Genomic DNA, 54,230 nt, shown 5'->3' on the forward strand with positions numbered 1-54,230 from the left:
GAGGGAGGGAGGGAATGTCGGCGAGACCGACGCATAGCCATAACGCACATGTTGGCGTCATATCAGAAGGATGCGACCTGTTTGCCGAAGGTCTCTGTCGTTCTGATACATTGGATATGTGCCCTGCCCGACCAATTGCATGTCCCCTTTCAGACAAGAACATGTGAGTTTCTGCCAATCCGCGATCTAGCTATGTTTTTGCAATGACAGCCCCTTGGCCCACGCCAATTGTGCATCAGTTTCCACCGCACAGGGCCGGCGTGCGCGCAGACGTTTCAACGCCTTGTCAAAATCCTGCCCTGCCGCCACCATCAGCGCCAAAACCACCATACCTGACCGCCCGCATCCGCCACGGCAATGCACCAACACTCGGCCACCGGCCTGCAAGCGCATCAACAGTCGCGCCGACATGTCCGGCCAGACGGCGTCAAACGCCGCATCAGGCGTGCCGAAATCGGTGATTTCGTTGTGGTGCCACTCCCAGTCCCCTCTTTGCAAGACCCCCAAGGACGCGCCCGTCTCTTCATCCAGTGTCAGACTGACAATCACGTCCGGCAGCCAAGCGCGCAGCGCATCAAACTCGTGTTTTGCCGTCGGCAGCGGACTCAACGCAACCGTGCCCGTGCCAATCGACCAGTCCACAATCTCAAACGCCATGCCTTTGACCTTTCTCTGGTTTAAACATACGCACCCTCCTCCGCGCGGCGCCCGCGCCCAGCAGATCAGATCGCTTTGCTGGTGGACGCGCCGCCCTGCCCCGCTTAACCTGACGCCTGATCCGCCGAATCCGGCGGACCCAGACACGTCCGACCAAACAGGCTGCCACTATGACCGACACCCCCGACACAGGCTATCAGGTTCTCGCGCGTAAATACCGCCCGGAAACCTTTGCTGATCTGGTGGGGCAGTCCGCCATGGTGCGCACGCTCAAAAACGCGTTTGAAGCTGACCGCATCGCTCAGGCCTTTGTCATGACCGGCATTCGCGGCACCGGCAAAACCACCACTGCCCGCATTATCGCCAAAGGTATGAACTGCATCGGCCCTGACGGCGGTGGCGGCCCAACCACCGATCCTTGTGGCCAATGCGAACATTGCGTGGCCATTATGGAAGGCCGCCACGTCGATGTGATGGAAATGGACGCGGCCTCTCGCACTGGCGTGAACGACATCCGCGAGATCATCGATTCGGTGCACTACCGCGCGGCCTCGGCGCGCTACAAGATCTACATCATCGATGAGGTACACATGCTCTCGACCAGTGCGTTCAACGCGCTGCTCAAAACCCTGGAAGAGCCGCCCGCGCATGTGAAATTCATCTTCGCCACCACCGAAATCCGCAAGGTGCCGGTGACGGTTCTGTCTCGCTGTCAACGTTTCGACTTGCGGCGCATCGAACCCGAAGACCAGATTGGCCTGCTGCGCAAAATCGCCGCTGCCGAAAACGCCAAGATTGCCGACGATGCGCTGGCGCTGATCACCCGCGCCGCCGAAGGCTCGGCCCGTGATGCCACATCCCTGCTGGACCAAGCCATTTCCCACGGTGCCGGCGAAACCACCGCCGATCAGGTCCGCGCCATGCTGGGTCTTGCTGACCGTGGCCGTGTGCTGGATCTCTTTGACATGATCTTGCGCGGCGACGCTGGCGACGCCCTTAACGAGCTGTCTTCGCAATATGCCGACGGCGCCGACCCAATGGCCGTGCTGCGCGATCTGGCGGAAATCACCCACTGGATTTCCGTGGTCAAAGTCACGCCTGAGGCGTCAGAAGACCCCACAGTGACGCCAGACGAACGGGCGCGCGGTCAGTCCATGGCCGAGACCCTGCCCATGCGCGTGCTGACCCGCATGTGGCAAATGCTGCTCAAGGCCTTGGACGAGGTTGCTTCCGCGCCCAACGCCATGATGGCGGCAGAAATGGCCATCATTCGCCTGACGCATGTCGCCGACCTACCCAGCCCCGAAGAATTGGTGCGCAAACTGCAAGACACCCCGCGCCCGCCTATGCCGCCATCTGGCGGTCCAGGCGGCGGTGCCGCCATGGGCCAAGCAGGCGTGCCTACCCAACAAGGCGGCTATCAAGGCGGCGCAGTGCCCAATGGCGGTGGCAGCCAAGGTGGCAACGTGACCGCGCTGGCGATTGCCGACAATCAGGCACTGGCGCGCTACGCAACTTTTGAACATGTGCTCGAACTGATCCGCAGACGTCGCGACGGCGTTCTGCGGGTGCAAGTCGAGAAATACTTGCGCCTCGTGGCCTACCAGCCCGGCCGCATCGAATTTGAACCCGCTCCCAACGCGCCCAAGGACCTCGCGCAGCGCCTTGGTACGCAACTGCAACGCTGGACCAACAACCGCTGGGCGGTGATCGTCGTTTCCGAAGGTGGTGCCGACACCATCGACGAAATCCGCAACGCCGCCGAAAACGCCATGCGCACCGAGGCCAAAACCCATCCACTGGTGCAGGCTGTGCTGGAGGCGTTCCCCAAAGCCAAGATCACCGACATCAAGTCCCGCCAAGAGATCACCAACGAAGCCCTGGCCGAAGCCCTGCCTGAGGTCGAAGACGAATGGGATCCATTTGAGGAAGACTGATCGCAACTGCGACGACGCGACCTTGTAAACAAGGTCCATCATCCGTATTTAGGCCGCAACAACACTTAAGGAGAGACCCAGATGCTTAAAGGCCTCGGTAACCTCGGCGACATGGCCGGGATGATGAAAAAAGCCCAAGACATGCAAGCCAAAATGACTGATATGCAGGAAGAACTGCACAACATGATGGTTGTTGGCGAAAGCGGCGCCGGTCTGGTCAAGGCCACCGCGTCGGCCAAAGGTGAACTCAAGGCGCTCGACATCGACCCCTCCATTTTCAACGGCGAGGACAAAGAAGTGGTCGAAGACCTGATCCTTGCGGCCATCAAAGATGCACAGACCAAGGCGGCGGATCGCGCACAAGAAGAGCTCGGCAAGATCACGTCAGAGCTGGGTCTGCCCGCTGACATGAAACTGCCGTTCTAAAGAACTTGCACGCCCCCCGCCACTTCTCGCTATAGTTAAGCAGAGATGACCCAGCAAAGGGCGCAAGACATGAGCAGTTCCGACATAGACACGCTGATCGAGATGATGGCCAAGCTGCCCGGGCTTGGCCCCCGCTCCGCACGACGTGCGGTTCTGCACCTTATTCGCAAACGTGGCTTTCTGCTTGCTCCGCTTGCAGACGCCATGCAGGCCGTGGCCGTTTCCGCCCGTGAATGCCTGAACTGCGGCAACGTCGGCACCACCGACATTTGTGACATTTGCGCCTCCGAAAAACGCGCCACGGGCGAACTTTGCGTGGTCGAAGATGTGTCCGATCTATGGGCCATGGAACGCGCGAGCGTCTTTCAGGGCCGCTACCATGTGCTTGGCGGCACCCTGTCCGCTCTCGAAGGTGTTGGACCCGAAGACATCTCCATTCCCAAGCTGGTTGACCGTGTTGCTTCCGAGCAAATCACCGAAGTTATTCTGGCGCTCAACACCACTGTCGACGGCCAGACAACGGCGCACTATATCGCAGACCAACTTGAAGAGCGCGTTCGGCTGACCTCTCTGGCCCAAGGCGTGCCTGTGGGCGGGGAGTTGGACTATCTCGACGAAGGCACCATCAGCGCCGCCCTGAACGCGCGCAAAACGCTCTAAAGCGTCCTTCTGCCCAGCTGTGCCAAAACCAAACAGATGTAAGGCTCTGCGGAGGCAAACACGTTGAACAAATTTGGACATCTTCCAACGCCCCCTGACGGGCCCTTCCGGTTCATCGCTCTGGATGTCGAAACCGCCAGCAGGGCCGCTGGCAGCATTTGTCAAATTGGCCTCTGTTTTGTCAGCGACACAGGGACCATGCAGACCTATTCGGTCCTGGTTGACCCCGAAGATCCCTTTGAGGCCTTCAACACGGAGCTTCACGGCATTTCCGCCGAAACCGTGCGCGATGCCGCGACATTCCCGACGGTCTACGCCGCCTTGTTTGACCGGCTTAACACCCACAGCCTTGTGCAACACAGCACCTTTGACGAAAAGGTCATGACCGCTGCCTGCGCGCGCTATGATCTGCCCATGCTCACCTCACATTGGACAAACAGCGTCAAAGTGGCCCGCCAAGCATGGCCCGCCCTAAAAGGAGCAGGCGGACACGGGCTGGCCAATCTCAAAAAACATCTCGGCCTCAGCTTTCATCACCACGATGCGGGCGAAGACGCGCGCGCGGCGGCCTGTGTGATCCTCAAGGCAGAAGAAACAACGGGCGTGCGCTTGGCCCATCTTAAGACGAACCGCCAGCTAAACCTGCCGATCTGAAAGGGGCTTTGGCAAAAAAAGAGGCCGCCCAGATGGACGGCCTTTTTGTGTTCTGTAACGGTCAGACTTAGCGTGGCTGCTCGTCTTCGTCTTCGTTTTCCGGCAGGTTGAAGAAACTGTCGGCATCCGAGAAATCCGCATCCGATGCATCCTTTTCGCTGTCATCATCAGACAGTGAGAAGGTTTCCAGACCTTCGATCGCCGTTGGGATTTTCGGTTCGGCTTCCATGCCCAAAGACGTCTGCGTGCTCACCAGCTTGCGACGCTCATCATCGGTCATCACTTCGCCATCCGCTGCTTTCTTCGCGGCGGCTTTTTGTACAACCGCATCCAATTCGGACTGTTTGCACAGACCCAATGCCACCGGATCAATTGGCTGAATGTTGGCAATATTCCAGTGGGTCCGCTCGCGGATCGCCTGAATTGTTGGCTTGGTGGTGCCAACCAGCTTGCCAATTTGGCCATCGCTCAGCTCGGGGTGGAATTTCACCAGCCAATAGATCGACGCCGGACGGTCCTGACGTTTGGACAAAGGTGTATAACGCGGGCCGCGACGCTTTTCTTCGCCTGTAGCAGCCGCATTGAATTTCAGCTTCATCTTATAAAGCGGATTGGTTTCCGCGTTTGTAAGCTCTTCCTGAACCAATTGGTTGTTGGCAACGGGGTCAAAACCCTTCACGCCAGTGGCCACATCGCCATCCGCGATGCCCTGAATTTCCAATTCGTGCATGCCAACAAAATCCGCGATCTGCTTGAAGCTGATCGTGGTGTTGTCCACCAGCCAGACGGCGGTGGCCTTGGGGTGCAACAGTTTTGCCATGTGTCTACTCCTTACGAATCTCTTTCGCCGCATATAGGTTTCCCGTCGCCTGACTTTTGTCAGACGGCACCGTTGGTCTGGTGCGGGTTGCCGTTGTCGGGGAACTTGAGGCCGATATAGTGCGGTCAAGACAAAAAGGAAAGACCCAATGCGCCATTTGATAAGCCTCCTCCTAGCCGCCCTTTTGGCTGGGCACGCCTTTGCCGACGACGACATTGCCGGTGACTTTGACTATTATGTCATGGCACTCAGCTGGTCACCAAACTGGTGCGCCATCGAAGGCGACGCCAAGCGTTCGCCGCAATGTGACACCGGCGAAGACCACGGCTGGGTGCTGCACGGGCTCTGGCCGCAATACCATCAGGGCTGGCCGGACTATTGCCGCACCACCCACCGCAATCCACCGCGTAGCCTGACAAATGACATGGCCGACATCATGGGCACCTCAGGTCTGGCGTGGCACCAATGGAAAAAGCATGGCACCTGCTCCGGCCTGTCCGCCGAGGATTACTTCGCTTTGTCGCGCCAAGCCTACGACAGCGTGACCCGCCCCACAGTGTTCCGAGAATTGGATCAGACAGTGCGCTTGCCAGCTTCAGTGGTGGAACAGGCGTTTCTCAAAGCCAACCCACGCCTCGCGCCAGACACGCTGACCATCACTTGCCGGGATGGATTTATCCAAGAGGCGCGCGTATGTTTGTCACGCGATCTCAATCCGGTGCCTTGTGGGCGCGATGTCAGCCGGGATTGCAAATTGGACAGCGCGCGGTTTGACCCGCTGCGCTGATTTGTATCAATCATCTGACAGCTTGTTGATCCTTAACTTGCCGCTCGCCGCTTCTTCGCATTTGCCACGCGAAAAGTCGGCGCTTGTGCTGACCCAGTTCAAGGCCATCACACTGTCCCCGTCCGCGCGCAGATAAAAGGGTATCGGCTCGCTTTGGCCACCACTGTTGTTGCCACGCACCATCGTGCCGCAATACAGTTGATGCCCGTTGCTCAGCGCATATGTTCTAAATTCGGGGAACTGCGCCAAACCTGGATTACTTGCCTGCTCAGCCAAACGGTTCTTGGCCCAAAACACCTCTTGCGATGTCGGTGTCGTTGGCGTGGTGCTGACGCGCATCATGTCCAGCGAACACGCGCCCAATAGCGGCAGGCAAATCAACGCCGCAATCGAATTCTTCATTGCTGCTTCTCCTTTTTGTCTTGTTGCCAACAGCATAACCACAGGTTTGAGACCACATCACGGCAAAAATGCAAAAAGCCCGGACGTTGCCGTCCGGGCTTTTTCTGTCTCATGTACCAATGCTTAGTGCAGCTTGGAGTCGACCTCGGAGATTCCGGTCTCGATCAGCTTGTTGGCGTCTGCCGCTGTCATCTGATCGGAAATCACGTTGCGCGCGGCCGCAATGGCCACCGAAACGGCCTGATCGCGCACTTCTTTGACGGCCGAAGCCTGCGCAGATGCGATCTGGTCCTGTGCCGCAGCCAAACGACGGACAATCGAGTCTTCAAGATCCGCCTTGGCCTGAATAGCCGCGTTTTGGGCTTCTTCTTTGGCCTGCGCGATGATGCGCGCCGCCTGCTCTTTTACTTCTTGCTGTTTACGCTCGTAAGACGCCAGTACCGTCTGGGCTTCCTCGCGCAGGGCGCGGGCTTCGTCCAGTTCGGATTTGATGTCGTCGGCGCGCTTGTCCAACATCCCACCCAAAAGGGAAGGCACTTTGAAGTAAAACAGCACCGCGATGAACAGGATGAAACCCAACGTCACGACAAAGTCGGTGTTCTTCAACGAAAAGAACGGGCCGCTGGCAGCAAACGCAGGGCTTGCCATCATAAGGGCGGTGACGGTTGCGAGTGTTGTGCGCATGGTCTTACCCTTTCATCCGGTCAGCGACCGCTTTGGTTACGGCTTTGGCATCTGCTTTGCCACCCAGCGCTGCGACAACTTCGTTCGCAGTTGCATCGGCAACATCCTTGATGCTGTCCAGCGCACCGGCACGGATTTCAGCAATTGCCTTCTCCGATTCAGCCGCCTTAGCGGAAATTTCCGCATCAGCCTTCTGTATTGCGACGTCCAGGTCTGCCTGGATCTCGGCCTTCGCTTCAGCAGCGATTTTCTGCGCTTCAACACGCGCATCTGCCAAAGCCTGATTGTAGGCCTCTTCCGCTTCTACAGCTTTCGCCTTCAGCTCTTCAGCTGCGGCGATGTCATTCGTAATGGTCCCCTGGCGTTCAGCCAGAACCGCAGCGATGCGCGGCAGCGCGATGCGCGACAGGACGAAGTAGATCACGACCAGCGTGATCAAAAGCCAGAAAATCTGGTTGCCCCAGTTCGAAAAGTCGAGCTGTGGCATGCCCGGTGCAGAGGCAGCCTCTGCGGCGTGGCCTGCGGCGTCAGTTGTAGTGGTCGCCATGACGTCCTCCTGGGAACTTCCGTGTGATTACGGGTGGGGCACTAAGGTGCCCGCACCCGCACGTAAGGATGGTTCCGTAGGCTTAGACGGCGAACATCAGCAGAAGCGCAACCAGGAACGAGAAGATGCCCAGTGCTTCCGCAAACGCGATGCCGATGAAGAGAGTTGCAGTCTGACCAGCAGCTGCGGATGGGTTGCGCAGAGCGCCAGCCAAGAAGTTGCCTGCCACGTTACCAACACCGATAGCGGCTGCGCCGGAACCGATTGCTGCGAGACCTGCGCCGATGTGTGCGAGTTGACCTTCCATGAGTGTATCTCCTTACGATTGGAAGTTAATAGTAGAGTTCGTGTTTCTGGGACCGTTAGTGCGAAGGATGCAGCGCATCTTTCAGATACACACAGGTCAGAATAGTAAAGACGTAGGCTTGGATAAAGGCCACGAGGACCTCCAGACCGTACATCGCGGTGATCGCCACCACGGACACAGGGCTGACCACGGCGATCGCGGCAAAGCCCGCGAACACTTTGATCACCGCGTGACCGGCCATCACGTTACCCGCAAGACGGATGCTGTGGCTGACAGGGCGGACGAAGTAAGAAATCAGTTCGATGATCGCCAGGATCGGACGCAACGCCAGCGGCGCGCTTGAGACCCAGAAGAGACCAAGGAAGCCCATGCCGTTCTTGACGAAACCAACGACGGTCACGGTCAGGAACACCAACAAGGCCAGCACCACAGTCACACCAAAGTGGCTTGTGGTGGTAAAGGACATCGGGATCAGGCCAAGGAAGTTGGCAAACACGATGAACATGAAAAGCGTCATGATGTAGGGGAAGAACTTGATCGCGTCCTTGCCGGCCACATCTTCGACCATCTTATAGACAAAACCGTACGCCAGCTCGCCGATCGACTGGCTGCGCGATGGCACAACCGCGCGGCGGCGCGTGCCAACAACCATCAATGCAATGACGGCCACAACGGCCAAGGCCATCCAAAGGGTCACGTTTGTAGGGGTGTACCAATTGATTATGTCGCCACCAAACAAAGGTTTGATGATGAACTGATCCATCGGGTGGAATTCCAGACCGCCACTCTCTGCGCCGTGTGCTTCGCTTGCCACGTTCAGTTCCTCTCGTCTCTTTCAGCGACCTCGGCCGCTTGTTTCTCTTCGATCTCTTTGGCGGTGCGCATCATAACGTTGATACCCGCGGCAAGACCAAACAATGTGAACAGCACCATGAAGATCGGGAGTGTCCCGAACACGCTGTCCAGCGCATATCCGATGCCAAAACCGATCCCGAGACCGGCTACCATTTCTACCACCATGCGCCACGCCTGATTGGCGCCCGAATAGTGCTCATCAGCGCGGGGTTTGGGGTCCTGGGCCTTTTTGGCCGCCTCGATCCGCTCCTCAAGACGCTGCATTTGGTCTTTTTGGCCCGGCTCGGTCACGCGCAAAATCCCTCCGCTGACGATGGCGTAGTGCTATTGCGGCAAAGGGAATGAGTCAATGACATTGATCGGACAGGAAGACGCAGCTTAACTGCCTGTTTTGACGCAATAAATTATCAAAATTAGACGTCGCAGGCCAAGACCGACCACTACCCGCGCGCTGAATCTGCAGCCTTTCGCTTATTCAACGATTTGGTTGAGTTTTGCACGATTACCACAGGAGCGCGCCATGGCCTCGCCTACGGTTCCCCTAGCCGCCACACTGTGCCACTCTCTGCCGCATCCTGTTACGAGCCGCGCGCTCCGCGCCAACCGAGACTGTTTTGATGCCTTTTTTGACCCGCCTTCTTGCCGCTGCCTTCTTTTCGCTTTTGACCCCGCCGCTTCTGGCCGCCACCTACTTCCCTGCGGATACATGGGCCGCGCCCGGTGATACCGAAAACGCGGCCTTTTACGAAGAATGGTATGGCGATCGCCTCAAACATATGGATGAACCGATCCTGTCGTCTTCCACGCCCGGCACCGTCATCCGCATCACCCGCCACCCCTCCTTAGCCGCCCCTGCCACGGTGCGACTGCATCTGACGGACAAGGGCCGCCCTCAGCTGACTTTAAAGAAACTGAAGCTGGATTCTGAAGGCGAGATCGTTGGGCTGACCTAAGCGCAAAAAAAAGTGGCTCAACCGCGCACAGTGGCAAAGGGTACAGGGATTTCTTGCGCAAATCGCCCCCTTCGACCCTGCCACCCCTGCCATTATTTCAACCGTGACCTCGCAGAACGGCGACGGCAATCCGGCCGAGGCCCTCTGTATTGATGGCACCACCGTTGTGCTCGAGGTGGTGCTAAACGGCCAATACCGCGCCCTGTCGCGCCATGATTGCGCACTTGCGGACCCCAACCCGCTGGGCGATCTCTATTTCCTGTTCGACCAACGCTTCCGCGGCAATTTCAACACCGTGACCTACTACGACTTTGACGAGAACCCGCCTAAACCATTTAAGGACCTGGCGCTCCAGTAGCGGTCCCAATCAGGACCGCGCCTCTTCCCCGCTTTGCACCAACACGCTATGAGGGGCCATGACCACCACCCTCGATACCGTCTTCTCGGCCCTAGCGGATCCAACCCGCCGCGAAATCCTCAACATGTTGCTTGAGGACGACATGGCCGTGACCGATGTGGCAGAGCCGTTTGAAATGTCTCTCGCCGCGATCTCCAAACATCTGATGATTTTGGCCAACGCCGGTCTGATCTCTCAGGAAAAACGCGGCCGAGTGAAATGGTGCAAGCTGGAGCCCGACGCTCTGCGCGCCGCATCGGTCTGGATGCAGGGATTTGGTCAGTTCGAGCCTGTGAACCTCGACGCCTTTGAGCGTTTTCTGGAAACAGAACTCACCGATCCGCCGACTGAGCCGCCCTCAAACACGCCCGAATAAACTTTGCTGCAGACCGATAATGCGACGGCGCCGCCGCCTCGGCCCAGCGCCCGGTGGTCCACTTGTTATTCGCCCCTTTCATCGGCCCGCCATAAAGGTCCGCGTCGCTCAAGCTCCCGATCAAGCGCACCCAACTGGCTTGCGCGTTCGACAGCGCATCCTTGACCTCGTCCCACGACTGCCCTGCATTTTTCTTCCGCATCATAGCGTTGTAGGCTTTCAACTCGCTCCACTTGTAACCCGGAGCCGGGAAAGCAACGTCCTTTCCGGCTTGCCCGTCCGCGAACCACCCTAAAAACAACGTGATCCAGTGGGCACGATGCGCGACCACATCTTTGATCGACGGTCCGTCTTCAAACGCTTGCGACGCCAAATCTGCACTCACGTCGTCCAGCAAGGCGGTCAGCTTGCCAAATTCCTTTTCGGCGACCGCGCAAAGGTCGGCTTTGTTTGTCGCTGCTGGCATCTGCCTTCCTCCTCAGCGCACAACGAGAACCGACATTTTGGCGTGTTTCGCCAAATATCCCGCGTGTCCTGTAGTCAGAAAATCCATCACCCGCGGCGCGTGGGTGCCCACCACCACCAAATCGACGCCAAGCTGTTCGGCGGCAACTGTCAGATCGTGATCCAGTTCCGCAGCCACATCGTGGCTGTCGATTGTGCATTTGGAAATCGGCTGCGTCGTATAGGCGTCAAACCGTTTGCGCGCATCCTCAAGCGCCTTGTCCACCGCTTCCGGGTCATGCGGCGCGGCGCTGATGCCTGTGCCCACCACCGCCATCAGCGTGATCTTTGCTTGTTGCCATTGAGCGATCTTTCCGGCGACTTCCGCTGCGCGGTCAATTGCGGGCGGCAACGTCAAATCCACCGGTACCATTATGTGCGTGTACATCAGACCCTCCTCTCTAAAGGTGGCCTCTATGTAACGCGACCGATGGCCCCTGTCTTTGAGATGGCTCAAGCCCATCCGGCGCAAACTTGAAACGCACCAACCAACGACGCTGGCGCTTTATCCGGTTTACCAAGACCCAAAGGTGCGGCCAAAACGGCGGTGCCCGTCTGCCTTGCATCGCGGTTTCAGGGCGGTCCCGTCAGTTTTTCAGCGCCACAAACGTCACGCGCCAAAATCAAGACGCATCAGTTTCCAGCAGCAACACCAGGGCCCCAATCGTCAGCGCCACGCCAATCAAAACAAATCCCGACGGCGCCCCGTGCCCCAGCCCGAATTCCCAGCAGATGACCCACGTCGGCACCAGATAGGTATAGGCCATGACCTTCGCACTCGGCAGCTCAAGGGCCGCAAATTGCAACAACACAAATGTCGACGCGCTGGCAAAAATCGCCAGATATATCACGGTGCCCCAAACAAGCGGCGACAAGTCAGCCCAGTTTGTCGCCCGAATGTCGCCCCAGCCAAACACCGTCAAAACAGCCAGCCCCGCCATCAACATGCCAAAGGTGAACACCACGGGCCGCTCGCCTCGGTTCAACTTGCGCACCATCGGCGTATAGGCCGCGTGGGCCACGCACCCCCAGAAGTAGTAGACTTCGCCTTCCCCGACCTCAAACCGCAAAAACGCCGCCCAATCCGCGCGAAAGATGACCCACAAAGCCCCAACCGCGCCAATGGCCAGCGCCACCGCCATCCGCCGCGTGGTGATCTGGCGCAACAACACCCAGCCAAATCCGGCAGACATCAAAGGTGTCAACGTGAACACCGCCGCTGTGCTCACCGGATGCGCGGTCTTCAGCCCCTCAAACATCAGCACAAAATAGATCGCGAAAAGTCCGCCCAGCACCAGATACCGCCAAGGCGCACGAAAGCTGCCCGAAGGAATCCCGCCTGTGGCCAGCGCAGCCACCCCGATCACCGCCCCCGCGATCAGAAACCGTATCGCGTTCAGGGCCGCTGGCGCCACTTCATTGGCCACCATTCCCCCAAGCGAAAACGACCCCGCCACCAAGGCAGAGAACAGTAGCATCGCCAAATGGCCGCGTTGTGCGCCGCTCATTTTGTCTGCCACCCCTGAGCATGGTCTTTCAAAAATTTCAAAAAGGTCTGCACTTTGGTGGTTCGGTGCAAATCGACGTGGGTCACAAGCCGCACATGCACCGCCCATTCGGGGCGCGGCGGCAACACTTGCTGCAACCCCTCTTCATTCTCTGCCGACCACTTCGGCAGAAACCCAAGTCCCGCACCGGATCGGATAGCTGCGGCAATTCCGCGATCCGACGTCGAGCGGAACGTCACATTTTCCCTCGGCACATATTGTTTTAACCACTGATAAAATGGCGCGCGGCTTTCTTCGTTGTCATGCCCGACAAACCGGTGATTGACCAAATCCGACTCGTCTTTTGGAACGCCCCACCGCGCGATATAGGCACCCGACGCAAACAACGCCGACGGCAACTGGGCCAGAGACTGCACCACATTGTCGGGCTGCTCTTCGCCAACACCGGCCCGGATCGCCACATGCGCCTCGCCGTACTCCAACCTAAACACCCTGTCTCCCGTCAAGAACCGCACCATCAAATCCGGATGCGCTGCCTGAAACTCCGCCAATACCGGCGCCAACAAGGGCGCAAAGCCGCCCAACGACGTCACCACCAATTCGCCCGACACATCCTCGCCACGGCCTTTCATGCGGCCTTCGAGTTGGCCGAACTGGTCATCTGTGGCCTGCGCCACCCGCATCAGGTCCTGCCCGGCCTCCGTTGCCGTATATCCCCGCGCGTGACGCTGAAACAGCTTTAGGCCCAACTTGGCCTCCAACGAGTCGATATGGCGGATCACCGTAGCATGGTGCACACCCAACACGTCTGCCGCGCCGCTGACCGTGCCCAATCGCGCCACTTGATACGCGGTGCGGATTTCGTCCCAGTTGTCCATACGGTCCCTCGTCACGTTACTTATGTGCATTTTTAAACACAGTATGCGCAATTAGTGCAGTTGTGTGAAATTTTGCAATATCTAAATGTTCCCTCAGTTGATCAAACACACCGCCAAGGAACACACAATGACCCACACCGTACTGCACATCGATGCCTCCGCCCGCTTTGCCGATTCTGTATCGCGCGTGAAATCTGCTGACCTCGTCGGCGAACTCAGCGCCAACACGGTCCTTCGCCGCGACCTGGCCGATGGGTTGCCGTTTCTGGATGAGACCTTCACCACAGCAACCTTCACGCCCGAGGAAAACCGCACCGATGCCCAAAAGGCCGCCCTGGAAATCTCCGACACTTTGGTTGCGGAACTGCAAGCCGCGGACACCATCGTTATCGGCACCGCCTTGTATAACTTTGCCATCCCCGCTGTGCTCAAGGCTTGGGTGGATCAGATCGCCCGCGCTGGCGTGACATTTGCTTACACTGAAAACGGCCCCAAAGGCCTGCTTGAAGGCAAAAAGGCCATCGTATCCATCGCCACCGGCGGCACGCCGCTGGGCTCGGACTTTGACTTCGCCTCCAACTACCTGCGCTTTGTTTTCGGATTTCTCGGCATCACCGATGTGACCATCCTCGACAAAGACGGCGCTGTGGTAGACGCCAAGGCCGCCTGAGCGCTTCCGCACCATCTCTGTGCGCGGATACGCTTTTTCCCTTTGGCGGGAGCCCTTACGCTTCCGCCCCACAAAACAACCAATCAAGAACTTGGGACACGACACATGCAAAAATACATTCTCCTCATCGCAAAGGCGCTGCTGACGCTGGCCTTTGTCGCCGCAGGCTTCTTCAAGCTGACAGGAAATGAAATGATGGTCGGCACTTTTGACGCAATCGGCGTCGGCCAATGGTTCCGCTACCTCACAGGCGCGCTCGAAGTCGGCTGCGCTATCCTGCTCTGGGTGCCTGGCAAACAACTGATCGGCGCAGCGCTTTTAGTCTGCACAATGATCGGGGCTGTTTTGGCTCACCTGCTGATCCTGGGTCCATCCGCCGTGCCTGCATTGGTGCTGGGTGTGATCGCGGCCTATGTGGCGTATGCCCACCGCGACCAGAACCCTCTGAGCGCCTAAAACTCGGCCACCAAAAACAAAGTCCGGCTGCGATGTCTGTCGCAGCCGGTTTTTTTGACTAAAACTCCAAAAACTCCGGCGTCGCGCCCACGCGGTCCATAAACGGCCATAGATCAACCACATCCATCGCCACTGTCCGGTCGTTCACCAAAGGATGCATATAAATCCGCGCCGCCTCCCGCACCGAGCTGTCGATGATGAACCGCACACCCTTTTCAGCCCCAGTCGCCATCGCCAATGGGCTCACCGCCCCGGGCCTAATACCAAGCATTTCAAACAGCCTGTCCGCTGACCCAAACGACAGGCCACCGACGCCCAACTGCTTGCCAAGCGTCTTCAGGTCGATCTCGCGATCCTGTTCCAGCGTCACCAGATAATTGCGTTTCTTCTTGTCCCGCAAATACAGATTCTTCACCCGAAACGCCGCCTCACCTTCGACAACCATCGCCGCTTCAACCGACTTCGCATCCTCCACGGTGCGCAGCGGCACATGGGTATGCAGCGTCACATCAATCCCCCAGCCCGCCAACTGCGACAACAGGCGGTCCGACTGCTGATGCATCTCGTCATTGTCCATGGCCATCTCCTCTTCCCAGAATGTGACGCAAGAACGCCTTGCGCTTAATCTTGCGCACCTGGTTCTGCACCAAGCGCGCATAGCCGGAGTCATCGGGGTACCCGTTGTCCGCAACCAGCCCCTGCCCCCGTATGATGCGCGCCAGGTCACGCCCGCCTGCGTCCCGAAACAGCCTGGCTTCCTCCACGACATGCACAAAGGTGTCAAACGACTTTGGCGGAAAAACCGGATCGCCGGCATCCCCGCCCACTGCCTCAAGATAGGCCGCCGGCAAATCTCGCCCCATGGCCAGCCCAACATTGATGCTGCCCGACATCCGCGGATTGATTTCGAGCAAAAAGTGGGTGCCATCCGCCCGCCGGATCATGTCCAGGTCGATGCCGCCGGACCAGTTCAAATGACGCGTAATTTTTTGCAACACGGCATCCAAGGCCGGACCGTCCACAGGTGTGCAAAAGGCCGGGGTTCCAGCCAGTTGCAAACGCTCATCCACCTCAAACCCCACAGTCACCTTCAAACGCCCGTCAATCGCAACACCTCCGAGGCCGACAAATGTCCCCTCGATATTTTCCTGTATTTGCGCGCAACCAGGCTCAGGTATCCGATGCAAATGCGCACCGAGCGCCTCAGCTGAATCGACCCTGAAAACACCCGCCGACGCCAATGTTTCAGACAACTTTAGAAAGCAGGGAAAGCCGATCTCTTCCGCCGCATCAAGCGCAGTGGCACGCGTCACCGTTGCCGACCGCGGCACCGGAATATCAAGGTCCGCACACAAATCCGCCGTAGCATTCCTGTCCCGACACAGCGCGACCGCCGCCACTGACGGCGTGACGAAGGCTCCGACGTCAGGCGCCATCTCCGCCGCCAACGCAACGGCAAGCGCGTCGTCGTCCGAAATCGGCACCACCAGATCAAAACCAAGCTGTATCACCTGATCAATCAGGTACCGCGCGTGCGCGGCAGGCTCTGCTCCCGCAAATGCCGGCACCAGAGCCGTGACATAATCCGACCGACCAATTGCAGAGATAATGGGGCTGACCATTAGGCTCACCTTGTGCCCCCGCCGCCCGAAGCTTTGCACACAGGCCAAAGCGCCCTGCCAATGGTCGCGCATTATAAGAACGTGCATGAAATATCCTTAACTTCCCGATGTGGTGCCACGCTTGACTCCGCCAGGCAATAGGACTAATTGCGCATCCAACTCCGGGAGTCTGTCAAACTTCCGGTCCCATGGCTTAGGCCGGGATCGCCCCCCATCAGCGCGTCGCGCCCATGGGGGACATTGGCGTTTGGGCGGTTCGTACCTATCTACGGGCCAAGGTTGGAAACGGTGCTAAGGAGCCGCAAAGCGATGTTTGAAAATCTAAGCGAACGCCTTTCCGGCGTCTTTGATCGCCTCACCAAGCAAGGCGCCCTGTCTGAGGATGACGTCAAAACCGCCCTGCGCGAAGTTCGCGTCGCGCTGCTTGAGGCCGACGTCTCGCTGCCCGTGGCCCGCGACTTTGTCAAAGCCGTGCAAGAAAAGGCGACAGGCCAGTCGGTAACCAAATCTGTCACGCCAGGTCAGCAAGTCGTCAAGATCGTCCACGACGAGCTCCAAGGCGTACTGGCAGGTGGCGGCGATGCCGACCTTGGCGCGCTCAAAATCGACAGCCCGCCCGCACCGATCCTGATGGTGGGTCTGCAAGGCTCCGGTAAAACCACCACCACCGGTAAACTCGCCAAACGCCTGTCCGAGCGCGATGGCAAACGCGTGCTGATGGCTTCTCTCGACATCTACCGCCCGGCCGCGATGCAACAGCTGCAGGTGCTCGGCACCCAGATCGGCGTCGACACGCTGCCCATCGTGGCAGGCGAGTCCGCCGTCCAAATCGCCAAACGCGCCAAACAACAAGCGACGCTGGGCGGCTACGACGTCTACATGCTCGACACTGCCGGCCGCCTGCAGATCGACGAAGTCCTCATGAAAGAGGTCGAAGACGTCCGCGACGCGGTCAACCCGCGTGAAACCCTGCTGGTGGTCGATGGTCTGACTGGTCAGGTCGCGGTTGAGGTCGCCGAAGAGTTCGACGGCAAGATCGGCATCTCCGGCGTGGTCCTGACCCGGATGGACGGCGACGGCCGTGGCGGTGCGGCGCTGTCGATGCGCGCCGTGACCGGCAAGCCAATCAAATTCGTCGGCCTTGGCGAAAAGATGGACGCGCTCGAAACGTTTGAGCCCGACCGCATCGCCGGCCGCATCCTTGGCATGGGCGACATCGTTGCCTTGGTTGAGAAAGCTCAAGAAACAATCGAGGCCGAACAGGCCGAACGCATGATGAAGCGCTTTATCAAAGGCCGCTTCAACATGAACGACATGAAATCCCAGCTTGAGCAGATGCAAAAGATGGGCGGCATGGAAGGCATGATGGGCATGATGCCCGGCATGGCCAAAATGGCCAAAGGTGTGCAGGACGCGGGCTTTGACGACAAAATGATCGTCCGCCAGATCGCTATGATCCAGTCGATGACCAAAAAAGAACGCGCCAATCCCCAACTTCTGCAAGCCAGCCGCAAAAAGCGCATCGCCAAAGGCTCCGGCATGGATGTGTCTGACCTCAACAAGCTTCTGAAAATGCAGCGCCAGATGGGCGACATGATGAAGAAGATGGGCAAAATGGGCAAAGGCGGCATGCTTAAGCAGGCGATGAAAGCCATGGGCGGCAAAGGTGGCGCCGACATGGCCAACATGGACCCGACCCAGATGGACCCCAAACAGCTCGAAGCCGCGGCCAAAGCCATGGGCGGCAAAGGCGGCATGCCGGGTGGCTTGCCTGGTCTCGGCGGCGGCATGGGGCTCCCCCCGGGCCTGTCCGGTTTTGGCAAAAAGAAGTAAATGACACAGACATCGGCATATCCTCATGAGGCATCCGCCTCTGATCCAGCTGCAGCTTTGGCTGCTCAGCTGGCAGCGGTCGTGCCGACTCTGGAAACCGAACGCCTGATTCTGCGCGCCCATCGCGAAAGCGATATCGCGACGGAGATTGAATTCTACCAAACCAAGGGCTCCGAATTTGTTGGCGGGCCCAAATCGGCAGACGATACTTGGCGCTATATTTCCATGATGATGGGCCACTGGGCCCTGCGCGGCTTCGGCTTCTGGGCGCTTGAGGACAAAGACTCCGGCACGTACCAAGGTCGGGTTGGTCTCTGGTACCCGCACGGTTGGCGCGAGCGCGAAATCGGCTGGATCCTAATGCCGTCCGCCACCGGTAAAGGTTATGCAACAGAAGCCGCCTCTGCGGCGCGCGCGCATGCCTATGACGTGCTTGGTTGGGACACAGCCATTTCACAGATCGCCGTGGCCAATGAAGCCTCAAAAGCCGTCGCCCGCCGCCTTGGCGCGGTAATGGAAGAGACCTATGAGCCGAACGACGACTACGGCACCATCGAAGTCTGGCGCCACCCTGCGCCTGCGGATCTGGTAAACGGCGGAATGGAGGCCTACGCATGACCTCCGTGACCATCCCAACCGTAGAGACAGACCGCCTGATCCTGCGCGCCCACCGCGTCGAAGACCTGCCGGAAATGGCGGCGTTTTTTGCCGGACCTCGCGCCAAATTCATCGGCGGCACCATGACCGAAGGTGAATGCTGGCGCGGCATGATGCGTGGCGCGGGTCATTGGGTGCTGCGCGGCTATGGCCTGTGGCACATCGAAGAGAAAGCCACCGGCAAACTGGCCGGTTGGTCTGGTATCATTCACCACATCGAGTGGCCCGAGCCAGAGCTGGCTTGGACCCTATTTGACGGTTTTGAAGGCAAAGGTGTTGCCTATGAGGCGGCGCTGGCGGCACGTGCTTACGCGGCACAGCACTTTGGTCTCAACCGCCTAATCAGCCTTATTGCGCCCGAAAACACACGTTCTCTCGCACTGGCCAAACGCCTGGATGCCACCTTTGAGGGCGAGCAGACGGTCAATGGCTATGACTGTCATGCCTACCGCCACCCCCAAGTGGAGGTGCTCTGATGGCCACGCGCAACATCCCCGTTCTGGAAACCAAACGCCTGATCCTGCGCGGCCCCGAGCCCGAGGACTATCCGGACTTCAAGGCCACATTTGCCTCTTATCGCTCCCGCTTTATGGGCGGTCCGCTCAATGCCTATGAAACATGGATGCTCTATGCCGCCGAAATCGGCCACTGGAACATTCGCGGCTACGGCATGTGGATGATCCACGACAAGGCGACCGACGAAACGCTGGGCATGGCCGGCGGCTGGATGCCCGCCCAATGGCCCGAACGTGAAATCGCATGGATCATCTGGCCGGAGAAAGCCGGCCACGGCTATGCCCTCGAAGCCACCCACGCCGTGCGCCGTTATTTCTATGACGATCTTGGCTGGGATGGGGCCGTGTCCTACATCGACCCGAAAAATCTGGATTCCATCCGTCTCGCCGAACGTCTTGGCGCCCAAAAAGACAAATCCGCGCCATCGGTTGATGGCCACGACGTGGTTTACCGGCACCCCTCGCCCGAAGCCCTGCGCACCACGCAGATCGGCGACGCCATCGAGATGGAAATCAGCCACTACGCCGACCCGATGTTCAAACCGAAAGGCTACGCTCTTGACTGACGCTGTAACCCGCGCCGCCGACGTGCTCGCTGAGCACCGCGACAGCATCGACCGCCTCGATGCGATCCTCGTCTATACGCTGGGCGAGCGGTTCAAACACACACAGGCTGTTGGCAAACTCAAAGCCACTCACGACCTTCCCCCGTCCGATCCGGATCGCGAAGCGAACCAGATCGCACGTCTCGAAGACCTTGCGAAAAAGGCCGATCTGGACCCTGAATTCGCCAAGAATTTCCTGAACTTCATCATCGCTGAAGTCATTCAGCACCATAAGAAGCATCAGGAATAACAAACCGTTGGGCCACTGAAACCGGTCCTTCGACACCAACCCGCACCGCACTGGTGCACACCAACGCACCCCGGTGCAAACGCCATCTAAGGAGATAAACCCATGGCTATGAAAATTCGTCTCGCCCGCGGCGGTTCCAAGAAACGCCCTTTCTACCGTGTTGTTGCAGCCGACAGCCGCATGCCACGTGACGGCCGCTTCATCGAAAAGCTCGGCACATACAACCCGCTGCTGCCTAAAGACAGCGAAGAGCGCGTTAAACTGGACATGGAACGCGTTCAGTACTGGCTCGACGAAGGCGCGCAGCCTACCGATCGTGTTGCACGCTTCCTCGAAGCGGCTGGCACCATCGCCAAAGTAGAGCGCAGCAACCCTAAGAAAGCTGAGCCCGGCAAGAAAGCGCAAGACCGCGCTGAAGAAAAAGCCGCCAAAGCTGCGGACGCAGCCGAAGCCGCTGCCGCGCCTGCAGAAGAAGCAGCCGCAGAAGAATAAGTTAGGCCCGCACCGGAATGACAGAGTTTACGCCAGATTTCCGGGACGACCTGACACGGCTCATGATGTGGCGGCGCGATGTGCGCCGCTTCCGCTCGGATCCAGTGGACGAGGCACTCCTGTCGGAGTGTCTCGACACGTTTTTGCTGGCCCCTTCGGTGGGGCTCAGCCAACCTTGGCGCCTAGTGCGCGTCCAATCCGACGCCGCCCGTGCTGCCGCTCTCAAGAATTATCAATCTGCCAATGCCACCGCGCTGTCAGACTACTCCGGGGACCGCGCCGCGCTTTATGCGCGCCTTAAACTGTCGGGCATGCGCGAAGCGCCTGTGCATTTGGCAATCTACTGCGATGAAGCCACACCCAAAGGCGCCGGCCTCGGCGCCTCCTCCATGCCCGAGATGCGCCGCTATTCGGTGGTTGGCGCGGTCACCCAATTCTGGCTGGCAGCCCGCGCACAAGGTCTGGGTGTCGGTTGGGTCTCGATCCTTGATCCCGTCCAGCTCAACCGCGATCTGGACATACCGCCTGACTGGTCTCTGGTGGCTTATCTCTGTGTCGGCTGGCCCGAGGCGCCCTCCGACACACCGGAACTGGCCAAAGTCGGATGGGAAGACCGTGACGCACAACTTGAGATGCAAACCCGCTAACTCTGACCCACGTATTTGCATCCGGCCCAAAGGTTTCTACCATCGCCAATGCCGCCTCTCCCTTGCGCCATTCCCGCCAATCCGTCAAAACAGTCTACAAGACCAAAAAGGGCCCAAACCCATGACCAACAGTGATCCCGACATGATCTGCGTCGGCGCCATCGGCGGCGCCTATGGCGTGCGCGGTGACGTCCGTTTGAAATCTTTCACGGCCGAGGCCGACGCCATCGCGGATTATGCCCCGCTCATCACCGGCGACGGCGCGATGGAATTCGAAGTCACCGTTCTTGGTGTTGTGAAAAACGGCCTCTCGGCCCGCCTCTCGGGGATCTCTACCAAAGAACAGGCAGATGCCCTCAAAGGGGTGAAACTCTATGTGCCCCGCGCCCGCCTTCCCGACACGGATGATGACGAATACTACTACACTGACCTCGTCGGCCTCGAAGTGCGCGACACCGGCGGCACGCTGCTTGGCACCGTGAAATCGGTCCAAAACCACGGCGCCACCGATTTACTGGAAATTCAGGGGGCCGCGCTCAAATCGACGGTCCTTTTGCCTTTCACCCACGTTGCGGTGCCCACCGTCGACATTTTGGCGGGCCGCATCATCACGGATCCACCCGAGGGGCTCTTTTGAGATGCCCGACAGCTCCGTAACTCAGGCCGCGTATTCACATCTCAGGAGCGCACCATGATCCGCATCCTCGTGCACGCAGGCTTTCACAAGACCGGCACGACCAGCGTTCAGAAAATGCTGGTCCACAACCGCCCGCGGCTGGAACGCCACATCAGGTTTATCACACGTCCCGGCATGATCGGCGCGTGCGAGGCCGCCCGCGCCTATTCCGCCAGCCGACACCCCGCTGATCTCACCGAGTTCGCCTCCGAAATCGCGGCGGTCTTTGAAGAGATCGACACCGACGACTCCCGTCCACTTGTTCTCAGTTCCGAAGACCTCTCCGGCCACATGCCCGGTCGCCGCAATCTGACCCGCTATGACGCGGCGCCCCACCTGATGAAAGCCATCGCCGACACGACCCAAGCGGCGTTTGGCGATGGTGCAGACCTGACCTTCTATTTCTCAACCCGTGCAGCCGAGGACTGGATGCGCAGTTGCTACGCGCAACACCTGCGTGCCGTGCGCATGACACTCAGCTTTGAGGACTATTGCACGACATTTGCCGACAGCGCCAAGCTTGACGCCATTGTAGAACAAGTGCGCGACAGCGTGGCACCCTTCAAAGTCCTCAGCACACCGCTCGAAGAAGCAAGCACCCGCCCCATCGGCCCGCTCGCCTCGGTGATGGATGCGCTGGACATGCCCGGACGCGCGCGCCGTGGGCTGGAGGTATTGCCGCCGGCAAACGTGTCCATGCCCCAAGAACTTCTGGACGCCATGCTCGAGGCCAACCGCTCCGACCTCAGCAACGAAGACGTCTCCAAGGCGAAATTTGAAGCCCGCCGAATTTGGCTCACCGGTGACATCTGACATGGCGGACAAGACCCGTCCCCTGATCATCCACGCCGGTTTCCACAAAACCGGCACCACGACGCTGCAACGCACCCTGCGTGAAAACCGCGCTTTGCTCAAACCGCACTGCAACATTCAGCTCAAATGGAAGGTCCGCCCACTGGTGCATGCCACGCGCGGTTACTCCACATGGCGCGACCCGCTGTCACTGGCCAAAGTCTCCCTGCGCGCCGATGAATACTGGGCAGAGCAGCCGACATACAAAAACCGCGGCCTGATCCTGTCCGCCGAAGAACTCGCCGGCCACATGCCGGGCCGCGATGACGTGCCCGACTATCGCCCTGCCATCGACAACCTGCGTGAAATCGTGACCGCCGCACAGCGCCGCTATGAAAAATCCGGCCAACAGGCCGACGTCCGCATCGTGATGACCACCCGTCAGGCGGATCCATGGTTGGAGAGCGCCTTTTGGGAGCATGTGAAATCCTCGGGCATCACCATGTCCCTTGAGGAGTTTAAGACCCGCGTCCGGCCTGCCGCTGACACCCGTCCCCTGTTGCAGGAGTTAGCCGAGGCCATCGCCCCCGTGCCCGTGATCCCGCTGGCGCTGGAGCATTGGCAAGCTTTGCCGCTCGGCTTGGCCAGCCCGCTTCTGGACCTCGTCGGCGTGCCGCCCAAAACCCGCGACAAGTTGGTGCCGTTGCCGCCGGAAAACACCCGTCTGCCGCAGCCCGTTTTGGATGAACTGCTGGACCTCAACCGCAAAATCAGCGACAGGGAGGCCCGCAACGTGGCCAAACGCGCCCTGATGGACGCGCACGAAAGGACCTTGGCAGGTGACTGACAAACCAAAGGACAGAACACCCCGCTCCCATGGGCGCAAATCCATCTCAGCGTCTTTCAAACCGCGCGAGCTTATGGACCCCAACCCACGCCTTGCCGGTGTCTGGACCGCGCATATCATCACGCTGTTTCCCGACGCTTTTCCAGGTGTGCTAGGCGAAAGCCTCACTGGCCGCGCGCTCAAGGATGGCAAGTGGCAGCTGCACACCACCAATCTGCGTGATTTTGGCGTCACCAAGCACCGCAACGTTGATGACACGCCTGCCGGTGGCGGCGCAGGCATGGTGCTGCGCCCCGACGTGTTGGGCAACGCCATCGAAAGCGCCATGTCCGGCGCGCGTGGCAACCGTCCGCTGGTCTATCTATCGCCACGCGGCCGCCGCTTTGATCAGCAAATGGCGCGGGCTTGGTCGCAAGCTGACGGTGTCACCCTGCTCTGTGGCCGCTTCGAAGGCGTAGATCAGCGCGTGCTGGATCACTACAACATCATGGAAGTCAGCCTTGGCGACTTTGTCCTGACCGGTGGCGAAATCGCGGCACAAGCCATGATCGACGCCACAGTGCGGCTCTTGCCGGATGTCTTGGGCAACGAAGAAAGCACCGTGGATGAAAGCCATTCCGCCGGCCTGTTGGAACACCCGCAATACACCCGCCCCGCCGAATGGAAAGGCCGCGCCATCCCAGATGTGCTGATGTCAGGCCACCATGGCAACGTCGAAAAATGGCGCCGTGACATGGCCGAAACGCTCACCCGCGAGCGGCGTCCGGACATGTGGCAAGCTTATCAAAACAAAAAGTAGACAGGGCACCGTTCTCTCTAGGCGAGGGGGGTCGAACGGCGCCCTGTTTGTGAAGGCTGGTCCTTCCACAAGACCATTCCCAAGGTGTCCAGGACAGGGACGGGCCCGGGACACATGAGGCACCTTCGGTCGCGGTCGACAGTCTCGGCTTACACCAAAGTCGTCGCCACATTTGCCATGACGCATGTCGTGAGAGTAATCTGCGTCACTCCCCTACCCTAGCCAAACTGAATTCATGCGGCGGAAGGGGAAAGTATAGTCCGGCGCTCAAAAGTATAGTCCGGCGTACAATGGTATGGGGTCACGCCAAAGAAATTTGAACTACCCGCCAATCCTGTCCCGCCAGCGCACCCAATCCTCTGGACTGCCTCGGAACACGTTGATGTCGACCTCGCCATCAACCCCCGGCACCTCGCCCGTGCCCGTGTATTGCCAGAACGTCCAACGGCTTCCGGGATAAACATCCTTGGGGTGTCCGGCCACAGACCGCAGCCAAAATTCCGTTCCCCCGACCTGTCCGATACCCGTGTCCTGATAAAAATCCACCGTCGTGTAGACAATCGGCCGCCGGTCATAGTGTTTTTGCAGGATCGACAGGAACTTGCGCGCTTCCGAGCGCACCTTTGCCCCGCTTGGCCGTTTGGTGCAGGTTTTGGATCGCGGAGTCCACTCCATATCCAGAACGTGCGGCAAGTCCGAGCCGCGCGGCACGTTGCGGATGAACCACCGCGCCTGCTCTTCGGCGGAGCGGCAGAAATAATAATAGTGATACGCGCCCCAAGGCACCCCCGCCGCCTGCGCGCCCCGGCGGTGATCATCAAACCGTGGATCCGCCAGATCACCCCCCTCGGTGGCTTTGAAAAAGGCGAAACTGACGCCAGCCCGCTGGGCCTCGCGCCAGTCGATCTCACCCTGCCAGCGCGACACATCGATGCCATGGATCGGATAGGCCCGCGGCCCGCGGCCTTCCCAGTCATAGGGATCAAAATCACCAAACTTCGGTCTTGTGACCAGCCGCGCCACCTCGGCCTTAAGCTGCGCTGCCTGTCGGTCTTGGACGGTAACTGGTTCAGGCTGGGGGCGGCTACAGGACACCAGAGCCAACAAAACCACCACAAAAGCCCATGAAAATCGCATCAGAAATACCTCAAACCAAATACCAAATCCGCCGCACATCAAGCGTCAAACCTACATCAAACCCTAGCTGGTCTGCGGCGCTTCTGAACAGTAAACTTACCGTAGGGCGCGCAATCTTTTGGCCGACACACATCTCGCCTGCCGCACAGTCAATCCCGCTTGCACTGTGACCCGCTTTCCCCTACATACGCGCAGGTCCGCGTCTCGCATGAGTCGTTCGGGCGTGCTGTGCATTGCAAAACTGTTGCTTTCTTCGGGAACAGGTGCACCTCACAGCAAACAACGACAAGAAAAGACGACCTGATCTCTGGCGGGCGCATCTGCGGACCCGGAAGAAGACCGAGAGCTCTTAGGTGCATCAAACCTTTGCGGAACAACCGCAAGCAAAATAGGAGAAGGTCAGATGAATCTGATCGCACAGCTTGAGGCGGAACAAGTGTCCGCCCTGGGGAAAGACATCCCCGATTTCAAAGCCGGCGACACTGTTCGCGTAGGCTTTAAAGTGACCGAAGGTTCGCGCACTCGTGTGCAGAACTACGAAGGTGTTTGCATCAGCCGTAAAAACGGCGCAGGCATTGCCGGCTCGTTCACTATTCGCAAGATTTCTTTTGGCGAAGGCGTGGAGCGTGTATTCCCGCTGCACTCGACCAACATCGACAGCATCACTGTTGTTCGCCGTGGTCGTGTCCGTCGTGCCAAACTGTACTATCTGCGCGCACGTCGTGGTAAATCCGCACGTATCTCAGAAGACACCACCTACAAGCCCAAAAAAGCGTAAGGAGCGGTATCATGAAAAAAGACACACACCCCGATTACCACTTCATCGACGTCAAAATGACCGACGGTACGATCCTGAAGATGCGCTCGACTTACGGCGCCGAAGGCGACCAGCTGGCGCTCGACGTTGACCCTTCCGTGCACCCTGCATGGAACGGCGGCAACACCCGCTTGATGGATGCCGGTGGCCGCGTATCCAAGTTCAAAAAGAAATACGAAGGCCTGGGCTTCTAAGCACCGCTTTCAGATGTTTCGACAAAACGCCGCTCCTATTTGGGGCGGCGTTTTTTGTTGGGTGCCACCCAAAAAAAGTGACACATCTTTAGATTGTGATTAGTGTAGTAGCATTACCTGAATTTCCCGAACGAAGAATCCATAAATGCCCACTTATTTTCAGCACGAACAATACGGCCTAGCACACCTCTTCTCAGAACATTTTGCAGACCGTTGGAATACTGCATTTGTGACTGAGACAATGAATGGTGAAGTAAGAATTGGGTTTTCTCCTTCTTCACCTATCGTTTACGGCGTCATGCAACTGAACGGCGACGATCTCGTTGTGATCAATGGGGAATTGATATCCGGAACAATCACCTCTATCGATTTCTATTATCCCGGATACCCGAGCGGAGGATCTTTTGGCGTAGGTTTTCTGGACGGTCAACTCACAGGCCTGAATTGGGGTGCCCAGGACTTTCAAAGCCAACTCGCCGCTTTCGCAGCCGGTGATTACAGCGGTTTCAATCAAGCGATTTTGGACACAGTGACAACAGTTATTTGTGTTGACACTCGCCCCACCGTACACTCGGGCGATTACGCCAATGCAAATAGTTTCGTACTGGGCAACAATGACGGTACCTTTTCTTTTGAACATTCCGCCCTTGGAACCAGCGTTCCCATCACCATCAACGGCGGCCACGGATACGACATCTTTTCCGTCTCTTGGTACGTACCACCCCCTACCCCTCTTTCGCCCGCCCCCACCTTCACGATTGATTTGGAAGCGGGCACATTCACCGACCTCTATGGCACCACCCACCGGATCCTGAACTTTGAAGAGGTGATCGGGTCTTCGGCTAACAACCACATCACCGGGTACGAGAACGTCTCCAACGCGTTGACGGGCGGAGTGGGCGACGACACCCTTCTTGGTGGAAATCAATCCGACACGCTCGTTGGCGGTTCCGGCAACGACTTGCTTGTCGCCGGTGACGGTGACGACGTCATTATGGGCAGTGACAATTTCAGCGACGACGACGACACCATCAACGGCGGCGATGGCATAGACACCTATCGCACGTCTTATTCAAGTGACCATTTTGTCGACCTAACCAATACTTATTCAACACCGCACGGCAACACGCGCACTTTCATTGACATCGAAAACGTGATCACTCGTTCGGGCGATGACACCATTATCGGTAATGGCGTCGACAACCGAATTGAGTCTTGGGCGGGCGAGGATCTCATACTGGCAGGCGGCGGCAACGACACAGTGATAGGAGGTTCGGGCAACGACATTTTGGTCGGCGGCACCGGAGAAAATGAACTGACTGGCGGGCGCGACGAAGATCAATTTGTATTTGTGACCCTAAACGCGTCCGACACAATCACTGATTTCACCATGAGTGAAGACACGCTGGACTTTTCCAGCTTGGCGGCGGACAGCGGTATATTCTCTGTCACCATGAACGGACTGGAAACCATACGGATCAACTGTTTCGATGACACGGCTTCAGGCATCCTAGCCTTATCTATCGTTCAGTCTGGGGACGCCGTAGAAATCTATGTGACCTCGGGTGGTATCGCAGCATCCGGAAGCACCCCACTTGCGACCCTTCTCGATGTAAATCTGGCTGACCTATCGTGGGATGACTTCATCTTCTAACCCCGTTTACGAAAGCTCCAACCAAAGCGTCCCCTTCCGATATCCCCCCTTGATCAGGAACCCCTCCTTTTCCACTTCGGGATACTCCTCCGCCCAATCGCGGAACTGGTCATTTGTCACCACCCGCGCGTCCATATCACGTGCCGCCAGCAAAATAGTCTTGTCCGCCGGCGTGCCTTTGGGCACCACCAAAACGTTTTCCGCTGACAGGCCAAGTCGCGTCGCAAACGCGCTGTCATGCATGTAACTCTCCGAGACAAGATATCCCGCATTGGCGTCAAACATCACACCCAGTTTCAGGTTCTTTGACCTGAGGCTGTCCAAAACCTCGATCAACGTGTCCAAATTCGGCGCGCCGCCCTTCCAATACATCACGTTTGAGCCATCGACGATCACCGTGCTTCGGGTCTTCGCCGGTTCCGGCTGAGCCTCAGGTTGACGCCGTCGATCTCGGTACAAAAGGAACCGCAAAAGCCGCGACAACAGAAACATCATCAGCAAAAATACGAGCAATACAGCAATCAAAAACCCGGCCTCGGGCCGCGCAAAAAAGTCGGACATATTTCAAGTCTTCTTGGTAATCAAAATCCTTATCAGGAAGGTGACCAACTAACCGAGCAGCCACAACCATAAAGCGTGTAAAATCCACAAAAAAACCGGCACCGCTCTCTCAAGCGATGCCGGCCAATTTTTTAAGCGATCCCCAGATCAGAAGTGCGCGGACTTGGTGGTCGTCGGCGCAGCCAAAGGCGGAGCAAATTTGGTCAGGTCAATGCCTTCCACCGCAGTTTTGTACTCTTCCAATGTGGGCGTGCGGCCCAACACAGCTGCCAGCACCACCAGCGGGGTCGAGCCCAACAGGCTCTCACCTTTCTTGGTCGCGCTATCGCCCACAACACGGCCTTGGAACAAGCGTGTCGACGTCGCCAGAACGGTGTCGCCTTTGGCGGCTTTCTCTTGGTTGCCCATGCACAGGTTACAGCCCGGACGCTCGAGATAGAGAATGTTCTCATACTCTTTGCGCGCATGCTCTTTCGGGAACAGATCGTCGAACTCAAAGCCGGAATACTTCTGCAGGATTTCCCAGTCACCCTCAGCCTTCATCTCGTCGATGATGTTATAGGTCGGCGCGGCCACAACCAGCGGTGCCTTGAACTCGACCTTGCCGTTGGCAGCTTCGATGTTCTTCAGCATCTGCGCCACGATCTTGATGTCGCCCTTGTGCACCATGCACGAACCAACAAAGCCAAGATCCACCTTCTTCTCAGCTTTGTAGAAGCTGATCGGACGGATGGTGTCATGGGTATAGCGCTTGGACACATCGGCGTTGTTCACGTCAGGGTCGGCAATCATTGGCTCGACGATTTCGTCCAGATCCACAACAACTTCGGCAAAGTATTTGGCGTTGTCATCAGGTGTCAGCGCAGGCTTGGCACCGGATTTGATCTCGGCGATGCGGGCATCCGCGATGTCGATCAGGTTTTGCAGCATGCCATTTTCATGCTCCATGCCTTTGTCGATCATAATCTGGATGCGCGATTTCGCCAGCTCAAGCGAGCCAACAAGTGTCTCGTCGTTGGAAATACAGACCGACGCTTTGGCCTTCATTTCCGCAGTCCAGTCCGTAAAGGTGAACGCTTGGTCCGCCAGCAATGTGCCGATGTGTACTTCGATCACGCGGCCTTGGAACACGTTGTCGCCATGCTGTGCGAGCATCTGCAACTGTGTGGCGTGCACCACGTCGCGGAAATCCATGTGCTCGGCCATTTTGCCTTTGAAGGTCACTTTGACCGACTCCGGGATCGGCATCGACGCCTCACCTGTCGCCAGTGCCAGTGCCACCGTGCCACTGTCCGCACCAAAGGCGACGCCTTTGGACATACGGGTGTGGCTGTCGCCACCGATGATCACGGCCCAATCGTCCACGGTGATGTCGTTCAGCACTTTGTGGATGACGTCGGTCATCGCGTGGTATTCGCCTTTGGGGTCACGACCAGTGACCAGACCAAAGTCGTTCATGAACTGCATCAGACGCGGTGTGTTGGCTTGCGCTTTGGTATCCCACACAGACGCTGTGTGACAGCCCGACTGATACGCGCCGTCAACGATTGGCGACACAACGGTGGCCGCCATCGCTTCGAGTTCCTGCATGGTCATCAGGCCGGTGGTGTCTTGCGAGCCTACGATGTTGACCTGAACACGTACGTCGGACCCGGCGTGCAATGTCTTGCCCGGTGTGGTGCCCACAGCGTTTTTGTTAAAGATCTTCTCCACAGCGGTCAGACCCTGACCCTCGTGGCTGATTTCTTTGGACGGTGCGAAAACCGGTGTTGGCTCAACGCCCAGCGCCTCTGCGGCAAATGTCTGCAGCTTCTTGCCGAAGACAATCGCGTAGGACCCGCCCGCCTTCATGAACTCGGCTTTTTGCGGGGTAAAGGACGAGGACACATCGACCAGCTCATCACCCTCTTCCGAGTAGAGCTTTTTGTCTTTGGTGTTGATCTTCAGAACGGTGCCGGTCTCGACAGAGTATGTCTGCTCAAGGATCGGGTTGCCGTCGTTGTTCAGGATCGCGTTGCCATCTTCGTCGGTTTTCTTGACCCAGTTCTTCAGGTCCAGACCGATACCGCCGGTCACGCCCACTGTGGTCAAAAAGATCGGCGAGATGCCGTTGGTGCCTGCCACGATGGGCGCATAGTTCACAAACGGCACATAGGGGCTGGCCTGTTTACCAGTCCAAAGCGCGACGTTGTTCACACCCGACATCCGCGAAGACCCGACACCCATGGTGCCTTTTTCCGCAATCAGCATCACCTGTTTGCCAGGGTGCTGCAGCTTCAGCTCGTTGATGTGCTTTTGCGCCGCTTCCGTGATCATGCACTTGCCGTGCAATTCGCGGTCCGCACGGCTGTGCGCTTCGGCACCGGGCGACAGAAGGTCGGTGGAAATGTCGCCTTCGCCCGCCACATAGGTCACGATTTCGATTTCTTCGGACATGTCCGGCAGCTCGGTAAAGAACTCGGCTTTGGCGTAGCTCTCCAACAGACCCTTGGCGACAGCGTTGCCCGCAGCCAGCGCATCCCCCAAACGGGTCATGTCAGCATCATACAGGAACACCTGTGTCTTCAGCACGTCCGCAGCTTGCGAAGCAATTGCTGCATCATCACCCAGCGCCAAATCAATCAGCACGTCAACCGAAGGACCACCCTTCATGTGCGATAGCATTTCAAAGGCAAAATCGGCTGTGATCTCGGCCACAACAGCCTCACCCAGAATGATCTCTTTCAGGAACTTCGCCTTTACGCCCGCCGCGCTCGTGGTGCCGGGCAGCGTGTTGTAAATGAAGAAGTCGAGCGCGCCTTCGCGCAGCTCATTTCCGGTGTCTTTGATCAGGTCGATCAGCTCGGCCACAAGGGGGCCGCCGTCAATCGGCTTGGGGCTCAGGCCCTCGGCTTTGCGGGTTTCGATCTCGGTGAGGTAGTCGGTATACAAGCTCATGGTGATCCTAGCGATTTGGAGTTGGCGGGTGCATGAACGCCGAGTCTCAAGCTTATTTTTAAGGCTCGGTGGCTATTTGTATGCGGCTGTATACCAAACAGGTGCGAGTTGCAAGCCGTTCCACCATGTTGCAAAGGGTTCGGATGTCTCAAACTGTTGGCACCGGCGCCGCCTGCGGTCCTTTTGCCATAAATTCCGCTCGGCCCCAAATGCTTCTTGGGCGCAGGCAAAATCCTGCCGCGTTATGCCGCAACCGGCTTTGGTCCACCGCGTACCCGCAACAGGATCAACACCAAGATGGCGATGTTAAGCGCATTCCAAACGATGCCGTTGATGAACGCCAACCCATAGCTGCCGCTCACGTCGTAAATCCAACCAGACATCCACCCGCCCAGCGCCATGCCCATGATCGTCGCCATCATGACAAATCCCACGCGGCTGCCCGCCTCATTGGCAGGCATGTATTCTCGCACCACAAGCGCATAGGCCGGAACGATCCCGCCCTGCGCCAGACCAAAGGCGGCACTGACCAGATAAAGCGGCACCAAACCATCAAACGGCAGAAACAAGAACAGCGCCATGCATTGCAAAACCGACCCGATCAACAATGTGATCAATCCGCCCAGCTGATCCGCGACCAACCCCGAAATCAACCGCGACACCACGCCGCCCAACAACATCAGGGCCAGCATCTCGGCACCCACCGCCGGGCCAAAGCCCAAATCCACGCAGAAACTCACGATGTGTACCTGCGGCATCGACATCGCGACGCAACAGCCCACGCCCGCAATGCCCAACACCCACATCAGAACCACTGGTTTGAACGGCGCTCCACCTTGTTTGGCATCTGCCGCCCTTTGTTGTGCCGCCAAGGCCTCCATCGGCACCCGCGGACGCAACAACAACGCCAAAGGCACAATCGCGACCACTGTGATCACCGCCAATGCCACAAACACCCCGCGCCAGCCGTAATCGGCTTGCACGCCACTCAGCAGCATGGGCCAGATGGCGCCGGACAGGTAATTCCCGCTCGCCACAATCGCCACCGCAATCCCGCGTCGCCTTTGAAACCACAGCGATATGTCCGCAATCAGAGGCCCAAACCCGACGGCCGTTCCAAACCCCAAAAAGAAATGCACCAACGACAGGATCCCCACCGACGGGCTCACTGCGGCCAGCGCGTAACTCATCGCGCTCAACACCGCCGCGCCAATCAGCGACTTGCTGACCCCGAACCGGTCCACCGCGCGGCCAATTGCAAAATTGCCCACCGCAAACCCAATCATGGTCAGCACATAAGGCACGCTTGCCCCGGCCCGATCGATGCCAAACTCGGCCTGTATCGACGGCATTACAACAATGACCGCCCACATGCCCACGTTGGCAAAGACCGCAATCAACAAAGTGATAGCGAGGCGTGTCCAGCTATAGCGGCTGTCGAGAATGGGGTGATCCGTCATGGGGCCACGCTAGGCGGGAGTGGAGCGTCTGTATAGCTCCAGAACGACATGGCATATCAACCTGCACCGCCCACCTGCTGATGCACTTCAACCACATTGCCCTCAGGATCTTGAAAAAACACCTGATGCCATTCTTTGGCAAAGGCCGTGCCATAGTCCGAAAACGGCACGTTGTTGTCCCGCAGCACCTGCAGAAACGCTGCGATATCATCCGTGCGAAACGCGATATGCCCACGATCCACCGGATTGATCACCTGCCCGTTCACAAACGCCACATCCAAGCGACGCTCCGCCAGATGCATCTGCATGTCGCCATCGGTGGCAAAGCGGATTTTGCCGTCAAATCCTTTGCCATCTGCGGCCTCGGTGCGCGGGAAGTCCTCCTGCGGTACGTCCGCAAGCCCCAAAACCTTGGTATAAAAATCATGCAGCCCATCCACATCGTGGGACACAAAATTGATGTGGTGAAATTCGAGTTTCATAGGCGGCTCCGAGCTTGTGTATTGCTGACCTCATAGAGCCAACAACATTGCCTCAGATCAAGCCACTCTCCGGGCCAAAGCCGTCTATTCAGGATTTGGCCGAGCCTTTCAGGCTGCTCACGTCGGTAAACGGCGGTTCACCAAAGCTTCGGAACTCGCCGCTTTCCGACATAAAGGCCCAGCGCGCGACCATAAGCTGGTATTGCCGCGCGTACCACTCTTCGTCGTCTTCCACGATGCGCGTGCGCCATGATCCCTGTATCCGGGTTGGAACGCGCACATCTTTGCGTTTCGGTTTTTTCATTCCCTCATGGGCAGCGTCGTTCGCCTGGTCCCATTTGCGGCCCAGCAACTTCACCAGTTCGTCAACTTGTTTCTTTCTGCGACCGGCGAAAATGACATCAACCTCGACCCCATTCTGCACCATGCCTTTGATGATGACGTCTTTGCGCGAGTTCTTCCCGAATTTCGGTATCAGCTCGACAACCAATTCCGTCGGAGGTTTTTTGTACAACCCGCGATCCTCATAGGCCGGGGTAATCAATGCTGGGTTGCCGACACGCTTATTCAATGTTCTGTTCCGTCGCTGAAGTAAGTTGCGTAAAAATTGCGACGCCCAGAATTGTCGAAACGCATTAACAATGAATGAGTGAAACCTCCAAGGGACGGCCGTGCGGCTAACGCCAGACCACCCTCATTCCGCACCTACGCGATACAGACGCGATACCGACGCGAAACAGACACCCCTTATTGCCCCAAGGCCTGCCCCAAATCCGCAATCAGATCATCTGCATGTTCCGCCCCCACAGAAATCCGCAAAAGCGTCTCCGGAATGCCCGTGTGCGGCTCGATCGTATAGCGATGCTCCACAAGGCTTTCCACGCCGCCCAATGACGTCGCCCGATGGAAAAGCTTCATCTTTCCAGCCACTTGCAAAGCCGTCTCGCGATCCCCCTTCACTAGGAAAGACATCAAAAATCCGTACCCGCCCGGCATTTGCGCTTTGGCCAGATCATGTCCCGCATGGCCTTCAAGACCGGGATAAAGCACACTGTCCACCTTCGGGTGATCCGCCAGATAATCCGCTATTTTCATAGCGTTATCCACCATCCGCTCAACTCGCAACGCCATCGTGCGCATACCGCGCAACAACAGCCACGCCTCAAACGGCCCCATCACAGCGCCCGCGCTGGCACGATCGGTTTCAATCTCTTCCCAGACCGGCGTGATCTCTTTGGTGATCAACACACCACCCAGCACATCCGAGTGCCCATTGATCACTTTGGTGGTGGAATGCATCACGATATCTGCACCCAATTTCAACGGGTTGGTCAGAACCGGCGAGGCCGCCGTGCTGTCCACCGCCAACAGCGCTCCACAACTCCCGGCCGCCTTTTTGGCCGCCGCAACATCCGTGATCTTGAGCCACGGATTGCTTGGGGTCTCCACCCAAACGATATTCGCAGGCCCTTTGGCACACACATCCGCCAACGCCGCCGCATCGCTTGCGTCCACTTCGTCCACATCTATCTGACGACGCTCACAAAAATCGCGCACCCATTTGGTTGTGTTCCAATAAATGCCGGACTGGATAATCACACGTGCACCCGTCGGAACCGTACGAAACAGCGCCGCAATCGCGGCCATGCCTGACGGGAAAAGCAACCCCGCCGCACCACCTTCCAACTGGGCCAGAACGCCCTCTGCTTGGCGCACCACATCGTTGTGCGGCCGCGCATAAACATTGTCCGAATTCAACGGTTTATAGTTTTTGTCCCGCACAAACGTCGTGGCTGGCTGGATCGGTGGAACCACACCGCCGCTTTGTGCATCAATCGCCCCGCCGGCCTGCGCCAACAAGGTCTCCGGCCGCATATCCTTGATATCCATCGTCTTTCCCTCACGCTCTTGCGGCACAGATGATCCCAGCCAAAGCGAACTTGCAACCCCAACACGCCCCCGTGTAGGAACGGCTCATGACCCGCGTGATCCTCTTTAACAAACCGTTCGATGTGCTGTCGCAATTCACCGACAAAGGCCTTGAGGGCAGCACACGCCGCACGCTGTCGGACTTCATCGACGTGCCCAAAGTCTATCCTGCCGGCCGTCTGGACCGTGACAGCGAGGGGCTGATGGTGCTGACGGATGACGGCAAACTGCAGGCCCGCATCGCCGATCCGCGACACAAGATGGCCAAAACTTATTGGGTCCAGATCGAGGGCCAACCGGATGACGCAACACTCGCCGCGTTACGCAAAGGCGTGACGCTCAAGGACGGGCTGACAAAACCTGCCGACGTAAAACGTATTGATGAGCCCGCCAATCTCTGGCCACGAACTCCGCCGATCCGCGTGCGAAAATCAGTTCCAGATTGCTGGATTGCGCTGACAATCCGCGAAGGCCGCAACCGTCAAGTGCGCCGCATGACCGCTGCCGTGGGCCACCCCACGCTGCGTCTGATCCGTGCACGCATCGGCGACTGGTCACTCAGCGACTTGGCCACAGGTGACTGGCGAGACATTCTGCCTTAAAAAATTATCAATAACTGCCCACTTTTCCTGTGGATAAACACCACATATATAGTGGACAGCAAAGAATGACCGCCGTAAGTGGGCGCATATAACAAATCAGGGGCAACGGGCATGGCGCATATCATTGTGGTCGGCAACGAAAAGGGCGGCGCGGGCAAATCCACGCTGTCGATGCACATCGCCACCGCTCTTACGCGGATGGGCCACAAGGTTGGCGCGCTTGATCTGGACTTGCGCCAGAAAAGCTTTGGCCGCTACGTCGAAAACCGCCTGAAATATGCCAAAGAGCATAGCCTCGACTTGCCCACTCCGGACTATCACGATCTGCCGGAAATCGACCCTGCAACGCTGAAGCCCGGCGAAAACATCTATGATCTGCGCCTGTCAGCAGCGGTTGCAACGCTGGAACCTGACAGCGACTTCATTCTGATTGATTGCCCGGGTTCGCACACCCGCCTCTCGCAAGTCGCGCACTCGCTGGCGGACACGCTGGTGACACCGTTGAACGACAGCTTTGTCGACTTTGACCTTCTGGCCCACATCGACGGCGACGCCGACACAATCACCGGCCCGTCTGTGTACTCTGAAATGGTCTGGAGCGCGCGGCAGTTGCGCGCACAGGCCGGGTTGCAGCCAATCGACTGGATCGTCATGCGCAACCGTATGGGCGCGCAGCAAATGGTCAACAAAGAGAAAATGGGCAAGGCGCTGGACAAACTTGCCAAGCGTATCGGCTTTCGTGTGGCGCCGGGCTTTAACGAGCGTGTCATTTTCCGCGAACTCTTCCCGCGCGGCATTACCCTTCTGGATTTGCGCGACATCGGGGTCAAACAGCTCAACATTTCTAACGTCGCCGCCCGTCAGGAATTGCGCGAACTGATCAAAGCGCTAAACCTTCCCGGCGTTACGCCCGACTTCTGACCCGATCAGATGAGTGTGCCAACGGCCATAAAACCAATGCGGAACCGCCTGACGATCATGGCAGGCATCGCAGTGGCAGAGCTTCTGGCCGTGATTATCACCTATCAGGTCATAGCCTCCATCGAATGCCGTCAGACCGAGATCGAGGCCGCTTGTCGCGCGCTTCGGTCAATGACCGCCCGAGGTCTCGCGGTGATAACGGTTCTGGCGCTTTTTTTCTGGCTGCGCCCCCGCGCCTATCTAGCGTTGCGCGAGGCAACCCAATCCGCCCCCGGCCCGCACATTTGGCTGACGTTGCATGGTTTTGGGTTGGCGCTGATCTTTCTGCCCTTGCCGCTTTTTGGGGCCACTGAGATTTCGCACCGGTTTCTGCCAACACTCTTGATGATGACCGCTGGCGGCACGCTCGCCGCACTGGGCGCGCTGCTTTGGATTACACCTGCGCGCCAATGGTGGCGCTGGCTGCAATCCCAAAGCTATTTCCTGCCCGTGGCCCTGCTTGGCGCCGTCATCGTGCCCGATCTGGCGGATCTGATGCGCCCCTTGTGGAACATCGCGGATCTGTCGAGTCTGACCTTCTTTCTGGTGTTTCTGGTGCTGTCGGCCATGGGCGTAGACGTCGGTGTAGATCCTGCAAGTTATGTGATCGGCTATGATGATTTTTTCGTGCAGATCGCCAGCCAATGCTCCGGTGTCGAAGGCATTGCGCTGATCACCATCTTCATGGGGCTTTATGCGATGTTGATGAAGGCCGACCTGCGCATGCGCCGCTTCTGGCTCGCGCTTTTTCCGCTGGCAGTGCTGTGCAGTTGGTTCTTTAACATTTTGCGCATCGCGATCCTGATCGTGATTGGCGCCGAAGTGTCTGCGGAACAAGCGCTCAACGGGTTTCATTCCTACGCAGGCTGGCTGATGTTCACAGCCCTCGCCCTTGGTGTTGTCGCCGTGGCTCACCAATGGGCCTGGCTGCACCGCACGCCCCGTGACCGTAACGACCTGCCAAGACTGGCTGAAGAAGGCTTAGCAGCCCTGATTGTGCCGTTTATCGTGATGATGATCACTGGCGTCGTAGCATCCGCTTTCTGGCCCACCCCGTCGGACGCCTACCCGTTTCGCGCCGTTGCGATGCTGTGTGTGCTACTTTACTTTCGCCCCGCCCTTGTCCGCCTTGTGCAACGCCCCGAAGCGCTCGCCGTACTTGCAGGCATCGCGGTCGGCGCGCTCTGGCTGATCACTGCGCCAGTGACCCAACCACAGGCAACCGCGCCTTCGACGGCATGGATTGCCTTTCGTCTACTGGGCACCATCGCTTTGGTGCCAGTGATCGAAGAGTTGTTTTTCCGGGGCTATCTTCAGCGACGCCTGATGCGCGGCGGGCTGATCTGGGTGGTTTTGGCGCTTTTGCTGCCGAACCTGTTGTTTGGACTGCTACACGAACGCTATCTCGCAGGCATGCTTGCGGGCGTGGTCTTTGGTTTGCTTGCGTTGCGAAAACCGGGGCTTACAAACGCAATCGCGGCCCATGGGGCCGCGAACGCTGTGATTGCAGTCTATGCGTTGATCACCGCCAATTGGGCGCTGATCTAAACGATCAATCCGCCTTGTTGCGGCGGCGGCGCAGTTCCCAAACCAACACCAATGTGGCCAAAACAGCCGCCATTGCCAAAAGGCCGGCACCTGCGTCAATCTCGGGCACAGCGTTGGAGGACCCACTTGTCGAGCCACCGGTTGAGCTGCCCGTGTTGCCGCCAAACCAACGCCACCACCAGTTGCTGCGCCAACCGCCACTGTCCTGAGCCAAGGCCGATGTCGCCGTCATCAGTGTCGCGCTTACAGACATCAACGCCAGATTGGTTGTCGTTTTCAAACCCATGTCGCCCTCTCGAAATAACCTAAACTTTGACCCAAAATGCCACACACCAACCGGAACAGGCAAGTGAAACGCCACAATTTCGCCTTAAACGCGCAGGATTGTCTCCGACCCGAAAACAATGATCCCACCGAACGCAAACTGTTGGTCAATCGCCCGACAGTCGCCTGCTATTTGGGCGAATTGCCCGAATCAGGTGTCCCACCCAACCGGCGCAAAACACGCTTCAGTTGCGCAACTTCGTCGGCTGTGAACCCCTCAAGGAGGGCCGTTTCATACCGTTCAGCAGTGTCTCGCAGATCCCGATAAACAGCCTCGCCCGCAGGCGTCAAAACCAGCCATTCGACCCGTCGATCGGTCTCGCTTGGCATCCGTTTCAGATACCGACGTTGCCCAAGTCGATAGACGGCGCGGCTCACTTTTGTCTTATGAATCTTGCCGCGTGTGCCAATATCCGTGGCGGTCATCTCGCCAAACATGCCCAGATGAAACAGCACACGCCATTCGGTGCGCAACAACCCGTAGCGATCCTTATAGATTTTCTGAAACGTCAGGCTGGATTCTTCCGCTGCCTGATTTAGCAGATAGGGCAGAAACCTAAGCAGGTCGAACCCTTCGATTTTGGCAGTCTCGGTCATGAATCAGCGCGCCTCCTGCTTGTTAGTTACAAAAACAACCATTACCAGTGCAACCAAATTCGAGATGGAGACAAAACGTGACCAAGCACACCCTCCCGACCCGCATGCAAATGGCCCCGTCCATTCCCGGCCCGCACGAAGGCTTTATGCCGGGCTTTGGCAACGACTATGAAACCGAGGCCCTGCCCGGTGCTTTGCCCCAAGGCATGAACAGCCCGCAGAAGTGCAACTACGGCCTTTATGGTGAGCAGTTGTCCGGCACGGCCTTCACCGCCGAATCTGTGGAACGCACGTGGTGTTACCGCATTCGCCCGTCGGTAAAACACAGCCACCGTTATGAAAAAATCGATGTGCCGGCGTGGAAGTCCGCCCCCTGTGTGGACCCTGATGTGACCTCACTTGGCCAATACCGTTGGGACCCGATGCCCCATACCGAAGAGGCGCTGACATGGATCACCGGCATGCGCACCATGACCACTGCGGGTGATGTGAACACCCAAGTTGGCATGGCCTCTCATGTCTATCTGGTGAACACCACAATGGAGGATGATTACTTCTTCTCCGCCGATTCCGAACTGTTGGTGATACCGCAAGAGGGTGTGCTGCGATTCTCAACCGAATTGGGCATCATCGACCTTGAACCCAAAGAAATCGCCATCATCCCGCGCGGCCTGCTGTATCGCGTCGAAGTTCTCGAAGGGCCAGCCCGTGGGTTTGTATGCGAAAACTACGGCCAGAAATTCGAACTGCCGGGCCGTGGCCCGATCGGGGCCAACTGCATGGCCAACCCGCGCGATTTCAAAGCGCCAGTTGCCGCCTTTGAAGACCGCGAAGTGCCCTCAACCGTGACCGTAAAATGGTGCGGACAGTTCCACCGCACCAACATTGATCAAAGCCCGCTGGATGTGGTGGCGTGGCACGGCAACTATGCGCCGGTTAAATACGATCTGCGCACGTACTGTCCGGTTGGCGCGATTCTGTTTGACCACCCCGATCCCTCGATTTTCACCGTACTCACCGCGCCGTCAGGCCAGCCCGGCACGGCCAACATCGACTTTGTTTTGTTCCGCGAGCGCTGGATGGTGGCCGAGGATACCTTCCGTCCCCCATGGTATCACAAGAACATCATGTCCGAACTGATGGGCAACATTTATGGCCAGTATGACGCCAAGCCGCAGGGCTTCGTCCCCGGCGGGATGAGCCTGCACAACATGATGATCCCGCACGGACCCGACAAGAACGCCTTTGAAGGCGCGTCCGAGGCCAAGCTGGAGGCCGAGAAGCTCGACAACACCATGTCGTTCATGATCGAAACACGCTTCCCGCAGCACCTGACCGACTTCGCCGGTCGCCAAGCCCCGATGCAGGATGACTACATCGATTGCTGGAGCGATCTGGAGAAGAAATTCGACGGCAAACCCGGGAAGAAGTAAACTCACACCGACAGGAGCCCCGTGCCTTACGCGCGGCTCCCGTAGGGAATTTTAGTCAGAAAGACGCAGGGGACGCCCTGCACCACAAGGAAACGCGCATGTCTTTGATGAAAAGCTGGGTGGAGAGCGCCAACGCGCCCGACCACCCTTTCCCCCTTAACAACCTGCCATATGGTGTGTTCTCACACGCCGGAACCGAGCAACGCTGCGGCGTCGCCATTGGGGACATGATCCTTGATATGGCCGCAGCCGAAGAAGCCGGTCTGGTTCAAGTTTCTGATGAGCCGGTCTTTGATCTCCCCTATTGGAACGATGTCATGGATCTGGGCGCGGAAGCATGGGGCGACCTGCGCACGCACCTGATCGCATTGCTGTCCGAAGGCAGCGCCGAGCGCGCCGCAGTCGAGACTTTGCTAGTGCCAATGGCTGAGGCCGAACTTCACATGCCCATCGCGGTCAGCGAATACACCGATTTCTACGCCGGTCGTCACCATGCGACCAATGTTGGCACCATGTTCCGTGGCGCGGAAAATGCACTGCCGCCAAACTGGTTGCACATCCCGATTGGCTACAACGGTCGCGCGTCGTCCGTTGTCGTGTCCGGCACCCACATCCGCCGCCCATGGGGTCAGCTGAAGTCGCCAGATCACGACCTACCCGCCTTCCTGCCCTGTCGCCGCTTTGACATCGAACTGGAAATGGGCGCCATTGTCGGCACTGCATCCGATGGCCCGATTTCGGTGCAGGAAGCCGACGACAACATCTTTGGCTACGTGCTGCTGAACGACTGGTCAGCGCGCGACATCCAAGCGTGGGAATACCAGCCGCTTGGCCCGTTTCAGGCCAAGGCCACCGCAACCTCCATCTCGCCTTGGATCGTGACTAAGGCAGCACTGGAGCCGTTCCGCACCATGACGCCTGAGCGCGAGTTTGAGCTTTTGGACCACATCAAGGACGTGGGCCCTATGCTCTATGACATCGACCTCACCGTGACCATGGCACCCGCAGGCAAAGAGGCCACCACCATCGCCCGTACCAACTATGACCAGATGTATTATTCCGCCGCACAGCAGCTGGCGCATCACTCCACATCGGGATGCCCGATGAACGTGGGTGATTTGTTGGGTTCCGGCACAATTTCCGGCCCGACCAAACCCGAACGCGGCAGCCTTCTTGAGCTCAGCTGGGGTGGCAAAGAGCCGCTCACATTGGACACCGGTGAAACCCGCACCTTTATCGAGGACGGCGACACGCTTACGCTCGACGGTGGCGCCAAAGGCGATGGCTACACCATCGGATTTGGCACCTGCACTGGCACGGTCGTGGCCGCGCTGGACGATCCCTACAAACGCTGAAACCGGAGCCCGCCATGCCGCACCGCCCCGAATACGTTGGATATATCGCGATGAGCCTTGATGGGTTCATCGCCACTCCCGACGGCGGTGTGGACTGGCTGAACCCGTTTAACGAGGCGATTGCGTCTGATGGTGGCGATGGCGGCTACGGTGATTTCATCACCGAAATTGACGCACTCATGGTGGGTCACGCGACTTATATCCAAGTGCTTGGCTGGGGCTGGCCCTATGAAGCCCGCCCTGCCTACGTGCTGACGCATCGGCACGACTTCAAAGGCGATCATGTTGCCGCTGCCGGACCAGTTGAAGACCTCAAGGCTGCGATCGAAACTGCCGATCATCGCCGCATCTGGATCATGGGCGGCGGACAAACCCAACGCGCTGCAATGGACGCGGGCATGTTTGATCGCATCTCGATCTTTCTCATGCCAACGCTTTTGGGGCGCGGCCTGCCGTGCTTTGCCCCTGGCGCTCAACACAATCTGTCGCTGACCGCATCGCATCCGATGCCCGGCGGCATCATGAAACTCGACTACATCTTCAAGGATTGACCCACATGGCCAAGGCATTTGCGTCGCAAGGCGACATGACGGAAAAAAACATCTCCTTCACCGAAGTCGGCGACGGGCTTTATGCCTTCACCGCCGAGGGCGACCCCAACTCCGGTGTGATCATCGGCGACGACAGCGTGATGATCGTTGAGGCACAGGCCACTCCGCGCCTTGCCAACAAAGTCATCGAATGCGTGCGCACAGTGACAGACAAGCCGATCTCCCATGTTGTGCTGACCCACTATCACGCCGTGCGCGTTCTGGGTGCGTCCGCTTATGGCGCAGATCAGATCATCATGGGCGACGCCGCCCGCGCGATGGTGGTGGAGCGTGGCCAAGAAGACTGGGACAGTGAATTCCAACGCTTCCCGCGCCTGTTTGAAGGCCACGAAAGCATTCCCGGCCTGACCTATCCGACCACTTCGTTTTCCGAGGACATGACGGTCTACCTCGGCAACCGCCGCATCGACCTGATGCATCTGGGTCGCGCCCACACTGCCGGCGACATCGTGATCCACGTGCCGGATCAGAACGTCATGTTCACCGGCGACATCGTTGAATACCATTCTGCCTGCTATTGCGGCGACGGGCATTTCTCCGATTGGGGCGACACACTCGACAACATTGCGTCGTTTGATGTGGACGCCATCGCACCCGGTCGCGGCGATGCTTTGATCGGAAAACAGATGGTCAACGCCGCCATCGAAAACACCCGCGATTTTGTCGAAAGCACTTATCGTCCGGCGGCGCGTGTTGCCGCCCGCAACGGCACCTTGAAAGAAGCATGGGACGCCGTGCGCGCGGAATGTGACCCGAAATTTGGCGACTACGCCATCTATGAGCACTGCCTGCCCTTCAACGTTGCCCGCGCCTATGACGAGGCCCGAGGCATCGACACCCCTCGCATCTGGACCGCCCAGCGCGACATTGAAATGTGGGAAGCCTTGCAGGGCTAAAGACCCGTCTTTGATCCAGATCGTGGCGGGATACCGCCCGGTCTGGAACACTGCGTGACCAAACGATGCGCGCACCCGATCCATTGGGAGGAAACCCATGAGCAAGATCTTTGAAACGCCGCTTTACCCGTATACGCGGCATGCCGATCAAGACGCGGCCGCGCCGCCCCGACACAAGGTGATTGTGATCGGCGCGGGCCCGATCGGATTGTCTGCGGCCATCGACCTCGCCAATCAGGGCGTCCAGGTGCTGGTTCTGGATGACAACGACAAGGTCTCCTTTGGCTCCCGTGCGATCTGTTTTGCCAAACGACAGCTGGAAATCCTCGACCGCATCGGCAGCGCCGATCCGTTTGTCGAAAAAGGTATAGAATGGGACGTGGGAAAGGTCTTTTTTGACGACCGTCAGGTCTACGACTTTGACCTGCTGGCCGAAGCTGGCCACCGCCGACCAGCGTTCATCAACCTACAGCAATACCATTTCGAAAAATTCCTCGTCGACCGCGTGCGCGACCTACAGGATCAGGGCGCACCCATCGAAATTCGCGGTCAAAGCAAGGTCGAGGCGATTGGCCAACACGACGATCACGTCACGCTTGAGGTGGAAACCCCCGAAGGCAGCTATACGCTCGAGGCCGACTGGCTGATTGCCTGTGACGGCGCCAACTCCCCCACCCGCCGCATGTTGGGGCTGGATTTTGTCGGTCGGGTGTTTGAGGACAACTTCCTGATCGCTGACGTGGTGATGGATGCCGATTTCCCCACCGAGCGGTGGTTCTGGTTCGACCCGCCCTTCAATCGCGGCCAGTCCGCGCTTTTGCACAAACAGCCAGACAACGTCTGGCGCATCGATTTGCAACTGGGCTGGGACATCGACAAAGAAGAAGAGAAGAAGCCTGAAAACGTCATCCCCCGTCTCAAGGCGATGCTTGGCGACGACGTAAAATTCGACCTCGAATGGGTATCGATCTACACGTTCCAATGCCGCCGGATGGAGAAATTCCGCCACGGTCGCGCTCTGTTTGCCGGGGATTCCGCGCATCAGGTTTCGCCGTTCGGCGCACGGGGCGCCAATTCCGGCATGCAGGACACCGACAATCTGGTCTGGAAGCTCAAGCTGGTGATCGACGGCAAAGCGCCCGAAGGTTTGCTGGACAGCTACAATGTCGAGCGCATCCATGGTGCAGACGAAAACATCACCAATTCCACCCGTTCGACGGACTTCATCACGCCGAAATCGGACATGAGCCGCATCTTGCGCGATGCCGTACTGGACCTGTCGGAACACTACGAATTTGCCCGACCTCTGGTGAACTCGGGGCGTCTCTCTGTGCCCTGCACCTATGACGGCTCGCCGCTCAATTCCGCCGACGCTCTTGCTGGACCTGCAATATCCCGTCCCGGCAGTGCCTGCCCTGACGCGCCGCTGCCGGACGGTTTTTTGCTGAACCACTTAGGGGACCGCTTCGTGCTGATGACCATCGACGCTGATGCGCCCGACAGTTTTGTCGAGGAAGGTGTCGAAGTCACGCGCCTCGCGCTGTCGGTGCGCGATGATCCAACATTGGCCCTGCAACGCCGCTATCTCGGGGATGCACCGTCCGGCGTGTACCTGATCCGCCCGGATCAACACGTCGCGGCCCGTCGCGAAACCTTTGACGAAACCCATTTCCGCACCGCCCTGCGCCGTGCCACAGGCAAGGAATAAGTCATGCCCGACACTCTGATCCTGACCCCAAACATCGAAGCTGCTGACGATTTCTACGCGGATTTGCTGGCGGCACATGACGGTCTCGACCCCGCCGGTTCTGACGCGCTGAACGCGCGGCTAGTGCTGATCCTGTCCAATCACATCGGAGATCGCGCCGTTCTGGCCGAAGCACTCGACGCAGCCCGCGCCAAATCCAAATGACCGCGCCTCAGTTGTTTGACTACTGGCGGTCTTCCGCCAGCTACCGCGTCCGCATTGCCCTTAATCTCGCGGGCATTGCCTTTGACAGCGTGCCTGTCGATCTGGTGGCCGGAGATCATCGCAGCGCAAAACACCTTGCCCGCAATCCGCAAGGGCTCGTGCCGGTGCTCGACATCGACGGCATCCGTCTGACCCAGTCGCTGGCAATTCTGGATTATCTCAACGACACGCGCGGCCTTGGCCTGTTGCCTCAAGACCCTGTCGCAGCGGCACAGGCACGGGCGCTGGCCCATGCCATTGCTGTCGATTTGCACCCGGTCTGCAATCTGCGAGTGGCCAAACATGCGGCACAGCTTGCGCCGGATGACGGTGACGCCATGGCGAAATGGATGGCGCATTTCATCGCCCCCGGCCTGCACGCCTTTGAAACGATTCTGGCGTCTTTTGACCAGACGCCGTTTTGTTGTGGCGATGCCCCGGGTCTTGCGGACATCTGTCTGATGCCACAGCTTTACAACGCCCGCCGATGGGGGGTGGATTTCACTGATTGCCCGAAAATGGTCGCGATCGAGTCCGCCTGTGCCGCGCTCCCCGCGTTTGCGGCCGCGCATCCGGACAGGGTCAAGCCGGACTGAGCCTCAGCTTTCTCCGCCGTCCGCGTTCAGATCGTTCAACAAAGCCAACAGCTGGTCATATTTCTCAGCTCCCAGCCGGTCGCGTTGAACCTCAGCCAGACGCAAGGCTTCGGGAATATTCGCGGCAATAATGGCCTCACCGGCTTCGGTCAACGTAATGACATGCCTGCGCCCGTCAAACTGATCCCGCCCGCGCGTCACAAGCTCCTTGTCCTCAAGCTTTTGCAGGATGCGCGTCAAACTCGGCAGCAACAACACCGCCCTTTCCGAGATTGTCGTTGGATCAAGTGGACCGTCTTCCACCAACACGCGCAACACGCGCCATTGCTGCTCGGTTACACCCACGTCTGCCAGCATCTTGCGCACCGGCCCCATGACCTTTTCGCGCGCGCGCAACAGGGCAATCGACAGGGATTGAGATGTGGCCGGAATTTCGTTGTGTCTCGACATGCGCCTTTCTTGCACGTCCAGACCACAAAACGCAATTGTGCGACTTGTCACTCTGGCTCACATACAGCGGTCCAACCTGTATTTGGGCCGTCTCCAAAGCCCCCGCCTGCGCAATAACACCTACGTAGTTTCCCCGAATTGACCAAAATCGCCCCCGCCTCCTACCATGTCAGCAATCACCCCGATCTCCAGTTCGGGCGTGAGTTCAGGGAGGACAACTCATTATGAAATGGCTCATTACGGGCGCAGTGTCGGCATTGGCACTAACAACCACAGCGGCATTCGCCGATATTAAGATCGCGCATGTCTATGGAAAAACCGGCCCGTTTGAGGCCTACGCCAAACAGTCCCACGACGGGCTGAAGCTGGGGCTGGAATATGCCACAGGTGGCACCATGGAAATCAACGGCGAGAAAATCGTCGTGATCGAAAAAGACACACAGCTCAAGCCCGACATCGGCAAGGCGCTTCTGGAAGAAGCGTATGGCGACGACGACGTTGACCTTGCGATTGGCCCCGTTAGCTCGGGTGTAGCGCTGGCCATGCTGCCGGTTGCCGAAGAGTATGAAAAGTTGCTGATTGTTGAGCCCGCCGTGGCCGACAGCATCACCGGCACCAACTACAACCGCTACATCTTCCGCACGTCGCGCAACTCCAGCCAAGACGCGGTTGCCAACGCCATCGCGCTGGCCGGTGAAAACGTGCACATCGCGACACTGGCGCAGGATTATGCCTTTGGCCGCGACGGCATCGCCGCGTTCCGCGAGGCTCTTGAAGGTCAGGGCCAAGCGATTGCGCACGAAGAATATGCGCCCACAGACACCACCGACTTCACGGCCGCCGCAGAGCGTATCTTTACGGCCATGAAAGACCTCGAAGGCGACAAAAAGCTCTTCATCATCTGGGCCGGTGGCGGCAACCCGATGAGCAAAATTCAGGCAATGGACCCATCCCGCTTTGGTGTTGAGATTGCCACCGGCGGCAACATCCTCGCTGCCTTGAAGGCCTACAAGGACTTCCCCGGTCTCGAAGGCGCGACGTACTACTACTACGACATTCCCAAAAATGACGTGAACGACTGGCTTGTTGCCACCCACCAGGATCGTTTCGGCACGCCTCCTGATTTCTTCACCGCAGGCGGCATGTCCGCAGGTATCGCGGTTGTCGAAGCCATCAAAAAAGCCGGCGGCACCGACACCGAGGATCTGATCTCGGCCATGGAAGGCATGGAGTGGGAAACCCCCAAAGGCACCATGAAATTCCGCGCTGAGGATCATCAGGCCATGCAGCCGATGTATCACTTCAAAATTCGCGTGGATGACGACGTGGAATGGGCGATCCCCGAATTGGTGCGCGAACTTGGCATCGACGATCTTCCGATCCCAGTCCGCAACTAATACAGTCTAAAAATTCCAGCCCGGCGGCACAGGTTGTCGCCGGGCTCTCCTTTCCCACCGGAACAGGCTCCGGAAAGAACCCCATGTCACACAGCATCCTCGAAACCACCGACCTGACCGTGCGCTTTGGCGGCCATGTGGCGGTGGATCACATCTCCTGCAACTTCAACGCCGGTGAGTTGACCGCTATCGTCGGTCCCAACGGCGCAGGCAAGACCACCTATTTCAACCTGATCTCCGGCCAGATCCCCGCCAGCGAAGGCCGCGTCATGCTCAACGGGCATGACATCTCGCGCATGTCTGTCGCGCAGCGCACCCACCTTGGGATTGGCCGCGCCTTTCAGCTGACCAACCTGTTTCCAAATCTGAACGTGTTGGAAAACGTGCGCCTTGTGATCCAATCCAAGGCTGGCCGCGGCTTCAATATGTTCTCGATGGCCTCCACCCACGACGACCTGACGACCCCGGCGATGGAAATCGTCGAGCGGGTTCGCTTGCGAGACCAAGCGCTTCAGATCGTCTCGGAATTGTCGCACGGCGATCAACGCAAGCTCGAAGTCGCGCTCCTGATCGCGCTCGACCCGCTTGTCTATATGTTTGACGAGCCCACAGCCGGCATGTCGGTAGACGAAGCCCCCTTGGTGCTTGATCTGATTGCCGACCTGAAACACCGCAAAGACCGCTCGATCCTCTTGGTGGAACACAAGATGGACGTGATCCGCACGCTCGCTGACCGCATCATAGTGCTGCACAACGGTGCGCTGGCCGCAGACGGCGCGCCCGCCGAAGTCATGGCATCTGATGTGGTGCAAGAGGCCTATATGGGCCGCGACCTCGAAGGAGCGCTCGCCAATGTCTGATCCCATCCTGAAACTTGACGGCGTCTATACCAACATCGCGCAGTATCACATCCTGCAAGGCGTCAACCTTGAGGTGCCGCGTGGCCAAGTCACCATGCTTCTGGGCCGCAATGGCGTTGGCAAAACAACAACCCTACGCTCCATTATCGGCCATTGGCGCGCCCACAACGGCGCGATCCTGTTTGACGGGCAAGACATCACCAAGCTGCCGACCCCCGCCATCGCGCGGTTAGGCATCGGCTTTGTGCCCGAAGACATGGGCATCTTTGCCGATCTGACAGTTGAGGAAAATATGATCCTCGCGGCTGTCAGCGGCCCAATCAATCAGGCCCGCCTGCAATGGCTTTTCACTGTCTTTCCAGCGCTTGAGACGTTTTGGAAAAAAGAAGCGGGCACGCTGTCGGGCGGGCAAAAGCAGATGCTGTCCATCGCGCGCGCCATGATCGAAGAGCGTCTGCTCTACCTGATTGACGAGCCGACCAAAGGTCTGGCGCCTGCCATCATCACCACAATGGCGCGGGCCGTGAAAGAACTCAAAACCCAAGGCGCATCGATCCTTTTGGTGGAGCAGAATTTTGCCGTGGCCAAAGCGCTGGGCGACACTGCCAATGTCATGGACGACGGCCGCATGATCTGGTCCGGACAAATGTCTGAACTGGCGACCGACGCCGCCCTGCAGGAACAGCTGATGGGCCTGAGCGTGGAGAGCGAATGATGCGCCCGCTGACACCGACCGAATTAGGTATTTTTGGAACAAAAAAGCCGAGGAGCCACCCATGAGTGCCGCACCGGATCACACACCAACCATGGCGCGCATGTCCTTTGGCGAGCGTCTCGCCCCACACGCGCCGGTCTTGCTCGTTGTTGGCTTGATGCTGCTTGGCTTTATTGCCATTCCCGCGACATCCAGCTGGCTAACGCTGACGGTCTCAGGCCTCGCAATGGGCATGATGATTTTCATCATGGCTTCCGGCTTGACCCTCGTGTTTGGCCTGATGGACGTCATCAACTTCGGCCACGGCGCGTTTGTGTCCGTTGGCGCATTTGTCGGCGTGAGCTTTTTGCTGATGCTCGAACATATGACCGGCGCCAGCTCGCTGATGCTGAACCTCACCGCGCTCATGGTTGCGATAATTGGTGCTATGGCCGCCACGGGCCTGATGGGTTGGGCCTTTGAAAAGGTCATCGTCAAGCCAGTCTATGGCCACCACCTCAAACAGATCCTTGTCACCATGGGTGGGCTGATCGTTGTGGAACAGCTCATCATTGTGCTGTGGGGACCCGAGGAAATCTACATTACCCGCCCCGAAGCGCTGAAAGGCGCAATCACTTTCGCCGGTGCCGCACTCGAGAAATACCGCCTTGTGGCCGTCGCTGTTGGCATCGTGGTTTTTGCCGGCATGCGCTTTGTGCTGCGCCGCACCAAGATCGGGTTGATCGTTCGTGCAGGTGTTGAAAACGGCGAGATGGTCGAAGCGCTGGGCTATCGTCTGCGGCTGGTGTTTGTCGGCGTGTTCATCGCCGGATCTGCACTGGCGGGATTGGGCGGCGTTCTTTGGGGCCTCTATCAAGAAGTCATCACCGCCCACATGGGCAACCAGACCATGATCCTCGTGTTCATCGTGGTGATCATTGGCGGGCTTGGCTCGGTTGAAGGCTGCTTCATCGGCGCGCTACTTGTCGGGCTGATGCAGAATTATGTGGCCTTCCTTGAACCAAAGGTCGCCTTGATTTCCAACATTGGCCTGATGGTCGCGATCCTGATGTGGCGCCCGATGGGCATGATCCCCGTGGTAAAGGCGAAATAGCTATGCTGACCAAACTTCTCTCGGGCGACATGCCCCGCTCCAAGGTGCTGGCCGTCGTCCTGATCGGCATCCTGTTCTGTCTTGCCTTCGCGCCTTTCCTGTTTCCGGGCGTGCGCTCTGTCGACACCGCGGCACGCATTTGTGTGTTCATCGTTCTGGTCGCCAGCTACGACTTGCTGCTGGGCTTTGGCGGCATTGTCAGCTTCGCGCACACCATGTTCTTCGGGCTGGGCGCCTACGGCGTGGCGCTGGCCTCCACCCACATGGGGCGCGGGTTTGACGCGCTGATCGTTGGCGCGCTTGCGGGTGCAGGTCTCGCGGCCCTTCTGGCGCTTGCCATCGGGCTGTTTTCCCTGCGTGTCCGCGCGATCTTCTTTGCCATGATTACGCTTGCTGTGGCCTCAGCCGTGGCCGTTCTGGTCAGCCAGCTCTCTGGCCTGACGGGTGGCGAAGACGGCTTGTCGTTCAAGATCCCCCGCGCCTTGGGTCCGGCCTTCAAGTTTGCAGACGGCGAAATTCTCGGTGTCAAAGCCAATGGCAAGCTGCTGAAATACTACCTCGTCTTCGGTTCCTGTCTGGTCCTGTTCCTCTTGATGTTGCGCATCGTGCATTCGCCATTTGGCCGCGTGTTGCTGGCAATTCGCGAGAACGACTTCCGCGCCGAGGCAATTGGCTACCGCGTGGTGCACTATCGCGTCGCGGCCACCTGTCTGTCCGCCGCTATCGCAGCCCTAGCCGGTGCGCTCTATGCGATCTGGCTGCGCTATGTGGGGCCTGACACCACGCTTTCTATGGAAATCATGATCGACATTCTTTTGATGGTGGTGATCGGAGGCATGGGCACAATGTATGGCGCTGTGATCGGCGCGACGCTGTTCGTGCTGGCACAAAACTATCTGCAAGGCCTGATGGACGTGGCTGGCGGAGCGGTCTCCGCCTTGCCAATCCTGCCTGAACTGCTCAACGCGGACCGCTGGCTGCTGTGGCTGGGTGTGCTCTTTATCCTGTCAGTGTATTTCTTCCCGACTGGTATCGTCGGTCGCCTGCGGCAGACCAAATCCACCTAGCGCCGTATCAAAGACGCGTGGCCGCTTGGGCATACCCACCGGCCGCGCCATCCACAAAATGCATGTGGTTTGACTCGGTCGCAGACGGCACCAAACAGGTCATCATCGCCTCCGATTGCGCGTGCAGACCATAACGCACCAAACCTTCCGCCTTGGCTTTGCGCAAAATGCCTTCGATCTTCGCCTGCGTTTCAGCGTCACAATCCAGCGTCATCTTCAGACCGTCGTCAAACTTGCGAAAATCCGCATTGGTCGCCACTTCGGCGCGATAAGACATTGGGTCAAAGTTCCCGATTTTGCGGCCAGACCGCATCAGAACCCAAATCAAAGCGTTGCTCACCGCCAGCTTGGCCAGCCGCGCCACAAAAGGTCCGCTTTGGCTCACACGTGCTTCAATGGTCATTCCGGGCGGCGGGAAATGTGCATCCGGCCCCTGTCGTGGCACGGGATGCATCCCGCGCGGATCCACGGCACTCGCCTCGATGACGCTCTTGGCGACTTTGGCAAAGGCCTCTTCCGACACCCCATCGCGTGGCTTCAGAACGATGGACAATATGGCGCCGCGTTCGGATTCCACATTTGACCATCTGCAACTCAACCCGCTCAAATCCGGCGCTCCGCTGGGCGCGCTGCGCTCGTCCAGAAGCAAAACGTTGGACTTCATCTGCCGCTCGGCCCACGCCAGCCCACCACCAGAGAACATCGCATAGTCGACACCCTCACCCGGTGCATACCGCGCCACACGCACATCGCGACCTGCGTCGCGAATGTCGGCCACACTGACTGTCGCCACCCGAAGCTCGATACCATATTCCGCCCGTGCCCAGCGCCGCACCGAATCCAGTGCCTTCTCAGCGGCCGCGCGTTGTGTCGGCCAAACAGCAAACCCGGCGCCGTCACCCCCGAAAACATAGGGCAAGGCGGCCATATCCGCGGCGTTAAGCTGCGCTGAAATCACAGCAGCTCCCACCATATTCACAATCTTGTAGCGCCCGCGTTCGATCTCGTGCGTTGACCCGACAATATCCGCAACGCCAACAATCCAGTCGTCGGGAAGTGGCACATACCGCTTGGGATCGCTTAAGCTGTCAAAACTGTCCGTACGCGGCAGGTTCGCATAAAACGCCTGCGTTGATTGTTCTATATACATGATCCTAGAGCTCCCCAACTTGGAACCCCTCCCTCGAAACCAGATGGGACCTATACGTAGGGCAACAAGGTTTGGTGTTTACACATCCCTGCACAGATGCGTGAGCATAAGCGCACATCCGCCCCTTGCCTTTCCCTGAACGTTCCGGTCAAGTCGCGCCTCAGGGGGACATACACCACATGCGCAACGATCTGATCCTGCTGTGCCTAGCTTACGTGCTCAGCCAGTTTTTCCGGGCCTTTTTGGCCGTCCTCACACAGGTGCTCGAAGCCGACATCGGCGCCACGCCTGCAGATCTGGCTTTTGCCTCGGGTCTCTGGTTTCTGGTGTTCGCTGCCATGCAAATCCCCGTCGGTGCAGCGCTTGACAGCATCGGCCCACGTCGCACGGCCGCGGTACTTCTGTTGGTCGGCGGAGGCGGAGGCGCCGCGCTCTTTGCGATGGCCACCGCGCCTATTCATGTGGTGATTGCGATGGCATTGCTGGGTGTCGGCTGCGCGCCTGTGTTGATGGCGAGCTACTTTATCTTTGCCCGCACCTATCCGCCTGCGCGTTTTGCAACGCTTGCTGCGCTGATGCTCGGCGTTGGCTCCGTCGGCAATCTGATCGCCGCCTATCCAACCGCTTGGGCCGCCGAAACCATCGGCTGGCGCGCAACGCTTTGGGTGCTCGCCGCGATCAGCAGCGTCATCGCACTGGGCCTTTGGGCCAAGGTGCAAGACCCGCCCAAAGCCGAAAGCTCCGAGCAGGGCTCGGTGTTTGATCTGCTCAAAATCCCTGCGCTCTGGTTCCTGTTTCCGTTGATGTTCGTGAACTACATGCCCGCCGCAGGCATCCGTGGGCTGTGGATCGGCCCCTATCTTTCAGACACCTTCGCCCTCGACACCGGCCAAATCGGTCAGGCCACGCTTGTAATGGGCGTCGCGATGATCCTCGGCACGTTCTGCTACGGGCCTGCGGATCGCATCTTTGGCACCCGCAAATGGGTCATCATCACCGGCAGCCTCACCGGCGCAGGCGCATTGGCCTGTCTCACAGTTTTCACCGACACCGGCTCCATACAGTCGATCCTGATGATGTCGGTGGTCGGATTTTGCGGGGCCGCCTTCCCCGTGTTGATCGCCCATGCTCGCAGCTTCTTTCCCGAACATCTCACGGGGCGCGGCGTGACGCTGATGAACCTCTTTGGAATCGGCGGAGTTGGTGTGATGCAATTCGGTTCCGGCAAACTGCACAACGCC

65 protein-coding genes (1 of these 65 running past the window's edge) are annotated in these 54,230 nt (G+C 58.4%); 40 read left to right on the plus strand and 25 right to left on the minus strand.

Annotated elements, in window-relative coordinates:
- Positions 1-186 precede the first annotated feature (186 nt).
- Positions 187-657 carry a protein-tyrosine phosphatase family protein gene (locus SHIM_RS02170; RefSeq protein WP_054000996.1) on the minus strand — a complete coding sequence of 157 codons (471 nt, stop codon included), beginning with the start codon at positions 655-657 and terminating at the stop codon, positions 187-189.
- 170 nt (positions 658-827) lie between these two features.
- Here SHIM_RS02170 and SHIM_RS02175 point away from each other — a divergent pair, with 170 nt between their 5' ends.
- The 4 genes from SHIM_RS02175 (at position 828) to SHIM_RS02190 (ending at position 4,334) form a co-directional block, all read left to right on the plus strand.
- Positions 828-2,594 (plus strand): DNA polymerase III subunit gamma/tau, encoded by a 1,767-nt coding sequence (locus tag SHIM_RS02175; protein ID WP_054000997.1) that lies wholly within the window; start codon positions 828-830, stop codon positions 2,592-2,594.
- Positions 2,595-2,675: 81 nt separating this feature from the next.
- Positions 2,676-3,020, plus strand: coding sequence for a YbaB/EbfC family nucleoid-associated protein (locus tag SHIM_RS02180; protein WP_054000998.1), 345 nt, complete (start codon positions 2,676-2,678; stop codon positions 3,018-3,020).
- 69 nt (positions 3,021-3,089) lie between these two features.
- The gene (recR, locus tag SHIM_RS02185) at positions 3,090-3,680 is read left to right on the plus strand and encodes a recombination mediator RecR (protein ID WP_054001064.1); all 591 of its coding nucleotides are present in this window, start codon (positions 3,090-3,092) and stop codon (positions 3,678-3,680) included.
- A gap of 63 nt (positions 3,681-3,743) precedes the next feature.
- Positions 3,744-4,334 (plus strand): 3'-5' exonuclease, encoded by a 591-nt coding sequence (locus SHIM_RS02190; RefSeq protein WP_054000999.1) that lies wholly within the window; start codon positions 3,744-3,746, stop codon positions 4,332-4,334.
- A gap of 67 nt (positions 4,335-4,401) precedes the next feature.
- Here SHIM_RS02190 and SHIM_RS02195 read toward each other — a convergent pair whose 3' ends face one another.
- Positions 4,402-5,154 carry a DUF1013 domain-containing protein gene (locus SHIM_RS02195; protein ID WP_054001000.1) on the minus strand — a complete coding sequence of 251 codons (753 nt, stop codon included), beginning with the start codon at positions 5,152-5,154 and terminating at the stop codon, positions 4,402-4,404.
- A 148-nt stretch (positions 5,155-5,302) separates the two neighbouring features.
- Between SHIM_RS02195 and SHIM_RS02200 the strand changes: the two genes are divergently transcribed.
- The gene (locus tag SHIM_RS02200) at positions 5,303-5,941 is read left to right on the plus strand and encodes a ribonuclease T2 family protein (protein WP_054001001.1); all 639 of its coding nucleotides are present in this window, start codon (positions 5,303-5,305) and stop codon (positions 5,939-5,941) included.
- 6 nt (positions 5,942-5,947) lie between these two features.
- Here SHIM_RS02200 and SHIM_RS02205 read toward each other — a convergent pair whose 3' ends face one another.
- The 6 genes from SHIM_RS02205 to SHIM_RS02230 form a co-directional block, all read right to left on the minus strand.
- Complete coding sequence (locus SHIM_RS02205; RefSeq protein ID WP_152926399.1) at positions 5,948-6,343, minus strand: hypothetical protein; 396 nt, start codon at positions 6,341-6,343, stop codon at positions 5,948-5,950.
- A gap of 123 nt (positions 6,344-6,466) precedes the next feature.
- On the minus strand, positions 6,467-7,027 hold the full coding sequence (locus SHIM_RS02210) for a F0F1 ATP synthase subunit B (RefSeq protein ID WP_054001003.1): 561 nt from the start codon (positions 7,025-7,027) through the stop codon (positions 6,467-6,469).
- A gap of 4 nt (positions 7,028-7,031) precedes the next feature.
- The gene (locus SHIM_RS02215) at positions 7,032-7,574 is read right to left on the minus strand and encodes a F0F1 ATP synthase subunit B' (RefSeq protein ID WP_054001004.1); all 543 of its coding nucleotides are present in this window, start codon (positions 7,572-7,574) and stop codon (positions 7,032-7,034) included.
- Between the two features lie 82 nt (positions 7,575-7,656).
- Entirely contained in the window at positions 7,657-7,881 is a 225-nt protein-coding gene (locus tag SHIM_RS02220) for a F0F1 ATP synthase subunit C (protein ID WP_054001005.1), read from the minus strand.
- A 55-nt stretch (positions 7,882-7,936) separates the two neighbouring features.
- Positions 7,937-8,695, minus strand: a complete 759-nt coding sequence (locus SHIM_RS02225) for a F0F1 ATP synthase subunit A (RefSeq protein ID WP_054001006.1) — start codon at positions 8,693-8,695, stop codon at positions 7,937-7,939.
- A 2-nt stretch (positions 8,696-8,697) separates the two neighbouring features.
- Positions 8,698-9,027: an AtpZ/AtpI family protein gene (locus tag SHIM_RS02230; protein WP_054001007.1), complete on the minus strand. Its 330-nt coding sequence runs from the start codon at positions 9,025-9,027 to the stop codon at positions 8,698-8,700.
- Positions 9,028-9,353: 326 nt separating this feature from the next.
- On the opposite strand from SHIM_RS02230, the gene SHIM_RS02235 reads away from it, so the two are divergent.
- From SHIM_RS02235 to SHIM_RS02245, 3 genes are all read left to right on the plus strand, one after another.
- On the plus strand, positions 9,354-9,689 hold the full coding sequence (locus tag SHIM_RS02235) for a hypothetical protein (protein WP_054001008.1): 336 nt from the start codon (positions 9,354-9,356) through the stop codon (positions 9,687-9,689).
- Positions 9,690-9,792: 103 nt separating this feature from the next.
- Positions 9,793-10,047 (plus strand): hypothetical protein, encoded by a 255-nt coding sequence (locus SHIM_RS02240; RefSeq protein WP_054001009.1) that lies wholly within the window; start codon positions 9,793-9,795, stop codon positions 10,045-10,047.
- A gap of 58 nt (positions 10,048-10,105) precedes the next feature.
- Entirely contained in the window at positions 10,106-10,462 is a 357-nt protein-coding gene (locus tag SHIM_RS02245; protein WP_054001010.1) for an ArsR/SmtB family transcription factor, read from the plus strand.
- Here SHIM_RS02245 and SHIM_RS02250 read toward each other — a convergent pair.
- The 4 genes from SHIM_RS02250 to SHIM_RS02265 form a co-directional block, all read right to left on the minus strand.
- Positions 10,419-10,928, minus strand: a complete 510-nt coding sequence (locus SHIM_RS02250; RefSeq protein ID WP_054001011.1) for a ClbS/DfsB family four-helix bundle protein — start codon at positions 10,926-10,928, stop codon at positions 10,419-10,421. The two genes, SHIM_RS02245 and SHIM_RS02250, sit on opposite strands and share 44 nt — an antisense overlap.
- A 12-nt stretch (positions 10,929-10,940) precedes the next feature.
- A complete protein-coding gene (locus SHIM_RS02255) occupies positions 10,941-11,354 on the minus strand; it encodes a universal stress protein (RefSeq protein ID WP_054001012.1) in 414 nt (137 codons plus the stop codon).
- A 235-nt stretch (positions 11,355-11,589) separates the two neighbouring features.
- Positions 11,590-12,474, minus strand: coding sequence for a DMT family transporter (locus SHIM_RS02260; protein ID WP_054001013.1), 885 nt, complete (start codon positions 12,472-12,474; stop codon positions 11,590-11,592).
- Positions 12,471-13,352 carry a LysR family transcriptional regulator gene (locus SHIM_RS02265; RefSeq protein WP_054001014.1) on the minus strand — a complete coding sequence of 294 codons (882 nt, stop codon included), beginning with the start codon at positions 13,350-13,352 and terminating at the stop codon, positions 12,471-12,473. The genes SHIM_RS02260 and SHIM_RS02265 overlap by 4 nt, the downstream gene beginning before the upstream one ends.
- A gap of 127 nt (positions 13,353-13,479) precedes the next feature.
- Between SHIM_RS02265 and SHIM_RS02270 the strand changes: the two genes are divergently transcribed.
- Both SHIM_RS02270 and SHIM_RS02275 read left to right on the plus strand, forming a co-directional pair.
- Positions 13,480-14,022 carry an FMN-dependent NADH-azoreductase gene (locus tag SHIM_RS02270; RefSeq protein ID WP_054001065.1) on the plus strand — a complete coding sequence of 181 codons (543 nt, stop codon included), beginning with the start codon at positions 13,480-13,482 and terminating at the stop codon, positions 14,020-14,022.
- 105 nt (positions 14,023-14,127) lie between these two features.
- Positions 14,128-14,478 (plus strand): DoxX family protein, encoded by a 351-nt coding sequence (locus tag SHIM_RS02275; RefSeq protein ID WP_054001015.1) that lies wholly within the window; start codon positions 14,128-14,130, stop codon positions 14,476-14,478.
- A 58-nt stretch (positions 14,479-14,536) separates the two neighbouring features.
- On the opposite strand, the gene SHIM_RS02280 is transcribed toward SHIM_RS02275, so the two are convergent.
- Positions 14,537-15,055 carry a prolyl-tRNA synthetase associated domain-containing protein gene (locus SHIM_RS02280; RefSeq protein ID WP_054001066.1) on the minus strand — a complete coding sequence of 173 codons (519 nt, stop codon included), beginning with the start codon at positions 15,053-15,055 and terminating at the stop codon, positions 14,537-14,539.
- Positions 15,045-16,187, minus strand: a complete 1,143-nt coding sequence (locus SHIM_RS02285) for an ATP-grasp domain-containing protein (protein ID WP_152926403.1) — start codon at positions 16,185-16,187, stop codon at positions 15,045-15,047. The genes SHIM_RS02280 and SHIM_RS02285 overlap by 11 nt, the downstream gene beginning before the upstream one ends.
- Positions 16,188-16,409: 222 nt before the next feature.
- Here SHIM_RS02285 and ffh point away from each other — a divergent pair, with 222 nt between their 5' ends.
- From ffh to trmD, 11 genes are all read left to right on the plus strand, one after another.
- Complete coding sequence (gene ffh / locus SHIM_RS02290; RefSeq protein ID WP_054001017.1) at positions 16,410-17,933, plus strand: signal recognition particle protein; 1,524 nt, start codon at positions 16,410-16,412, stop codon at positions 17,931-17,933.
- Entirely contained in the window at positions 17,934-18,551 is a 618-nt protein-coding gene (locus SHIM_RS02295) for a GNAT family N-acetyltransferase (RefSeq protein WP_082358240.1), read from the plus strand.
- The gene (locus SHIM_RS02300; protein ID WP_054001018.1) at positions 18,548-19,066 is read left to right on the plus strand and encodes a GNAT family N-acetyltransferase; all 519 of its coding nucleotides are present in this window, start codon (positions 18,548-18,550) and stop codon (positions 19,064-19,066) included. The genes SHIM_RS02295 and SHIM_RS02300 overlap by 4 nt, the downstream gene beginning before the upstream one ends.
- Entirely contained in the window at positions 19,066-19,671 is a 606-nt protein-coding gene (locus tag SHIM_RS02305) for a GNAT family N-acetyltransferase (RefSeq protein WP_054001019.1), read from the plus strand. Before SHIM_RS02300 ends, SHIM_RS02305 begins: the two co-directional genes overlap by 1 nt.
- Positions 19,664-19,960 (plus strand): chorismate mutase, encoded by a 297-nt coding sequence (locus SHIM_RS02310; protein WP_054001020.1) that lies wholly within the window; start codon positions 19,664-19,666, stop codon positions 19,958-19,960. The genes SHIM_RS02305 and SHIM_RS02310 overlap by 8 nt, the downstream gene beginning before the upstream one ends.
- 102 nt (positions 19,961-20,062) lie before the next feature.
- A complete protein-coding gene (rpsP, locus tag SHIM_RS02315; RefSeq protein ID WP_054001021.1) occupies positions 20,063-20,452 on the plus strand; it encodes a 30S ribosomal protein S16 in 390 nt (129 codons plus the stop codon).
- 17 nt (positions 20,453-20,469) lie between these two features.
- Positions 20,470-21,099, plus strand: a complete 630-nt coding sequence (gene bluB / locus SHIM_RS02320) for a 5,6-dimethylbenzimidazole synthase (protein ID WP_054001022.1) — start codon at positions 20,470-20,472, stop codon at positions 21,097-21,099.
- A gap of 121 nt (positions 21,100-21,220) precedes the next feature.
- Positions 21,221-21,736, plus strand: a complete 516-nt coding sequence (gene rimM / locus SHIM_RS02325) for a ribosome maturation factor RimM (RefSeq protein ID WP_054001023.1) — start codon at positions 21,221-21,223, stop codon at positions 21,734-21,736.
- Between the two features lie 54 nt (positions 21,737-21,790).
- A complete protein-coding gene (locus SHIM_RS02330) occupies positions 21,791-22,588 on the plus strand; it encodes a hypothetical protein (RefSeq protein WP_054001024.1) in 798 nt (265 codons plus the stop codon).
- Complete coding sequence (locus SHIM_RS02335) at positions 22,578-23,414, plus strand: hypothetical protein (RefSeq protein ID WP_152926405.1); 837 nt, start codon at positions 22,578-22,580, stop codon at positions 23,412-23,414. The genes SHIM_RS02330 and SHIM_RS02335 overlap by 11 nt, the downstream gene beginning before the upstream one ends.
- On the plus strand, positions 23,407-24,213 hold the full coding sequence (gene trmD, locus SHIM_RS02340) for a tRNA (guanosine(37)-N1)-methyltransferase TrmD (protein WP_054001026.1): 807 nt from the start codon (positions 23,407-23,409) through the stop codon (positions 24,211-24,213). The genes SHIM_RS02335 and trmD overlap by 8 nt, the downstream gene beginning before the upstream one ends.
- Positions 24,214-24,534: 321 nt before the next feature.
- Here the strand turns inward: trmD and SHIM_RS02345 are convergent, their stop codons facing one another.
- Positions 24,535-25,350: a glycoside hydrolase family 25 protein gene (locus SHIM_RS02345; RefSeq protein ID WP_054001068.1), complete on the minus strand. Its 816-nt coding sequence runs from the start codon at positions 25,348-25,350 to the stop codon at positions 24,535-24,537.
- 403 nt (positions 25,351-25,753) lie between these two features.
- Between SHIM_RS02345 and rplS the strand changes: the two genes are divergently transcribed.
- From rplS to SHIM_RS02360, 3 genes are all read left to right on the plus strand, one after another.
- On the plus strand, positions 25,754-26,128 hold the full coding sequence (rplS, locus tag SHIM_RS02350; protein ID WP_054001027.1) for a 50S ribosomal protein L19: 375 nt from the start codon (positions 25,754-25,756) through the stop codon (positions 26,126-26,128).
- Between the two features lie 11 nt (positions 26,129-26,139).
- A complete protein-coding gene (gene rpmE, locus SHIM_RS02355) occupies positions 26,140-26,361 on the plus strand; it encodes a 50S ribosomal protein L31 (RefSeq protein ID WP_054001028.1) in 222 nt (73 codons plus the stop codon).
- A 145-nt stretch (positions 26,362-26,506) separates the two neighbouring features.
- The gene (locus tag SHIM_RS02360) at positions 26,507-28,015 is read left to right on the plus strand and encodes a calcium-binding protein (protein ID WP_152926407.1); all 1,509 of its coding nucleotides are present in this window, start codon (positions 26,507-26,509) and stop codon (positions 28,013-28,015) included.
- Positions 28,016-28,021: 6 nt separating this feature from the next.
- Here SHIM_RS02360 and SHIM_RS02365 read toward each other — a convergent pair whose 3' ends face one another.
- The 6 genes from SHIM_RS02365 to SHIM_RS02390 all read right to left on the minus strand — a co-directional run bounded on the left by SHIM_RS02365 (position 28,022) and on the right by SHIM_RS02390 (position 35,345).
- Positions 28,022-28,576 (minus strand): NYN domain-containing protein, encoded by a 555-nt coding sequence (locus tag SHIM_RS02365; RefSeq protein WP_054001030.1) that lies wholly within the window; start codon positions 28,574-28,576, stop codon positions 28,022-28,024.
- 147 nt (positions 28,577-28,723) lie between these two features.
- Positions 28,724-31,513 carry a bifunctional aconitate hydratase 2/2-methylisocitrate dehydratase gene (locus SHIM_RS02370; protein WP_054001031.1) on the minus strand — a complete coding sequence of 930 codons (2,790 nt, stop codon included), beginning with the start codon at positions 31,511-31,513 and terminating at the stop codon, positions 28,724-28,726.
- Between the two features lie 242 nt (positions 31,514-31,755).
- Positions 31,756-32,973 carry an MFS transporter gene (locus tag SHIM_RS02375; protein ID WP_054001032.1) on the minus strand — a complete coding sequence of 406 codons (1,218 nt, stop codon included), beginning with the start codon at positions 32,971-32,973 and terminating at the stop codon, positions 31,756-31,758.
- A gap of 56 nt (positions 32,974-33,029) precedes the next feature.
- Positions 33,030-33,455, minus strand: coding sequence for a VOC family protein (locus tag SHIM_RS02380; protein ID WP_054001033.1), 426 nt, complete (start codon positions 33,453-33,455; stop codon positions 33,030-33,032).
- Positions 33,456-33,543: 88 nt separating this feature from the next.
- Complete coding sequence (locus SHIM_RS02385; RefSeq protein ID WP_054001034.1) at positions 33,544-34,026, minus strand: hypothetical protein; 483 nt, start codon at positions 34,024-34,026, stop codon at positions 33,544-33,546.
- 176 nt (positions 34,027-34,202) lie between these two features.
- A complete protein-coding gene (locus SHIM_RS02390; RefSeq protein ID WP_054001035.1) occupies positions 34,203-35,345 on the minus strand; it encodes a trans-sulfuration enzyme family protein in 1,143 nt (380 codons plus the stop codon).
- A gap of 86 nt (positions 35,346-35,431) precedes the next feature.
- Between SHIM_RS02390 and SHIM_RS02395 the strand changes: the two genes are divergently transcribed.
- From SHIM_RS02395 to xrtE, 3 genes are all read left to right on the plus strand, one after another.
- The gene (locus SHIM_RS02395) at positions 35,432-35,986 is read left to right on the plus strand and encodes a pseudouridine synthase (protein ID WP_054001036.1); all 555 of its coding nucleotides are present in this window, start codon (positions 35,432-35,434) and stop codon (positions 35,984-35,986) included.
- A 111-nt stretch (positions 35,987-36,097) separates the two neighbouring features.
- Positions 36,098-36,907 carry a division plane positioning ATPase MipZ gene (locus SHIM_RS02400; protein ID WP_054001037.1) on the plus strand — a complete coding sequence of 270 codons (810 nt, stop codon included), beginning with the start codon at positions 36,098-36,100 and terminating at the stop codon, positions 36,905-36,907.
- A 36-nt stretch (positions 36,908-36,943) separates the two neighbouring features.
- The gene (gene xrtE / locus SHIM_RS02405; RefSeq protein WP_206541356.1) at positions 36,944-38,494 is read left to right on the plus strand and encodes an exosortase E/protease, VPEID-CTERM system; all 1,551 of its coding nucleotides are present in this window, start codon (positions 36,944-36,946) and stop codon (positions 38,492-38,494) included.
- Positions 38,495-38,498: 4 nt separating this feature from the next.
- Here the strand turns inward: xrtE and SHIM_RS02410 are convergent, their stop codons facing one another.
- The gene (locus tag SHIM_RS02410) at positions 38,499-38,780 is read right to left on the minus strand and encodes a VPEID-CTERM sorting domain-containing protein (RefSeq protein ID WP_054001039.1); all 282 of its coding nucleotides are present in this window, start codon (positions 38,778-38,780) and stop codon (positions 38,499-38,501) included.
- A 167-nt stretch (positions 38,781-38,947) separates the two neighbouring features.
- Positions 38,948-39,415, minus strand: coding sequence for a MarR family winged helix-turn-helix transcriptional regulator (locus SHIM_RS02415; RefSeq protein ID WP_054001040.1), 468 nt, complete (start codon positions 39,413-39,415; stop codon positions 38,948-38,950).
- A gap of 104 nt (positions 39,416-39,519) precedes the next feature.
- Between SHIM_RS02415 and hmgA the strand changes: the two genes are divergently transcribed.
- From hmgA to maiA, 7 genes are all read left to right on the plus strand, one after another.
- Positions 39,520-40,848, plus strand: coding sequence for a homogentisate 1,2-dioxygenase (gene hmgA / locus SHIM_RS02420; protein WP_054001069.1), 1,329 nt, complete (start codon positions 39,520-39,522; stop codon positions 40,846-40,848).
- 98 nt (positions 40,849-40,946) lie between these two features.
- The gene (gene fahA / locus SHIM_RS02425) at positions 40,947-42,203 is read left to right on the plus strand and encodes a fumarylacetoacetase (RefSeq protein WP_054001041.1); all 1,257 of its coding nucleotides are present in this window, start codon (positions 40,947-40,949) and stop codon (positions 42,201-42,203) included.
- 14 nt (positions 42,204-42,217) lie between these two features.
- On the plus strand, positions 42,218-42,754 hold the full coding sequence (locus SHIM_RS02430) for a dihydrofolate reductase family protein (RefSeq protein WP_054001042.1): 537 nt from the start codon (positions 42,218-42,220) through the stop codon (positions 42,752-42,754).
- Positions 42,755-42,759: 5 nt separating this feature from the next.
- Entirely contained in the window at positions 42,760-43,710 is a 951-nt protein-coding gene (locus SHIM_RS02435) for an MBL fold metallo-hydrolase (RefSeq protein WP_054001043.1), read from the plus strand.
- 97 nt (positions 43,711-43,807) lie between these two features.
- A complete protein-coding gene (locus SHIM_RS02440) occupies positions 43,808-45,418 on the plus strand; it encodes an FAD-dependent oxidoreductase (RefSeq protein ID WP_054001044.1) in 1,611 nt (536 codons plus the stop codon).
- Positions 45,419-45,421: 3 nt separating this feature from the next.
- Entirely contained in the window at positions 45,422-45,622 is a 201-nt protein-coding gene (locus tag SHIM_RS02445) for a DUF2783 domain-containing protein (RefSeq protein ID WP_054001045.1), read from the plus strand.
- Positions 45,619-46,257, plus strand: a complete 639-nt coding sequence (gene maiA, locus SHIM_RS02450; RefSeq protein ID WP_054001046.1) for a maleylacetoacetate isomerase — start codon at positions 45,619-45,621, stop codon at positions 46,255-46,257. Before SHIM_RS02445 ends, maiA begins: the two co-directional genes overlap by 4 nt.
- Before the next feature lie 3 nt (positions 46,258-46,260).
- Here the strand turns inward: maiA and hpaR are convergent, their stop codons facing one another.
- A complete protein-coding gene (gene hpaR, locus SHIM_RS02455; protein ID WP_054001047.1) occupies positions 46,261-46,707 on the minus strand; it encodes a homoprotocatechuate degradation operon regulator HpaR in 447 nt (148 codons plus the stop codon).
- A 224-nt stretch (positions 46,708-46,931) separates the two neighbouring features.
- On the opposite strand from hpaR, the gene SHIM_RS02460 reads away from it, so the two are divergent.
- The 5 genes from SHIM_RS02460 to SHIM_RS02480 all read left to right on the plus strand — a co-directional run bounded on the left by SHIM_RS02460 (position 46,932) and on the right by SHIM_RS02480 (position 51,839).
- Positions 46,932-48,104: a substrate-binding domain-containing protein gene (locus SHIM_RS02460; protein WP_054001048.1), complete on the plus strand. Its 1,173-nt coding sequence runs from the start codon at positions 46,932-46,934 to the stop codon at positions 48,102-48,104.
- Positions 48,105-48,187: 83 nt separating this feature from the next.
- The gene (locus tag SHIM_RS02465) at positions 48,188-48,964 is read left to right on the plus strand and encodes an ABC transporter ATP-binding protein (RefSeq protein WP_054001049.1); all 777 of its coding nucleotides are present in this window, start codon (positions 48,188-48,190) and stop codon (positions 48,962-48,964) included.
- A complete protein-coding gene (locus tag SHIM_RS02470; protein WP_054001050.1) occupies positions 48,957-49,679 on the plus strand; it encodes an ABC transporter ATP-binding protein in 723 nt (240 codons plus the stop codon). The genes SHIM_RS02465 and SHIM_RS02470 overlap by 8 nt, the downstream gene beginning before the upstream one ends.
- Positions 49,680-49,740: 61 nt before the next feature.
- Positions 49,741-50,772 (plus strand): branched-chain amino acid ABC transporter permease, encoded by a 1,032-nt coding sequence (locus tag SHIM_RS02475; protein WP_054001051.1) that lies wholly within the window; start codon positions 49,741-49,743, stop codon positions 50,770-50,772.
- 2 nt (positions 50,773-50,774) lie between these two features.
- Positions 50,775-51,839, plus strand: a complete 1,065-nt coding sequence (locus tag SHIM_RS02480) for a branched-chain amino acid ABC transporter permease (protein ID WP_054001052.1) — start codon at positions 50,775-50,777, stop codon at positions 51,837-51,839.
- A 7-nt stretch (positions 51,840-51,846) separates the two neighbouring features.
- On the opposite strand, the gene SHIM_RS02485 is transcribed toward SHIM_RS02480, so the two are convergent.
- A complete protein-coding gene (locus SHIM_RS02485) occupies positions 51,847-52,989 on the minus strand; it encodes a DUF3095 domain-containing protein (protein WP_054001053.1) in 1,143 nt (380 codons plus the stop codon).
- Between the two features lie 179 nt (positions 52,990-53,168).
- Between SHIM_RS02485 and SHIM_RS02490 the strand changes: the two genes are divergently transcribed.
- Positions 53,169-54,230, plus strand: the 5' portion of a protein-coding gene (locus SHIM_RS02490) for an MFS transporter (protein WP_054001054.1). 111 nt of this gene lie beyond the right edge of the window; only the first 1,062 of its 1,173 coding nucleotides appear in the window; the start codon lies at positions 53,169-53,171; the stop codon falls past the right edge of the window.

The organism is Shimia sp. SK013 (genome assembly GCF_001292625.1).
In the GTDB taxonomy this organism is placed as follows: Bacteria; Pseudomonadota; Alphaproteobacteria; order Rhodobacterales; family Rhodobacteraceae; genus Shimia.

Excerpts from the sequence above, each read along its gene's own strand:
- maiA (WP_054001046.1), top strand. The coding sequence starts at position 45,619 with ATGACCGCGCCTCAGTTGTTTGACTACTGGCGGTCTTCCGCCAGCTAC.
- SHIM_RS02460 (WP_054001048.1), top strand. The coding sequence starts at position 46,932 with ATGAAATGGCTCATTACGGGCGCAGTGTCGGCATTGGCACTAACAACC.
- SHIM_RS02395 (WP_054001036.1), top strand. The coding sequence starts at position 35,432 with ATGACCCGCGTGATCCTCTTTAACAAACCGTTCGATGTGCTGTCGCAA.
- bluB (WP_054001022.1), top strand. The coding sequence starts at position 20,470 with ATGACAGAGTTTACGCCAGATTTCCGGGACGACCTGACACGGCTCATG.
- SHIM_RS02300 (WP_054001018.1), top strand. The coding sequence starts at position 18,548 with ATGACCTCCGTGACCATCCCAACCGTAGAGACAGACCGCCTGATCCTG.
- SHIM_RS02295 (WP_082358240.1), top strand. The coding sequence starts at position 17,934 with ATGACACAGACATCGGCATATCCTCATGAGGCATCCGCCTCTGATCCA.
- SHIM_RS02380 (WP_054001033.1), bottom strand. The coding sequence starts at position 33,455 with ATGAAACTCGAATTTCACCACATCAATTTTGTGTCCCACGATGTGGAT.
- SHIM_RS02250 (WP_054001011.1), bottom strand. The coding sequence starts at position 10,928 with ATGCCAGCAGCGACAAACAAAGCCGACCTTTGCGCGGTCGCCGAAAAG.
- SHIM_RS02205 (WP_152926399.1), bottom strand. The coding sequence starts at position 6,343 with ATGAAGAATTCGATTGCGGCGTTGATTTGCCTGCCGCTATTGGGCGCG.
- xrtE (WP_206541356.1), top strand. The coding sequence starts at position 36,944 with ATGCGGAACCGCCTGACGATCATGGCAGGCATCGCAGTGGCAGAGCTT.
- SHIM_RS02210 (WP_054001003.1), bottom strand. The coding sequence starts at position 7,027 with ATGCGCACAACACTCGCAACCGTCACCGCCCTTATGATGGCAAGCCCT.
- SHIM_RS02305 (WP_054001019.1), top strand. The coding sequence starts at position 19,066 with ATGGCCACGCGCAACATCCCCGTTCTGGAAACCAAACGCCTGATCCTG.
- SHIM_RS02345 (WP_054001068.1), bottom strand. The coding sequence starts at position 25,350 with ATGCGATTTTCATGGGCTTTTGTGGTGGTTTTGTTGGCTCTGGTGTCC.
- fahA (WP_054001041.1), top strand. The coding sequence starts at position 40,947 with ATGTCTTTGATGAAAAGCTGGGTGGAGAGCGCCAACGCGCCCGACCAC.
- SHIM_RS02430 (WP_054001042.1), top strand. The coding sequence starts at position 42,218 with ATGCCGCACCGCCCCGAATACGTTGGATATATCGCGATGAGCCTTGAT.
- SHIM_RS02200 (WP_054001001.1), top strand. The coding sequence starts at position 5,303 with ATGCGCCATTTGATAAGCCTCCTCCTAGCCGCCCTTTTGGCTGGGCAC.
- rpsP (WP_054001021.1), top strand. The coding sequence starts at position 20,063 with ATGGCTATGAAAATTCGTCTCGCCCGCGGCGGTTCCAAGAAACGCCCT.
- SHIM_RS02170 (WP_054000996.1), bottom strand. The coding sequence starts at position 657 with ATGGCGTTTGAGATTGTGGACTGGTCGATTGGCACGGGCACGGTTGCG.
- SHIM_RS02370 (WP_054001031.1), bottom strand. The coding sequence starts at position 31,513 with ATGAGCTTGTATACCGACTACCTCACCGAGATCGAAACCCGCAAAGCC.
- SHIM_RS02280 (WP_054001066.1), bottom strand. The coding sequence starts at position 15,055 with ATGGACAATGACGAGATGCATCAGCAGTCGGACCGCCTGTTGTCGCAG.
- hmgA (WP_054001069.1), top strand. The coding sequence starts at position 39,520 with ATGCAAATGGCCCCGTCCATTCCCGGCCCGCACGAAGGCTTTATGCCG.
- SHIM_RS02475 (WP_054001051.1), top strand. The coding sequence starts at position 49,741 with ATGAGTGCCGCACCGGATCACACACCAACCATGGCGCGCATGTCCTTT.
- SHIM_RS02465 (WP_054001049.1), top strand. The coding sequence starts at position 48,188 with ATGTCACACAGCATCCTCGAAACCACCGACCTGACCGTGCGCTTTGGC.
- SHIM_RS02375 (WP_054001032.1), bottom strand. The coding sequence starts at position 32,973 with ATGACGGATCACCCCATTCTCGACAGCCGCTATAGCTGGACACGCCTC.
- SHIM_RS02260 (WP_054001013.1), bottom strand. The coding sequence starts at position 12,474 with ATGAGCGGCGCACAACGCGGCCATTTGGCGATGCTACTGTTCTCTGCC.
- rimM (WP_054001023.1), top strand. The coding sequence starts at position 21,221 with ATGACCAACAGTGATCCCGACATGATCTGCGTCGGCGCCATCGGCGGC.
- SHIM_RS02435 (WP_054001043.1), top strand. The coding sequence starts at position 42,760 with ATGGCCAAGGCATTTGCGTCGCAAGGCGACATGACGGAAAAAAACATC.
- SHIM_RS02180 (WP_054000998.1), top strand. The coding sequence starts at position 2,676 with ATGCTTAAAGGCCTCGGTAACCTCGGCGACATGGCCGGGATGATGAAA.
- SHIM_RS02235 (WP_054001008.1), top strand. The coding sequence starts at position 9,354 with ATGCCTTTTTTGACCCGCCTTCTTGCCGCTGCCTTCTTTTCGCTTTTG.
- SHIM_RS02400 (WP_054001037.1), top strand. The coding sequence starts at position 36,098 with ATGGCGCATATCATTGTGGTCGGCAACGAAAAGGGCGGCGCGGGCAAA.
- SHIM_RS02410 (WP_054001039.1), bottom strand. The coding sequence starts at position 38,780 with ATGGGTTTGAAAACGACAACCAATCTGGCGTTGATGTCTGTAAGCGCG.
- SHIM_RS02485 (WP_054001053.1), bottom strand. The coding sequence starts at position 52,989 with ATGTATATAGAACAATCAACGCAGGCGTTTTATGCGAACCTGCCGCGT.
- SHIM_RS02245 (WP_054001010.1), top strand. The coding sequence starts at position 10,106 with ATGACCACCACCCTCGATACCGTCTTCTCGGCCCTAGCGGATCCAACC.
- SHIM_RS02175 (WP_054000997.1), top strand. The coding sequence starts at position 828 with ATGACCGACACCCCCGACACAGGCTATCAGGTTCTCGCGCGTAAATAC.
- rplS (WP_054001027.1), top strand. The coding sequence starts at position 25,754 with ATGAATCTGATCGCACAGCTTGAGGCGGAACAAGTGTCCGCCCTGGGG.
- SHIM_RS02470 (WP_054001050.1), top strand. The coding sequence starts at position 48,957 with ATGTCTGATCCCATCCTGAAACTTGACGGCGTCTATACCAACATCGCG.
- SHIM_RS02275 (WP_054001015.1), top strand. The coding sequence starts at position 14,128 with ATGCAAAAATACATTCTCCTCATCGCAAAGGCGCTGCTGACGCTGGCC.
- SHIM_RS02415 (WP_054001040.1), bottom strand. The coding sequence starts at position 39,415 with ATGACCGAGACTGCCAAAATCGAAGGGTTCGACCTGCTTAGGTTTCTG.
- hpaR (WP_054001047.1), bottom strand. The coding sequence starts at position 46,707 with ATGTCGAGACACAACGAAATTCCGGCCACATCTCAATCCCTGTCGATT.
- SHIM_RS02445 (WP_054001045.1), top strand. The coding sequence starts at position 45,422 with ATGCCCGACACTCTGATCCTGACCCCAAACATCGAAGCTGCTGACGAT.
- SHIM_RS02285 (WP_152926403.1), bottom strand. The coding sequence starts at position 16,187 with ATGCACGTTCTTATAATGCGCGACCATTGGCAGGGCGCTTTGGCCTGT.
- ffh (WP_054001017.1), top strand. The coding sequence starts at position 16,410 with ATGTTTGAAAATCTAAGCGAACGCCTTTCCGGCGTCTTTGATCGCCTC.
- SHIM_RS02365 (WP_054001030.1), bottom strand. The coding sequence starts at position 28,576 with ATGTCCGACTTTTTTGCGCGGCCCGAGGCCGGGTTTTTGATTGCTGTA.
- SHIM_RS02195 (WP_054001000.1), bottom strand. The coding sequence starts at position 5,154 with ATGGCAAAACTGTTGCACCCCAAGGCCACCGCCGTCTGGCTGGTGGAC.
- SHIM_RS02330 (WP_054001024.1), top strand. The coding sequence starts at position 21,791 with ATGATCCGCATCCTCGTGCACGCAGGCTTTCACAAGACCGGCACGACC.
- SHIM_RS02440 (WP_054001044.1), top strand. The coding sequence starts at position 43,808 with ATGAGCAAGATCTTTGAAACGCCGCTTTACCCGTATACGCGGCATGCC.
- recR (WP_054001064.1), top strand. The coding sequence starts at position 3,090 with ATGAGCAGTTCCGACATAGACACGCTGATCGAGATGATGGCCAAGCTG.
- SHIM_RS02360 (WP_152926407.1), top strand. The coding sequence starts at position 26,507 with ATGCCCACTTATTTTCAGCACGAACAATACGGCCTAGCACACCTCTTC.
- SHIM_RS02215 (WP_054001004.1), bottom strand. The coding sequence starts at position 7,574 with ATGGCGACCACTACAACTGACGCCGCAGGCCACGCCGCAGAGGCTGCC.
- SHIM_RS02265 (WP_054001014.1), bottom strand. The coding sequence starts at position 13,352 with ATGGACAACTGGGACGAAATCCGCACCGCGTATCAAGTGGCGCGATTG.
- SHIM_RS02480 (WP_054001052.1), top strand. The coding sequence starts at position 50,775 with ATGCTGACCAAACTTCTCTCGGGCGACATGCCCCGCTCCAAGGTGCTG.
- rpmE (WP_054001028.1), top strand. The coding sequence starts at position 26,140 with ATGAAAAAAGACACACACCCCGATTACCACTTCATCGACGTCAAAATG.
- SHIM_RS02270 (WP_054001065.1), top strand. The coding sequence starts at position 13,480 with ATGACCCACACCGTACTGCACATCGATGCCTCCGCCCGCTTTGCCGAT.
- SHIM_RS02255 (WP_054001012.1), bottom strand. The coding sequence starts at position 11,354 with ATGTACACGCACATAATGGTACCGGTGGATTTGACGTTGCCGCCCGCA.
- SHIM_RS02390 (WP_054001035.1), bottom strand. The coding sequence starts at position 35,345 with ATGGATATCAAGGATATGCGGCCGGAGACCTTGTTGGCGCAGGCCGGC.
- SHIM_RS02220 (WP_054001005.1), bottom strand. The coding sequence starts at position 7,881 with ATGGAAGGTCAACTCGCACACATCGGCGCAGGTCTCGCAGCAATCGGT.